Genomic DNA, 56,812 nt, shown 5'->3' with positions numbered 1-56,812 from the left:
TGGCGGGAGAGCTGCAGGGCGGCGGCGAGACCGGCGGCCGAGCCTCCGATCACTGCGACGTCGCAGTGACGCTCCAGGGTGGGGTGCCGGGCGTGGCTGACGGGCTCGTTGGGCTCGGACGGGGCTGGCTGTCGGCTGTGTGCGGGGTGCTCGCTCATGACTGCGACGCTACAGCGCCCAACGGTTTCCGCAACGGGCCTTGCACAATCAGCAAGAAGCGCCAGGATGGACACATGAACGGAGTCGCCGACGTCGAAGCCCTGGCACGGTCGCGCCTGCGCGGCATGCGCACCACCCTGGGGTACTCCCTCGACGAGCTGGCCGAGCGCACCAACCTCAGCCCGTCGACCATCAGCCGCGTCGAGACGGGCAAGCGCACACTCAGCCTCGACGTGCTCGTGCCGCTGGCCAACGCCCTCCAGACGAGTCTCGACGCGCTCTTCGAGGTGCCCACCGACGACGACGTCGTCATCCGTCCGGTCGCCCACAGCAGCGGCACGCGGACGACGTGGCCGCTGAGCCGTCCGGACGGGCGCACGGTCGCGATGAAGATGCGCCTCGAGCCGTCCGACACACCGCCCGGCCAACGGGTGCACCCGGGCCACGACTGGTTCCTCGTGCTGGAGGGGCGCGTGCGGCTGTGGCTGGGAGAGCGGCAGATCGACGTCGACACGGGGGAGGCGGCGGAGTTCGCGACGATGGTCCCGCACGCGATCACGGCCCTGGACGGCCCAGCCGAGTTGATCATGGTCTTCGACCGCGACGGACAGCGCGCGCACGTGCACCAGTGAGCTCGGCGGCCCGCGAGGAGGCCACGGCAAGCCACTCGGGGTGCGGTTCGGGTTGCCGTTCAGGGTCCAGGACCGACCTGCTCGGTTTGCCGAGCAGCCGAGCGACGAGCCGGTTGACTCCGCTGAGAATTCCGTCGGAGAAGGGCGAGCTGCTCGCCGTCAAGGTCGCCGATGTCGGGGCCGAGTGTCGCCGGGTGCGACTGTCGGGCGCTGACTCACCGGGTGGCCGGGGAGATCGCCTCCGCTGACGGCGAGGGTCACAGGTGCAGTTGAGCCAGGGCTCCTTCGGTCACGGGGTAGGGACTTTCACGGGGCAGGAGTTGCCGTGCGGCGTCCAGGTCTCCGTCCCGTACCAGGGCGTGGACGGTGTGGGCGAGCGGTGTGACATCGGTGACGGCGACGGTCCACTCATCGGCGTAGAGGCGCGCCGCTTCGCCGACGAGGCCGAGCTGGAGCGATCGGTGCGCAAGCGGCCGGAGGCGCAGATCGCGTTCGGGGTCCCACTGCACCCGGGACGGTGCTCGCTTCAACTGACGCTTCCAGGCGGCACGGTCGGCGTGCAGACCCCGCTCGTAGGCGGTCAGGCAGGCGCGTTGCAGCGCCCACTCGAAGCCCTCACGGGTGATCTCGACGGCAAGGACCACCTCCTGCCCCTCCTTGGCGCCCCACCCGCAGCGATACATCATCCAGAGGAACGACGGCTTGATCCACGTCATCCGGTCCCGCTTCCACACCGCCGGGAAGCAGCCGTCCCTCGCCGCAGGCAGACCGATCTCCGGCGGGTAAGCCTGGTAGACGGTGACCGTGGACTCCGTGTGCTGGGCTCGAATCCGGTGTGCGCCTTCTGTCACGGGGACCAGGGTGCGCCCCCTGACTCACGCGCGCCATCGCATTACCTCAACGGGCGAAGGCCCGGGGGACAGCGTGCCCGGGCCCTCCCGAACGGGCTGACCGGTCGGTGGCCCGGCCCCGCAGGAGACCGCCGGTCGTGTCGGCGGGATCCTTGAGCGCCCGGTCCGTGACGTGCCGGGTGTCGCCTGCGCATGCGGGCGGACCGGTCGGGCTCCCATCCCGCGGCCACCTCCGCGGCTGCGTCCGGAGCCCCGAGGCTGAGCAGGGGTATGCCGGAGGTTCCGCGGGTGCCGGCACACCTCGTCGGCCGTGAAGGAGGATGTCCGTCATGACGGACGGGAAGAGTGAACTGGTCGAACTGCTCCGTCGCGCCGGCCTGGAGGTGGTCGGGCACGGCCAGGTCTCCCATGCGCGGCCCACGGCAGCCGCCTGGCGACCTGTGATCGCGGGGAGCACGGAGCCCACGTTCTCGGTGCCGAACGACCATGCCGACCTGGTTGCCGAGTTGAACCGGCAATGGCACCGAATCGCCGTCGGGAAAGACGTGGTCAATACGGACGGAGAGTTCCTGATCAGCGTCGCCGACCTGGGTTGCACCCGCTGCGAAAGCGGCCACTGGACCAGAGTGCGGCTGGCGGAGCACTGGGATCTCGCCGGGGTTCTCGGCACGGGGGCGGGCCAACCGGAATTCGTGGCGATGTCCCTGGACGGAGAGAGTGTCCTGGGCGTCACCACCGAGGAGTACGCGGTCTGGTTCGTCGCCGTCACCCCGCTCACCGACTGGCTGGAATCGTCGGCACAGGCCCTGGCTTCGGAGAGCCCGGAGGAGCGGGAAGCCGACTGGAGCAGCGTCCTGCGGTGGAAGACCGCCTCGGCGGGGCTGCGGGAAGCATGGCGCGACGGGCTGGGCAGGAACCGCCTCGCGCCCTCGTCCGTGCTGCTCCGTCTCCTCGACGTCCCTCCCGGTGAGCCGTTCCCGTCCTGGCTCGCCCATCGGGAACTCCCCGAAGACGTGGTCGGGGCCTGGGTCGCGCACCCCGAGTGGCGGGTACGCAAGAAGTTGGCGCAACGATGGCTGCTCGACGCCGAGCAGCGCGCCGAACTGTTCCACGATCCCGACGCCCATCACCGGTGGGTCCTCCTCACCTGCGCGGTGGACGACCGGGCAGCGCTCACCGCCGCGACCTACACCCGGCTCGCCGCCGATCCCGCCCCGCGCGTGCGCGCCGAACTGGCCCGCCACCGCGACCTGCCGGTACGGCACCTCGCCGCGCTGGCCGCCGACCCGGACCCCCAGGTACGCAGGGTGGCCGCCCCACGCGCCTGGACTCACCTGGCCCCTTCGGCACAGGAGGCCCTCCTCGCGGACCCGGATGCCGATGTGCGGGCCGAAGCCCTCCTGCGGTACCACCGTTCCACCCCGCTCTCGGCGGCCGGCTTCGCCGAACTGCCCGACGACGAAGGGCGGGAACGCGCTGCCCGTACCTGCGTACTCGCACGTGGGCTGGCCGAGGATCTGGTCCACGGCACCGATACCGCTTTGCGCGGCGCCACCGCGCAGAACCCGAGCCTGGACACCGACCTGGTGTCCCTGCTCGGCCGCGACCTCGAACCCGGTGTTCGATGGCTGGTGTCCGTCCGCCCGGACCTCACCGAAGCGGAACGCTCCCTGATCGACATCGAGTTCGACCCCAGCGCCCGCTGCTATCCCCTCCAGTGGGTACGGGACCTGGAGGACGACGAAGAGGCCATGCGGCGCTGCGCCGCCTCCGCGCACGTGATGCTCCGCCGCAGCGCCGCGTGCGCGAAGAACCTGCCGGCCGACGTGGTCGACCTCCTGGCGCACGACGAGGACCGGGTCGTCCGGCTCTTCCTGGCCGAACAATGTGCCCAGGCCCCGGCCGGCGTACTCCTGGAGATGGCGCAGAGCTGGAACGGCTACTCAGCCGCACGGATGGTCGAGCACCCCAACTTCCCCCGGCAGGGGACCCTGCGCTTCGCGGACGATCCCAACCCCCGTACGCGCGGGCTCGCTCTCCTCGATCCGAAGTCGACCGCCGAGCTGGTGGAGCGGTTCAGCAGGGACGCGGACTCAAGCGTCCGCCGGCGCGCCCTGCGCGACCACCGCCTGTCCACCGCGTCCGTGATCCGACTGCTCGACGACCCGCACCGCGGCATACGAGACGAGGCAGCCGCCGACCCGCGCCTGCCCACCCGCGTCCTGGCCGCCCTCCTCAGCGACAGGACGACCGCGGCCCGCGCCGCCGCCAACCCCGCCATCCCCGAAACCGTCATGCACCAACTGCTGGACCGGTGACCGGGACACACTGTCGGTGCCTGCCCACCGCCGTGTCGGTGCCTACCGACAGCCGTGTTCAGGCCGTGGCCGACACCAACGGGGGCACTCGGTGCGGGGCCGCCGTTCCCGTGCCGACTCCGACTCCGGCTCCGGCTCCAGGCGGCACCGACGCGCCCTGACCGCCTCGGCCCGGGCGGTCGGGGCCGCCCGTGAGCCGAGGTGGTCGGGCGTTCTCGTGAACACGCCCGAGCCGCCCCGCGCGACGGCGGCCGGGTCCGTTCAGACGACGTCGACCGTGAACGCGGTCTGCGCCGCCCCGGCGAGGACCCGGATCCGCACGGTTCCGGCCGAGTCCCCGGCTTCCAGCGGTACGTCGGTCGAGCCGACGCCGTTCTCGTTGGTGGTGACCATGACGGGGGAACCGCCGTGGAACGCGGTGCCGGTCCCCTGGGAGTCGTCGACGTAGAAGCTGACGACCGCCCCGCCCGCAGGCTGCCCGTCCTCGCCGGTGGCCCGCACCGACAAGGACGCGAACGTCTCCCCGCGTTCCACCCTCTGTCCGGCTCCGGACACCGGCGTCAGCGCACTGACCATCTGAGCGTCTCCTTCCTGGGCTGCGGCCGCCGCTCGCGTGCGGCCACCTCGATACGGCACCTCAGCCACACATGGAACAGGGCCGCGCCGACGGTGACAACGGTGGAGATCAGGAACGGTGAAGATCAGGTCGGTGCGCGGGCGGGCTCCGGTACCCGCGCAGCGCGGGTGTCAGCGGCCGCATGGCGGTTCGCAGTGCCGGGCGTCGGCTGTACGGCTCGGCCTCCGTCGGGGAGGCGGGCGGCCGCGGCGGACCCGGCGGGCCCCGCCGGGCGCGGAGATCCCGCGCGCGGGATCATCGGGGGATGGACGTGACGCTGCACCTCGCCCAGGATCCGGACGCCGACGAACTGCTCGGCCGCTCCCCGCTCGCCGCTCTGGTAGGCATGCTGCTCGACCAGCAGGTACCGATGGAGTGGGCGTTCAAGGGACCGCGGACGATCGCGGACCGGCTCGGCTCCGACGACCTCGACGCGCACGAGATCGCCGCTCAGGACCCGGAGGCCTTCGCCGCCCTGCTGTCCGAGAAGCCGGCGGTGCACCGCTACCCGGGCTCGATGGCCCGGCGCATCCAGCAGTTGTGCCAGTACCTGGTGGAGCACTACGACGGAAGCGCCGAACTCGTCTGGAAGGGCGTCGACGACGGCCGGGAGCTGCTGCGCCGGCTGCAGGAGCTGCCCGGGTTCGGGAGGCAGAAGGCGCAGATCTTCCTCGCCCTCCTCGGCAAGCAGCTCGGTGTCGCCCCCGAGGGCTGGCAGAGGGCCGCCGGCTCCTACGGCGAACCGGAATCCTTCCGGTCCGTCGCCGACATCACCGGCCCCGAGTCGTTGGCCAAGGTGCGGGCGCACAAGCAGGAGATGAAGGCGGCGGCCAAGGCGGCGAAGGCCGCCGGGAAGCGGTAGCCGTCAGCCGGGCGGGCGTTCCCGAGTGGCGGATCGTCCGCGGCCGGTACCAGCATGGACCATGACCGAGGCACCGACCGGCGCCCCCTGGGGCCAGGACCGCGACGACCGCGCCGTCCACGCGCATCCCCACAACCCACCGGGCAGCCACGAAATCCACGAGGCCGAACCTCCCCTGGAAGGCCCTCTGCACGCCCTGTCTCGCGCCGCCTGGCAGGTGGTCCTGCTCACCGGTGTCGCCTCGCTCGTGCTGGGTGTACTGGTCCTGGCGTGGCCGGGCGCCTCGCTGCTCGTCGCCGGGATCCTTTTCGGCCTGTACCTGGTCATCAGCGGGGTCTTCCAGCTCGTGGCCGCGTTCGGCACGCACCGCTCGACCGGCCTGCGCGTGCTGGCCTTCGTCAGCGGCGCCCTGTCCGTGCTGCTGGGTTTGTTCTGCTTCCGCGGGCCCATGCAGTCGATCCTGCTGCTCGGCCTGTGGATCGGGATCGGCTGGCTGATCCGCGGCATCACCCAGACCCTGGCCGCCGCCTCGGACCCCGGGATGCCTGCGCGGGGCTGGCAGATCTTCCTCGGCGTGCTGACCTTCGTCGCGGGGATCGTCCTCATCGACTCCCCCGTCGAGTCGGTCACCGTGCTCACGCTGTTGGGCGGTATCTGGCTGATCGTGGTCGGCGCGGTCGAGGTCATCACCGCGATCAGTATCCGAGGGCGAGCCCGGCAGGTCCCCCGTTCGCTCTGACCCGCTACGCCGACCGGGTGATTTCCGCCTCCGCGGTGCAGCGGACCGGCGAAGTACGCGGGCGCAGGTGACAGGACCGTCCGGACGGCGGGGACTACGGCACCGCACGCACCGCGGGTGCGGCAGTGGCGGCGGTCCGCGCCCCCAGGCCCGGTGCTCCGCCGGGGCTTGGTGCCCCACCGGGTCCCGGCGCCCCACCGGGTCCCGGCGCCCGCACCAGGTGATGCGGGCCCGACGGACCAGCCGGGTCGAGGCGAGCCCACGGGCCCGGGGATCGGCCCCGCCACCGGGCCCGTGGGCTCGCCAGCCGAACTCCGACAGGGGCTCCGCCGGACCGCACAGGGGCCCGCCGCAGCGCACGCCGACCCTCGCCGACCCGCCAACCCGCCGGCGCGCCGCCTCTGCTGTGGCCCGCCTGCGCTGTGGGCCGCCTGCGCAGCGGCCCGGCGGAGCAGCGGCCCGCGGGCACCCCCACGCCCCCACACGGTTTCGCCGACCCCGGAAGGTTGTCCACAGCCTGTGTACAGCGCTCGCGCGACACCGGGACAGGCAGTATGTCCTGAAGCGCGGCGACTTCTGCCTCCCGGCACTGCGTCTCGATGGCTGCGCCCGGAACGTCTGGCCCGGTAGGCTTTCCGTGTGATCTTCAAGCGCATCGGAAACGGCCGGCCGTACCCCGACCACGGCCGGGAGAGCACCCGGCAGTGGGCGGACGTCGCGCCGCGCCCGGTCCGCCTCGATCAGCTGGTGACCACCAAGCAGCAGCTCGACCTGGAGACCCTGCTCGCCGAGGACTCGACCTTCTACGGCGACCTTTTCGCACACGTCGTGAAGTGGCAGGGCGACCTGTACCTGGAGGACGGGCTGCACCGCGCCGTGCGTGCCGCGCTCCAGCAGCGCCAGGTGCTGCACGCGCGCGTCCTCGAACTCGACTGACGGCGGAAATCCCGCGGAAGGCGGCCTTCCGGTCACCGGACGACCGCGCCCGGGTCACGGTTTGGTCCTTTCGGGTTCTCCTGGGCACCCTCTAATGATCATGTAGTAGGAATCGCCGCCGCAGCGCACTACGCTGCGGCCATGAGCATGCTGACTCCTCCCGGCATGGGCGGCCAGTACCGGATCACGGGGGACAAATACCCGCGGATGAAGCGCCCGCGGCGGCGCGGCAGACTCGCCGTCGCGACCGTCGTCTGTGCCGCTCTGCTCGGCGTGGCCGGCTGGGGCTCACTGCAGCTCATCGATGTCTTCACCGGTGGCGGCAAGAAGGCCTCGGCGGCCGGCCCCGGCGCCGACTGCCCGACCGGGGCCGGTCCCTCCCCCTCCGCCTCGCCCGTGACCCTGCCCAAGCCCGGCCAGATCACGGTCAACGTCCTCAACGCCACCCCCCGCAGCGGGCTCGCCCGGCGCACCGCCGACGAGCTGAAGAAGCGCGGCTTCAAGATCGGCGTGGTGGGCAACGCGACCGCGAAGTACGACAAGAAGGTCGCCGGCACAGGCGTACTGCTGGGCCCCACCGCCTCGCTCAACACCTCGCTGCCCGTCCTCGCCACCCAACTGCGCACCGCCGAGCGCCGCACCGACGCCGCGCGCAAGGACACCGCGGTCGACCTCATTCTCGGCACCGGGTTCAAGGAGCTGGACACCAAGGTGGACGCCGACCGGGCACTGGCCGCACTGACCGCACCCAAGCCGACGCCCACCGCGTCGAGGAAGAGCTGCTGAACGGGAACAGCTGAGCGAGAACTGCTGGACGAGAACCGTCGAGCGAGGAACCGTCGAGCGGCGCAGCCCTACTCGGCCGCTCCGTACAGGCGGTCCCCGGCGTCACCGAGCCCCGGGATGATGTAGCCGTTCTCGTTCAGGTGGTCGTCCACGGCGGCCGTGACCACCGTGACCGGGGCGCCCGCCAGTTCACGTTCCATGACCTCGACGCCCTCGGGCGCGGCCAGCAGCACCACGGCCGTGACGTCGTCGGCGCCCCGCCCGATCAGCTCGCGGATCGCGGCGACCAGGGTGCCGCCGGTCGCCAGCATGGGGTCGAGCACGTACACCTGACGGCCGGATAGGTCCTCCGGCATGCGGGTGGCGTAGGTGGACGCCTCGAGGGTCTCCTCGTTGCGGATCATGCCGAGGAAGCCCACCTCGGCGGTCGGCAGCAGCCGCATCATGCCGTCGAGCATGCCCAGTCCGGCCCGCAGGATCGGCACCACCAGCGGGCGGGGGTGGGACAGCTTCACGCCGGTGGTCTCGGCGACCGGTGTGCGGATGTCCACCTGTTCGGTGCGCACGTCCCGGGTGGCCTCGTAGGCGAGCAGGGTGACCAGCTCGTCCGCGAGACGGCGGAAGGTCGCTGAGTCGGTGCGCTGGTCGCGCAACGTGGTGAGCTTGTGGGCGACCAGGGGATGGTCGACGACGTGGAGACGCATGGCCACCACAGTAGCCGGGGCCGCGCACACCACGGACCCCACTCTCCGTGAGCCACTGCGGAAGGATCGCGCCGTCCCCTGGCTTCAAACCCGCCGTCGGCGGGAAGGTGGTGGGAACGGATTGGGGGTGGTGCACCCATGCCTGACCTGCCCGACCCACCCGAGCACGGAGACTCGGGGCCCGACGGCCGGGACCGGGCGCCGGAGACGGACGTCGAGCGGCGGCGCCGCCGGGCGCAGTTCCTGCGAGAGCTCGCCGAGGCCCGGGAGCTGCGCGCCCGCGTCCAGCCGCGCCGCGTCAAGGCCGCCCGGCTTCGGCACGCGATGCGGATGCGCACCTTCCGCTGGTAGCGGGGGCCCGGCACCTCGCCCACCCGCCCGCCCGCCACGCGCCTCGCGCAGTGGGACGGCCCGGGGCTGGTTCCTCAAGCGGCGGTCCGGGATCCGGGAGTCCGAGGGTCCGGGAGTCCGGGGATCCGGAAGTCCCGGGATCCGGGAGTCGGGGAGTCCGGGGCGGAGGTCGGGCGTCCGGTGGTCCGGGGCGGGGCCGGAAAGGTCCGGAGCCGAGGTCCAGGACGGGGTCCGCATCGGGCCCCGAGCCGGGTCTCGGAACGCGCCCGGCGCGCATTCGGCCCACCGCCGCCGGAGGATCACCCGGGAAGAGCACCCGGGAAGATCCACGGGACGGCGGGCGTCGAGCGGGGGGGGCAGGGGGAAGAAGTGCAGGCCCGCGTACGATCCGCAGGTGTGGCGAGGGGCCGGCCGATGGGCCCGGCCTCGAGGCGCACGGCGTGTCCGATCCCCTCCGGTCAAAACTGCCGGACACAGGGAGTCGAAGACATCCCCAGAACGCCTTGTTTCTGCCACGATTCCGAGTGGGCGGGACTCGGGACACCGCTTGACCGCCCTCAACCTCCGCCGGGGGGATCCCCAACCGGCACGCCTATGACCAGTGGGAGAGTCACGGTGTACTTCGCCGCACTGCTCGCGCGCACCGAAGACGGGTGGGAAGCGAGCGACACAGAGCTCGACGATGTGGAGACCCTGTCGGATCTGGCCGACCTGGCCCGGGAAGCCTCTCCCGAAGAGGACACCGTGCTCGTGCTGATCGAGCAGGAGAACGGGTGGTTCGGGGTCGTCCGCGTGGACGGCGAGGAGGACCCCCGGGTCTTCGTCTCGGACGCCGCGATCGCCGCCCGCAGTTCCTACGGCGAACTGCTGCTCACCGACGAACTGCTCGGCCGGGAACCCGGCGACGACGGCACCGACCTGGATGCCCTGGACCTCGACGGCACGGAGGACGGAGAGCCCGAGGGCGCCGGCGACGACGCCGACGACGGCACCGGCGCCGGGGCCGTGCCGCAGGGCCCGGTGGGTGACGCCGCGCTCCTCGACGACTTCGGCGTCAGCGAGAAGCAACTGCTGGCCTTCGAGAGCGACGCGCTCTCGGAGATCGCCGAGGCCCTGGAGGCCGCCGACATCCTGGAGGCCGTCCGCTGACTCTCCCCGAAGCCGTCCCCGACCCACCCGACCCGGTCCGCGCCCCCTGGCGGCCGGCGATGCTCCTCGCCCTGGCACAGGCCGAACAGGCCGCCCGGGGCGGGGACGTGCCGGTCGGCGCAGTCGTCCTCGCCCCGGACGGGACCACCGTGCTCGCCGTCGGCCACAACGAGCGGGAGGCGACCGGCGACCCCACCGCGCACGCCGAGGTGCTCGCCGTACGGCGTGCGGCACGGCAACTCGGCACCTGGCGGCTGACCGACTGCACGCTCGTGGTCACCCTGGAGCCGTGCACCATGTGCGCGGGCGCGCTGGTGCAGTCCCGGGTCGACCGGATCGTCTACGGTGCCCGCGACGAGAAGGCGGGGGCCGTCGGCTCGCTCTGGGACGTCGTACGCGACCGGCGACTCAACCACCGGCCCGAGGTGATCGAGGGCGTACTGGCTGACCGGTGCGCGGGCCTGCTGACGGAGTTCTTCCGCGACCGCTGATCCGGTGCCGCGCCGGCCTCGGCACATACCGATTTCTGAGCCTGGCCCCGGTGCTGTAAGGTCTCCCTCGGTAGCGTGTCCGAGCGGCCGAAGGAGCTCGCCTCGAAAGCGAGTGTGGCGCAAGTCACCGAGGGTTCAAATCCCTCCGCTACCGCTGGTGGACGAAGGGTCCGGCTCATCGAGCCGGACCCTTCGCGCGTCCCCGTCTCGATTTCCGTCCCGGCTTCGGTCTCAGCTTCCGTCCCGGCTTCCGTTCCGGCTTCGGTCTCAGCTTCCGTCCCGGCTTCCGTTCCGGCTTCGGTCTCAGCTTCGGTCCCGGCTTCCGTCCCGGTTCGCTGAACGAGCCCAAGTGCCCGACGCCGGTGCTGGACAGGCCAAGCTTCGGCGGCCCGGTAGCGGAGGTGGCGGACCTTCCGGGGGATGGCGGGCGGCAGCGGGCCCACGCGCCCGCGGCTCGGCGGCGGCACCGGTGCCCAACGGCCTGCCGTGGAGGTCTGCCCAGGGGGCCCGCCCAGGGCGCTGAGCCGGTCCGGGACCGCGACGGCGGGAAGGCGCTCGATGCCGACCATGACGTGGTCACGCAGGGTCGGTCGGCAGCCGAACCCCGAGACTGCCCTTGACTGCGCCGCGAAGTTACACTCACCGCCGGTGACACGGGTCCCGCAGGGGGACGACGGGGCAGGAAAGTGACAGGGGAGGCCGCGATGGCGGTGAACGCGAAGAAGATCGCCGTCCTTGTGCTCGTGGTCTTCGCGCTGTACGTGATCATCACGGACCCCGCCAAGGCCGCGGACTACGTCCAGATAGGGTTCGAGGGCATCTCGGACGCCGCCAAAGCCATCGGCGACTTCATGACCTGGGTCGCCAACGGAGGAAACTCATGATCCGCCACCTGGTCCTGTTCAAGCTCGACGAGGGCGTCGAGCGGGACGACCCGCGCGTCGTGAGGGGCGTCGAGGCCTTCCGCTCGCTCGACGGCGAGATCGGCGAGATCCGCCACTGGGAGCTCGGCTGGAACTTCAGCGACCGGCCCATCGCCTACGACTTCGCCATCAACTCGGCGTTCGACGACACGGCCGCTCTGCGCCGGTACGTGGAGCACCCCGAGCACCAGGCGGGCGTGGCGCTGTGGAAGGAATTCGCTACCTGGGTGATTGCGGACTACGAGTTCTGAGCCCGGCGACCGCACGCCCGGGCGCGACGTTCGAGGGGCTCCCCGCCGCAACGGCGGGGAGCCCCTCTGTGGATTACGTCCGGTTTTGATCCATCTTGTTATCAACACGGTGTTATGCGGTGCTTGCACACAGTGCACATGTCTTGTGATGCTATGACCGCTTTTGACCGATGAGTTGATGGATGACGAGGTGGAGTTGACCGTGCCGGCCAGTACTGCGCCTCAAGCACCGCCCCAGAACACCACCGGGACCGCCGCCCCGCAGCGCAGTCGCGGCGCCGACACCCGGGCGCTCACCCAGGTGCTCTTCGCCGAGCTCAAGGAGCTGACGCCGGGCAGCCCGGAGCACGACCGGGTGCGGGCGGCGCTGATCGAGGCAAACCTTCCCCTGGTACGCTACGCGGCCGCGCGCTTCCGCTCCCGCAACGAGCCGATGGAGGACGTCGTTCAGGTCGGCACCATCGGGCTGATCAACGCCATCGACCGCTTCGACCCGGACCGGGGGGTCCAGTTTCCGACCTTCGCGATGCCGACCGTGGTCGGCGAGATCAAACGGTACTTCCGCGACAACGTCCGCACGGTCCACGTGCCGCGCCGGCTGCACGAGCTGTGGGTCCAGGTCAACAGCGCGACCGAGGACCTGACCACCGCCTTCGGCCGCTCCCCGACCACCGCCGAGATCGCCGAACGGCTGCGCATCAGCGAGGAGGAGGTGCTGTCCTGCATCGAGGCCGGACGGTCGTACCACGCCACCTCGCTGGAGGCGGCCCAGGAGGGTGACGGCATGCCGGGTCTGCTGGACCGCCTCGGCTACGAGGACCCCGCCCTGGACGGGGTCGAGCACCGCGACCTGGTGAGGCACCTGCTCGTCCAGCTCCCCGAGCGGGAACAGCGCATCCTGCTGCTGCGCTACTACAACAACCTGACCCAGTCGCAGATCAGCGCCGAACTCGGCGTCTCCCAGATGCACGTCTCAAGACTGCTCGCGCGCAGCTTCCAGCGACTGAGGTCGGCGAACCGGATCGACGCGTGACCCGCCCCTCACGCGCGTCCGCGGCCCGCCTCCCCGCATGAGGCGAGCCCTCCCGCCCCCCACGTGAGGCGAGCCCTCCGGCTCCCGCGTGAGGCGCGCCCTCCCGGCGCACCGGGCGAACCGCTGCCGGCGTACTGCGCCTCCGCGCCCCGGCCGGTCACGCACGCGACCGGCGCACAACCGAAAGCCGGAGCGAGGCATCACCCCCAAGAGCGAATCGCCCACCTGGGCCGATCCCGGCGTTCCGGCGCCGAAAGCCTGTCAGACCCCTCGTTTCCAGGGGGTTTTGGCCGCTGACTTGTCGACAAGTCACTACGGCGCGTTGCCGACATGTGACATTCTGCGGGAAGAGCGTTTGCCGTGGCTCCGGCTCCGGTATTCAGGTGAAGGCTGCGGTTCTCCAGAGGACCGACGCCGCGACCGTCCCGCGACCCAGAGGGGGTGGCATGTCCGCAGACCAGGGCAGCTCGAAGGTGGTGCTCACGCTCACGAAGGGCGAGGCAGCGCCGGAGGCTCTCGACGCGCTCGGCCCCATCGACGACGTTGCGGCCCTCCCGGCCGCGCCGGCACCGGCACCTCCGGCGTCGGAGTCCCTCGACACCCGCACCCTGTCCCGCTCCCTGTTCCTGCGGCTCGCCGTGCTCGGCGAGGACAGCCCCGAACGCGCCTACGTCCGGGACACGCTGATCGAGCTCAACCTCCCCCTGGTCCGGTACGCGGCAGCCCGCTTCCGCTCCCGCAACGAGCCGATGGAGGACATCGTCCAGGTCGGCACCATCGGCCTGATCAAGGCGATCGACCGCTTCGACTGCGAACGCGGCGTGGAGTTCCCGACGTTCGCGATGCCCACCGTGGTCGGCGAGATCAAGCGGTTCTTCCGCGACACCTCGTGGTCGGTGCGCGTCCCGCGCCGGCTCCAGGAACTGCGGCTGGCCCTGACGAAGGCCAGCGACGAGCTCTCCCAGAAGCTGGACCGCTCGCCCACAGTCAGCGAACTCGCGACCGTGCTCGGCGTGTCCGAGGAGGACGTCGTCGACGGCCTCGCGGTGGGCAACGCCTACACCGCCTCCTCACTGGACTCCCCCGCTCCCGAGGACGACGGCGGGGAGGGCTCCCTGGCCGACCGCCTCGGCTACGAGGACACGGCGCTGGAGGGCGTCGAGTACCGCGAGTCCCTGAAGCCGCTGCTGGCCAAGCTGCCGCCCCGGGAACGGCGGATCATCATGCTCCGCTTCTTCGCCAACATGACCCAGTCGCAGATCGGCGAGGAGGTCGGCATCTCCCAGATGCACGTCTCCCGACTGCTGACCCGGACGCTGGCGCAGCTCCGGGAGGGCCTCATCTCAGACTGACCGCCGGCACCTGGTGCCCGGGCCTCCTGACGGACCCGGGCACCAGGTGCGTCCAGGCCTCGGAGGCCCGGCGGCCTGCGGCACCGGACCTTCGGGTACGACGAGGACGCGCCCGGCGGCCGAGGGCCACGCGGGCGCGTCCCGCGGTCGACGTGACGGCCGCCGGGGCGGCCGCTGTCACATGAGGGCGAGCCAGGCGACCACCGCCACGACCACCACCACGGCGGCCACGCCCACGACGAGGCCGATGCGGGGACCGGAGGAGGCACGCTGCTGCTCGCCCTGAGGGTCCTCGTCCACGAACGCGCGGAACATCTGAGTGCTGCCGGCGGGGTCGTAGTTGCCCTGGGGGCCCTGGGTGTTAGCCATGGCCCGAGACCCTAGCGAATCCGCCGGTGAGGCCCAAGTGGGGGTCCGGGACTGGCGTTCTCATCAGCAGGCGGTGGAAACGTTCGACCACCGGGTGGCCAGGCGGACGGAAGGGCCCCGCGGACGGAGGGCCGGGCGAACGGAGAGCCCGGGGACGGAGAGCCCGGGGACGGAGAGCCCGGCGAGCGAAAGGGTCACGCGGACGGAAGGCCGGGCGGACCGCCCTCCGGCTGCGCACCGGCACCCCGTGCGCGTACCGCATGCCCACCCGCGCTCCCGGCAGGTCCCGTATGCGCCCGGCACCCCACGCCGAGCGCCGGGAGCCGGGCGCGGCCGCATGCGCCGCCGGAGCCCGACCCTCCGCGACCCGCCACCGCCCTGACCGCCTCCCCCTCTCCCTCCCCCTCTCCCTCCCCCTCCCCCTCTCCCTCACTCCTCCCCTACCGGTCCGGGGCCGGGGCGACGCTCCCCGGTCGGACGCGCCCACTGCGCAGGCGGTGTGCACCACCGCAGCGGCCTCCTTTGCCGATTCTTTAATCGACCCCTCGCCGAATTATTTGCCTGCGGCAACCAAATAGCTTTATGGTTGCCCTAAGCAACGAACTTGGGAGGTGTGATGGCGGGAAGGGCGCAGTACGAGGAGCTGATCCGCCAGTTCAGCGCCTTCGGCGCGGTGAAGCGCGAACTGGGTCGCATCCTGCCGGCCGACTGCCCCAGCGGCTCGGCGGCCGTCCTGACCCTGCTCGGCCGCTACGGCGACATGCACATGAGCAGGCTCACCGACCTGCTGGCCGTGGACGTGTCGGTCACCAGCCGCCACGTCGCGCACGTCGCGGAGCGGGGCTGGATCGCACGCTCCCCCGACCCCGCGGACAGGCGGTCCCGCATCGTGCGGCTGACAGCCGAGGGCCGGCAGCAGTTGGAAGCCCTGTCGGCACGGACCACGCAACTGCTCGCGGAACGGCTCGACGACTGGAGTGACGAGGAGGTCGCCCAGCTCATCCGGCTCATGACCCGGCTGCGGGCGAGCTTCGACGACTGCCGCCCGATACCGCACCGCCCGCCACCCGCCCCCGGGCCCGTCCACGAGCCCGAGCCCGACCCGACCACCCGTACACCCGCGCACACACGCACGTAAGAGAAGGAAGCCCATGGCAACGACCACACCAGCCGGTGTGCGGGCTCATGCCAAGCACGGGGGAGGCTCCCACGGCACCGCCGGCGGCCACGCTCCGATGACGCACCGGCAGATCATGGAGGCGCTCTCCGGGCTGCTGCTCGGCATGTTCGCCGCCATCCTGTCCTCCACCATCGTCTCCAACGCGCTGCCGGAGATCATCAAGGACCTCGGCGGCGGGCAGAGCGCCTACACCTGGGTGGTGACCGCCGCCCTGCTGGCGATGACGGCCACGACCCCGCTCTGGGGCAAGCTCGCCGACCTGGTCAGCAAGAAGGCGCTCGTCCAGATAGCGCTCGTCGTCTACATCGCCGGATCCGTCGCCGCGGGTCTGGCGCAGAACCCGGGAATGCTGATCACCGCCCGCGCGGTGCAGGGCATCGGCGCCGGCGGCCTGTCCGCCCTGGCCCAGATCATCATGGCGGCGATGATCTCCCCGCGTGAGCGCGGCCGCTACTCCGGCTACCTCGGCGCCACCTTCGCCGTCGCCACCGTCGGCGGCCCGCTGGTCGGCGGCGTCATCACCGACACCAGCTGGCTCGGCTGGCGCTGGTGCCTGTACGTGGGTGTGCCGTTCGCGCTGATCGCCCTGGTGGTGCTGCAGAAGACGCTGCACCTTCCGCAGTCCAAGCGCCGGGTGAAGGTCGACTGGGCCGGCGCGTTCTTCATCTCCGCGGCGGTGTCGCTCCTGCTCATCTGGGTCACCTTCGCCGACGACAAGTACGACTGGCTGTCCTGGCAGACCTCCGCCATGGTCGGCGGGTCGGTCCTGCTGGCCCTGGTCTTCCTCTTCGTCGAGACCCGGGCCGCCGAGCCGATCATCCCGCTGCGCCTGTTCCGGAACCGGACCATCTCGCTGGCCTCCGTGGCGTCGATGTTCGTCGGTGTCGCGATGTTCACCGGCACCGTCTTCTTCAGCCAGTACTTCCAGCTGGCCCGCGACAAGTCGCCGACCATGTCGGGCGTCATGACCATCCCGATGATCGGCGGCCTGTTCGTGGCGTCCACGGTCTCCGGCCAGGTCATCACCCGCACCGGCCGCTGGAAGGGCTGGCTGCTGGCCGGCGGGCTGCTGCTGTCGTCCGGACTGGGCCTGCTCGGCACGATGCGCTACGACACCCCCTACTGGCGGCTGTCGATCTTCATGGCGCTGATGGGCCTCGGCGTCGGCATGATGATGCAGAACCTGGTGCTCTGCACGCAGAACCAGGTCGCCCCGAGCGATCTCGGCTCCGCGTCCTCCGTGGTCACGTTCTTCCGCTCGCTCGGCGGCGCGGTCGGCGTGTCGGTGCTCGGCTCCGTGATGTCCACCCGGATCGGCCACCACGCCAGGGAGACCATCGGCCAGCTCGGTCCGCAGGAGCAGATGGCCGCCGCCAAGGCCTCCGGCACCGGCCGGCTGCCCGAGATGGACCTGCTGCCGGCCCCGATCCGGAACTGGCTGGAGGGCGCCTACGGGCACGGCATCGCCGACATCTTCCTCTACGTCGCCCCGGTCGCCTTCCTCGCCTTCCTCGTGACGCTGTTCATCAAGGAAGTACCGCTGCGCACCACCGGCGCCCTGGCGCAGGCCGCCGAGTCGGCCGCGGAGACCGCGGCGAAGGCCGAGGCCGGCGTCCCGGACCCCGCCGAGGCCGCCACCCCCGCGGCCGGGGGGACCGTCCCGGGCTCGGACACCGCCGCGGCGGAACCGGCCCCTGCGCGGGTGGCCACCGCCCCGACCCTGGCCGGCGGCTCCACCACGGGCCGCGGCATCGATCCCGTCCACCCCGGCGAGTAGCCCGCCCACCCCGGCCCGCGGCCGGCGAACGCGCTCGTCACCACAGCGCGCCGCCCCGCGGGCCGACCCAGTGAACCGGCCCCGCGGGCCGACCCCGCGGGCCGACCCTGCGGGGCCGGTTGCGGCGGCCCCGCACACGGCCGTCGCAGGGAGTCGCAGGGAAAGGAGAAGAGCCGGACCGCACTCACGCGGACTCCCCTGCACGGGACGGTCCGCGCAGGGCGCGACGCGCTGCCCCGGGCGTAGGCCCAGCAGGATCAGCCACGGCGGGCCGCGGCGGCCCTAGGCTGCGGCCATGGCACCGAACATCGCGACCAACACCCGCGTCTCCCTCGAAGAACTGCTGGACTTCGTCCGGCCCCGCCACCGCGCCCTGCTGATCACCCGCCGCGCCGACGGCGGCCCGCAGGCCTCTCCGCTGACGTGCGGTGTCGACGACTCGGGCCGCATCGTGGTCTCCACCTACCCGGAACGCGCCAAGACCCGCAACGCCAAGCGCGACCCGCGGGTGGGCCTGGTGGTCCTCAGCGAGGAGTGGAACGGGCCCTGGGTGCAGGTCGACGGCACCGCGGAGGTCATCGACTCACCCGACTCCGTCGAGCCGCTGGTGGAGTACTACCGCAACATCGCCGGGGAGCACCCGGACTGGGACGAGTACCGGCAGGCCATGCTCACGCAGGGGAAGTCGATCATCCGGATCACCCCGGAGCGATGGGGGCCGGTGGCGACGGGCGGCTTCCCGGCGCGGCTGGTCCAGGACGGGGAGTAGACGCTTCCCGGCACGCGGACGGTCCAGGACGGGGAGCAGACGGAGCAGACGCACCCTGGCCCGCGGAGGCCCAGGAGAGGGAGCGGTCGGCGTCGCGGGGCGCCTTCCGGAGCGGACCGGGCGGGCCGGCAGGGCCGGGAACGCGGAAGGGCGGTGACCGCGTCACCGCCCTTCCTCAGCGAACCGTTCCCGGCGAACCGGCCTTCCCGGCGGAGCTCAGCCGCTCGTCTTCTGCGTGAGGTCGTAGAAGGTGGCCGAACCGGCCGTGACCTCGGTGAAGTTGGCTTCGACCCAGGAAGTGATCTGCGAAGAGGTGCCGTTGGAACCGCCCCTGCCGCCGCCCATGCCGCCGGCGATGAAGTAGTGGATGCGGCCCTGCTCGACGTACTCCTTGAACTCGGCAAGCGTCGGGGACGGGTCGGTGCCGTTGAACCCGCCGATCGCCATCACCGGCTCGCCGGTGGCCAGCTGGTAGCTGGCTGCGTTCTGGGAGCCGATCGACGCGGCGACCCAGGTGTACCGGTCCGCGCCGGTCTCCAGCAGCTTCTTCGCCTCGGCGCTGACGTCCGCGCCGTTGAGCAGGCCGCCCATACCGCCGCCCGCGCCACCGCGGCCGCCACCGGCCCGGCCCCCTCCGGGGAATCCGTTGCCGTTCTGCTGGTTCCGACCCTGCTGGTTACCGCCCTGCTGGTTGCCGCCCTGCCCGGGGGTGCCGCCGCCCGGGAAGCCGTTGCCGTTGCCGCCCTGTCCGTTGCCGTTGCCGCCCTGTCCGTTGCCGTTGCCGCCCTGTCCGCCCGGGAAGCCGTTGCCGTTGCCGTTCTGCCCGCCCGGGGCGTTGCCGTTGCCGCCCTGCTGGTTGGGGCCCTGTCCCGGCGTACCGCCACCGGGGAAGCCGCCACGCGTCCGGCCGCCGGGGCCGCCGCGGCCGCCCATCACGCTCGCACCGGCCGGGCCGGCCGTCGGGATGGAACCGGTGTGCGCGGAGTTCACGGTGCTCAGCGTGTACGCCGTCGGTCCGGCCAGTGCCGCCACGACGCTCACCGCGGCCGCCGCGAGCGCCAGCTGCCTGGTCACCCGGCCCGCGAACACCAGGCCGAGCGCGCCGGCCAGGCCGCCGATCAGGACCAGCCACCTCAGCCAGGGCAGGTAGTCCGGGGTGCGGTGCAGCAGGACGTATCCCCAGGCCGCGGCGGCGACGGCGGAGGCGGCCAGGACGAGCGAGGCCCAGGTCTCCTTCCGCTTCTCCCACAGCAGTCCGGCACCCATACCGGTGACGGCCGCCAGGTACGGGGCGAGGGCGACGGTGTAGTACTGGTGGAAGATGCCCGCCATGTAGCTGAAGACCGCCAGGGTCATCAGCAGGGAACCGCCCCAGACCAGGAACGAGCCGCGGGTGACCGACGTGCGCTTGAGCTTCCGGGTCGCCACCAGGCCCCCGACCAGGAGGATCAGCGCGGCCGGCAGCAGCCAGGAGATCTGGCTGCCGATCTCGGAGTTGAACATCCGGTCCCAGCCGGTCTCGCCCCACCGGCCGCCGCCGTTGCCGCCGCCTCCGCCGCCGACGCTTCCGGTCTCGTCGCCGTTCAGCCGGCCGAAGCCGTTGTAGCCGAAGGTCAGTTCCAGGAAGGAGTTGTTCTGCGAACCTCCGATGTACGGGCGGGACGACGCCGGCCACAGCTCGACGATCGCCACCCACCAGCCGCCGGAGACCACCAGGGCGAGAGTGGCCGCGGCCAGTTGCCCGAACCGCCTGCGCAGCGGCACCGGCGCGCAGGCCGCGTAGACGAACGCCAGCGCCGGCAGGATCAGGAACGCCTGGAGGGTCTTGGTCAGGAAGGCGAAACCGATCGCGACCCCGGCCCACACCAGCCACCTGGTCCGGCCGTCCTCCAGTGCCCGGACCACGAGGTAGCAGGCCGCGGCCATGAGCAGGGCCAGCAGCGCGTCCGGGTTGTTGAAGCGGAACATCAGCGCCGCGACCGGGGTGAGCGCCAGTACCGCGCCCGCGATCAGTCCCGCGGCCGGACTGAACCGGCGCCGCACCGAGGCGTACACGACGGCGACCGTACCGACGCCCATCAGCACCTCGGGGACGAGGATGGCCCACGAGTTCAGCCCGAAGATCCTCACCGACAGGGCCATCGGCCACAGCGAGGCCGGTGGCTTGTCGACGGTGATGGAGTTGGCCGCGTCCAGCGAACCGAAGAAGAGGGCCTTCCAGCTGCTGCTGCCCGCCTGGACGGCCGCTGAGTAGAAGGAGTTGGCCCAACCGGAGGCGCTCAGGCCGTACAGGTACAGCGCCGCGGTGGCCAGCAGCAGGCCGATGAAGGCCGGGCGGACCCAACGGGGATCCTCGGGCCGGCCCCGCCACAACCGCCGCGGCAGGGACTGCTCGGGCCGACCGGAACGGTCGGGGTGGCCTGACGGCTCGGAACTGCCGAGGGACCCGGAATGACCGACCTGCGCGGACTGGCCGGGCTGCTCGGACCGCCCGGTCTGCCCGGTCTGCCCGGAACGCTCACCGTCGGGGGACGCCGGCGGGGGAGCCTCCGGGGGCGGGCCCCAGTTCGACGACGTCTGGTCGTAGTGGGTGGTCATCGCGATTCCCTCGGGTCGATGTCGTACGGGCGCGCGGGCTGCGCATGCATGTCTGCGTCCTGCCGGGTGCCGTCCGCGGCGTCACCGGCGCGGAACCGGGTGGTCGGGTCGTGGAGGGGGTTCGGGGAGCTCGGGGAGCTCGGGGAGCGCAGGCCGTGCGGGCTCCGCTCGATCGGCGGAGCCTGCGGCACGCGCGGGGCGAATGCGGCGAACTGCGGGGACAGCGGCTGCTGCCGGGGCTCCTGCCAGTCCTCCTCGCGGCGGTCCGGGAAGACCCAGGCCCGGAAGAGGAGGAAGCGCAGCACGGTTGCCGCGAGGTTGGCGGCGACGAGCACCGCCAGTTCCGTGGAGTGTGCGGGGTCGGTCGTCGCGGCGTTGAGAGCGGCCAGCGAGCCGCTGGTCAGCGCCAGCCCGATACCGAAGACCACCAGGCCCTGCGCCTGGTGCCGCACCGCGCCGCCGCGCCCCCGCACGCCGAAGGTGAGCCGACGGTTGGCCGCCGTGTTGGCGACGGCCGAAACCAGCAGGGCGAGCGCGTTGGCGAACTGCGCGCCGGTGAAGACGCGGAAGGCGCTGTAGAGCAGCAGGTAGAACAGGGTGGAGAGGCCGCCGACCACGCAGAAGCCGAGGAGCTGGCGAGCCAGCCCCCGGGGTACGTCCTTGATCTCGCGGTCGCGCGGATCGTCGCCGAAGGGCCGCGCCAGCCGGTCCAGCGGCAGCGAGCCGGTGGTCAGGGCGCGGCCCACCCGCCACACGCCCTTGAGGTCGTCGGTCGCCGTGCTGACGATGTGCACGGTGGAGTCGGGGTCGTCGACCCAGTCGACCGGCACCTCGTGGATGCGCAGCCCCGCCCGCTCGGCGAGCACCAGCATCTCGGTGTCGAAGAACCAGCCGGTGTCCTCCACCAGCGGCAGCAGCACCTGCGCCACATCGCGGCGGATCGCCTTGAACCCGCACTGGGCGTCGGAGAAGCGTGCCTGGAGCGAACCGCGCAGGATGAGGTTGTAGGCGCGGCTGATGAACTCGCGCTTGGGACCGCGGACGACCCGGGAGGCGCGGGCGAGCCGGGAGCCGATCGCCAGGTCGGAATGGCCGGAGATGAGCGGAGCGACCAGCGGGAGCAGGGCGTTCAGGTCGGTGGAGAGGTCCACGTCCATGTAGGCGAGGACCGGCGACTCGGAGGCGGACCACACGGCCCGCAGGGCGCGCCCGCGGCCCTTCAGCTCCAGCCGGAAGACGACCACCTCCGGGATCTCCGCGGCCAGCCGCTCGGCGACCTGCGGGGTGGTGTCCGTCGACGCGTTGTCCGCGATCGTGATGCGGAACGGGTACGGGAACGTACGCCGGAGGTGGTCGTGGAGCCGGCGCACGCAGGGCGTGAGGTCCTTCTCCTCGTTGTAGACCGGGATCACGACGTCCAGGACAGGCGCTCCGGCTCCTGCGGCCGGGAGGTGCTCCCGCGCCGGCAGGGTGCCGGGAGAAGAGTCGGTTCGCATGTCGGTTCGCATGTCGACGACTCTCCTCACGTGCGCTGTCGCACCCATGTGGTGGTGCTGTGCTGTGCCTGTGAGTCCGACGGACCGCGGGTTCCGGTGACCGGGCGCGCCCGGTCGGGGTGCGGACCACCGTGGAGCGGGGAGGAGGTCTCGGCTCCGGGCGGGGAGGGCTCCTCCGCTCCGGGCGGGACGGGGGTCCGAGCGGCGGCCGGGATAGGGGCCGGGGTCGCAGGCTCGGACGCAGAGGCAGACGCAGACGCGACTGTGCCCACGGCCGCAGTCGCAGTCGGCGTCGGCGTCGGCGTCGGCGTCGGCGTCGGCAGGTACAGGGTGAACATGGTCCGTCCCGGCACGCTGTCGACGGTCACGGCACCGCCGTGGGCGGCCGCGACGGCCTGCACGATGGCCAGCCCGAGCCCCGTCGATCCGGTGGCGCGCGTCCGTGCGGAGTCGCCCCGCGCGAACCGTTCGAAGACCCGCGGCAGCAACGCCTGCGGGATCCCGGGCCCGTTGTCCTCGACGTCCACGCACAACCAGGCTCCGTACCGCCGCACGCGCGCGGTGACGGTCGTACCGGGCGGCGTGTGGTTGCGGGCGTTGGCGAGCAGGTTGACCAGCACCTGCTGGAGGCGTGCCGCGTCCGCGGCGACGAGCGCCGGCTCCTCGGGCAGTTCCAGCCGCCAGCCGTGGTCGCGACCGGCCGCACGGGCGTCGCTGACGGTGTCGACGACCAGCGGCACGAGGTCGGTCTGCTCGAACTGCAGCGGGCGGCCCGCGTCCAGCCGGGCGAGCAGCAGCAGGTCCTCCACGAGCAGTGTCATCCGCCCGGCCTCGGACTCGATCCGTCCGAGGGCGTGCCGGGTGTCGGGCCCGACCTCCTCCCGGCCGCGCCGGGTGAGTTCGGCGTACCCGCGGATGGAGGCGAGCGGGGTGCGCAGCTCGTGGCTGGCGTCGGCGACGAACTGCCGTACCCGCGTCTCGCTCTGCTGCCGTGCGTGCAGCGCGCCGTGCACGTGGTCGAGCATGCGGTTGAGGGCGGCGCCCACCTGACCGACCTCGGTGTGCGGGTCGCACTCGGACTCCGGGACGCGTTCGCTGAGGTTCACCTCGCCCGAGTGCAAGGGCAGTTCGGAGACGCGGGTGGCGGTGGCGGCGACCCGGCGCAGGGGGCGGGTGGCGACGCCGACCAGCACGAACCCGGCGATGCCCGCGGCGAGCAGGCCGGCGGTGGTCACACTGACCTCGACGAGGATCAGCGTGTTGACGGTGCTGTCGACGTCCTGCGTCGGCAGGGCCACGTAGTACCCGTCGGTGGCGCCCAGGACGGGGACGTACTCGACGCGGTACTCACCCAGTCCCGGGATGTCGACCGAGCGCGCCCTGCCGTCCCTGGGCACGTCGTTCAGCACGGAACGCTGTTGCGCGCCGAGCCGGGTGGCGTTCATGTCCTTGAAGGCGCCGTTGCTGTCGTTCTTGCGCTCGGCGACGGCGGCGCTGGTGACGGTGGAGTGGTCCACCGAGGCGGCGATGGTCTCGGGCTGCGTCGGCACGTGGGTGACGAACGCGTCGATCCGCTGGTTCGCGGGCAGGTCCGCGGCGGGGCCGCCGGGCGCGCTGCCCGGTTTGTCCATGGCCCGCCCGCCGGCCGCGCGCATCGCCGTGTCGTGCACCTTCTCGTCGAGCTGCTCGATCAGGTGCTGGCGCAGCGCGATGGTCGTCACCGTGCCGATGACCGCGCACACCACCGCGATGAGCGCCACGGCCGCGACGACGAGCCGCGTGCGCAGGGTGCGCGGCTGCCGGCCCCGGCGCTGCGTACGCGGCCGCCGCCGCCCGCTCACGACACCGCGGGCTTGATCAGGTACCCGGCACCGCGCCGGGTGTGGATCATCGGCTCACGACCGGCGTCGATCTTCCGCCGCAGGTAGGAGATGTACAGCTCGACGACGTTGGCCTGGCCCCCGAAGTCGTACGACCACACCCGGTCCAGGATCTGCGCCTTGCTGAGCACGCGCCTCGGATTGCGCATCAGGAAGCGGAGCAGCTCGAACTCGGTGGCCGTCAGGTGGATGTTGTCCCCGCCCCGCGACACCTCGTGACTGTCCTCGTCCAGCATGAGGTCCCCCACGACCAGCACGGACTCCGACCGGCGGTCGGCCGCGCCGGAACGCCGGATCAGCCCGCGCAGCCGGGCCACGACCTCCTCCAGGCTGAACGGCTTGGTGACGTAGTCGTCGCCACCGGCGGTCAGCCCGGCGATACGGTCCTCGACGGCGTCCTTGGCGGTCAGGAACAGCACCGGCACGTCGGGCAGCTCGCGCCGCAGCCGCCCGAGGACGGCCAGCCCGTCCATGTCGGGCAGCATCATGTCCAGTACGACGGCGTCCGGCCGGAACTCGCGCGCGGCCTGCACGGCGCCTTGTCCGTTCCCCGCCGTGCGGATCTGCCAGCCCTCGTAGCGGAGGGCCATGGACAGCAGCTCGGTGATCGACAGCTCGTCGTCCACCACGAGCACCCGGACGGGGCTCCCGTCCGGCCTCAGCAGTTCGGTGCGCCCCTGGGGCGAAGTCGTGGTCATGCTGGACACCATGTCGGGGAGCCCTGAGAGCACCCTTTCGCACATCTGTGAATTCCCTGAGAAACCCACAGCCGGCGCTCAGACCGGGCCCGGGATCCACCGGAGTCCGCCGAGCGCCGCCCGGCCCTCGGAACGGGCCCTCCTGCGCCCGACCCTCAGAACAGGCCCTCCTGCGCGGGTACGTCCCTCCGGAACGCCCTTGTCGGCAAGGGCGTTTCCGGCGACCGCCGGCTCCGGCCGCCCGGTCCGCCCGGCGGCGCCGGGACGAGGCCCCAACCCGCCATGAGCCGGGTGTCCAGCACCACCACCTGTCCGTCCCCGCCCGCCAGGTGCAGATCGGGACCGGCGGCAGCGACGAGCTCGCCGCGCACCCCGCCTCCGGCGACCAACTCGCTCACCTGCCCGACGGCCGGCCTCAGCCCCTCGAAGCCGAACACCGCCGTGTGATCCACCGGCCGGAACGGTTCCCGCGCCAGCGACTCCGGCCAGCCGGGGAGGCCCACGGCACGTGCGTGCAGCTCGGCGATCTCCCTCGCCCGCTCGGCGCCGGACCCGGGCAGCGCGGCCCGCACCGCCCGCTTGTCGGCGTACGGAATACGGTCGGGCACCCCCAGTGCGGCCCGCAGCACCTCCTCCGTGCGCCGCGCGGCCATCAGGGGACCGGCTCCGAGCCAGCTGAAGCAGACGGCCCCCTGCTCCAGCAGCCGTGCAGAGCCCCGCTGCACAGCGGTGATGCCGACCTTGACCAGACCGGGGCCGAACCAGGCCAGATACACGTGGTACGGCCGGGGATCGTCGGCCGCCGTGTCGGCGGCCACCGAGTGGGCCCGATCCATGCGGGCGCACTGCTCGCACCGGGCGCCCGTACTGCGCGCCGGCACCTCGGCCCGTACGGGACAGGCATGCCCGCGGGCCCCCACACAGGTCCGTACGCCCCCCTCGACGACCCGGAAGGCCACCTCCCGGCCCCGGGGGAGGGCGGAGCGACGGCCTCCGTCCCAGACCAGCACCGGCCCCTGCGGCCACCACCGCAGCCCCGAACATCTCCACACCTGTGCCATCACGGTGAGCGTAGGGCCCGGCACTGACACGCGGCACTGGAGACAGTGTCCCGGGGGACGTGGGCCCCGGAGAAACGGGCCCTGGGGACGGTCACCGGAGACGGTCCCTGGAGACCGGCCCTTCGGGCTCTCAGCGGTGGCCCGTGGGGTTGCGTCGTCGGGCCCGGTGCCCGTGTGCCGGCCACCGCGCGGCAGGCACGGGGCAGCAGACGGCAGACGGCGACCGGCGGCCCGCGGCCGGAGCGGCAGGCGACGGTGGCGAGCCCTACGCCCCGCCGTGGGCTCGGTCGCGGGCTCCGTCGCGGGCTCGGTCGTGGATCCCGTCGTGGGCCCCGCCGTCGCGGAGTTGCGCCAGGACCACCGGGTCGATCTTCCCCGGCACCAGGCGGTTCTCCAGGTTCTCCACCCCGGCCCAGAGGTCCAGCGAGGCGTACCCGCGCGCGGCGACCAGTCCGCGGACCTCGTCCTCCAGCTCACCCGACAGCTCCAGCAGGGCTTCCGGGTCGGGCGTACCGAACAGCAGCTCGTGCACGTCGAGCAGGCGCCCCAACTCCCCGACGGGGTCGGGGTGATCGTCCACCCGCAGGTCGCAGGCGACATCGCTGCCGCCGCCGTACCCGGCGCCCGGGGACGCCACGTACAGTGCCGCGCTCTGCCGACCGCGGCGGTCACCGCCCGCGCCGTCGCCCGCCGCGAGCGCCGCGAGCAGCCGGCGTTCGAACGGCGCCTCCGGCGAGGACAGCCAGGCGGCCTCCATGGCGTCGATCACCTCGGGACCGGTGAGGATGTTGCCCTGGACCGCGTAGCCGTCGCCCGCCGTCCCGCCGGCCCAGTCCATGCACTCCTCGCCGGTGTACGTCGCCCCCGGGCCCTCACGGCCCACGATCCCCAACTGCCGGTGCCCGCGGTCCGGGTCCGCGGCCACCAGGCCCGCGACGGCGTCGGCGGGCTGCACACCGGTCCGGAGCAGCGCCAGTCCCTGGGGGCGGTAGCGGAGGTTGGCCGCTGCCTGGGTGGCCACCGCACCGGCCCCCGCGGCCACGGCCGGCACCACCGCGCCGACCGCCAGGAACTTGCTCGCCACGGCCACGCCGAAGGCCGAACCGGATCGCGCAACGATCGAGAACGTCATGGCAGACGACAGTAGAGCGCCCCGAGCGGCAGGACCAGGATCCGAGTGGGAGGGACGCACGAGGGGGAGGGACGCGCGAGGGGGTTGAGGGGGTTGGAGAGCGGGGCCGGGGAGCGTGAGGGGGCGTACATGGGGCGCACCGGGGCGCCCAGTGGTGGTGTGGGGAGCGGGAAAGTCGCGCATAAATTCGAGCTCGCGCTCCCGTGTGACAACGGCTTTCCATGATCGTTCGGCTGCTACCTTCGCGCTCTGTGATCCATTCAGACAGCACTGCCGACGACCGCAGTTGTTCCTCCGGGGAGTCGTCGCGCACGCGGGAGGACGCCTACCGTCCCGTCCTCCTGAACCTCACGGAGCCGGAGGGCGAAGCGGCCCTGACGGAGCTTCTGGACTCCGGTGCCGTAAGGGAGATCCATGACCGCATCGACGACCAGTTGGAGGAACTGGCGCGCTGTCTGCGGCCGGGGGAGTCGGCGGACCCGCGCAGCCCGGCGTCCGCAGCCGCAGCCGCAGCCGCAGCCGCAGAAGTGCACGCGGGAACACCCCGCCGGTGTTACGGCACCTGGGTCTGGTACCCGTGGTCCGGACGCCTGGTGCACGTCCTGCCGGCCGAGGAGTTCCGCCTGGTGCGCACCGACCGCAACCGGGACAAGATCACATCGGCCGAGCAGCAGGCGCTGCTCGGCCGCCGTATCGGCGTGCTCGGCCTGTCCGTGGGCAACAGCGCGGCGCTCACCTGCGCCATGGAGGGCGTAGGAGGATCGTTCCGCTTGGCGGACTTCGACCGACTCGGGCTGTCCAACCTGAACCGGTTGCGGGCCGGCGTCCACGACCTGGGCGTGGAGAAAACGGTTCTGTGCGCGCGCCAGATGTACGAGATCGACCCCTATCTCGACATCGAGATCCACCGTGAGGGCGTGACGGAGGAAACCATCGGGGACTTCTTCGGAAACACCCCCGGCTCCGGCTCCGACACCGGCACCGGCACCGGATCCGGCTCCGGCACCGGCACCGGCACCGGCACGGGGCTCGACCTGCTGATCGAGGAGTGCGACACCCCGTGGGCGAAGGTCGCCGCCCGCGAACACGCCCGCGCCCGGCGCGTCCCGGTCCTGATGGACACCAACGACCGCGGGCTGCTGGACGTGGAGCGCTTCGACCTGGAGCCCGAACGCCCCCTCTTCCACGGCCGGATCGGCGGGACCACCGCACGGACCGTCCGCGCCCTCGACACCGCCGGACAGCTCGACCTGCTGCTGCGGATCGTGGACGCGGGCCGTCTCAGCCCGGCCATGACCGACGCCCTCGGCCGGATCGGGCGCACCCTGTCGAGCTGGCCGCAGCTGGCCAGCGGCATCGCGCTCGGCGCGGCCCTGGTCACCGACACGGCCCGGCGCGTCCTGCTGGGCGCACCGGTGCCCTCCGGCCGCTACTACGTCGACCTCGAAGACCTCATCGCCGCCGAGCAGGCCGTCGCCGCCGGAGCCCCGTCATGACCCACGTGCCCGAACTGCACGGCGTGCATTTGTGGCTGCGTGAACTGCGCGCCACCGACCTCGCGCCGTTCGAACGCATCCACACCCATCCCGTCCTGACCCGTTACCTCGGCATCGACCGCATGGAGGCCCGCCAGGCCCAGGACGCCTTCGCGCAGTGCCTCGCCCAGCCCTACAGCCACCCCCGCCGCCGGCACACCCTGGCCATCTGCGCGCCGGGGGACGACACCATGGTCGGCACCATGGGACTCCTCGTCGAGGAGTACGGCAGCAACGCCATGCTCACCGGACTCGTCCTGCTGCCCGACGCACCCGTGCGCGGCCACAGCCACGAGGCCGGACGCCTGCTCATGGCCTACGGCTTCGGCCCGCTCGGCCTGCACCGCATCTGGGCCGGCCACCGCGCCGACCACACCCGCATGGGCGCCATCATGCTCGCCGCAGGCCTGCACCCGGAGGCCACCCTGCGCGAGTTGTTCCGGACCCAGGGCCGCTGGCACGACGTCACCACGTACGCCGCGCTGGGCCGGCAGTGGCGGCACACCGCCACGCCCGCCGAGCAAGCCGTCCTCACCGGCAGCCGCAGCCTCCAGCCTGCGTAGGGCGTGACTCGGCGCCGGTCCGGCGGTCGTCGGGACGAAGGTCCGCCGCCGACTCCGGCCGTTGCCGTGCTCCGCTGTCGTCCGCCCGGCACGCACCGAGGCCCCGGATCTCTCCGGGGCCTCACCCCCCAGGGTCTCCGGAACTCCCCGGGGCCTACAGCATGCTGCGGACTCGGCGCGATGCGAACCTGCGGCCCGCTGATCCGTAGCTCCGGCCGGATCGGACGGCGGTGCTACCGGCTCCCGCGAGGCCCCGAGGGATGGCGGCGCTACCGGGCGGATTCGGGATTCGGTGCGGGGGTTGCGGTACGGGGCTGCTCTACGGCGACCGGGCAGGAAGCGCGTCCCGCCGGTTCCGTCACTGACCGGGAGCAGCCTCGCCTGCGGGCTCGTCCGTGGCGCGCCTGGCCGTCACCAGGTAGCCCACGAAGCGGGCGTCCGGCCTGACCTTAGCCCACCCGTCCGCCCGATTGACCGGAACCAGCACGGTCGTGCCCGGAACGGGGTGGTCCACGTTGTCCGCAGCGCCCGGGGGAACCCCGAAACGGCAGTGCACCTCGGCGATCGACACCACCTCCACCGAGGTGGGTGCGCGCCCCTCGCCCTGTCCGTGATGCTCCTCGCGAAAGTCGATCTCGTCCGCGCGTTCGCTGCCGACGACGTCGGCGTGATCCTCCGGGTCGGTCTCCAGCAGCGTCCAGGAGACGACATCCCCCGGCGCGAAGCTCTGTCCGCAGCACTGCATCTGCCAGTCATCGACCCAAATCGTCAACGTCATGCCGCCATTGTCCGCCGAGCGACCCGTACTCCTCCGGCGGCTGACATCAACCGTTGCCGTACTTCGCTGCTGTACAAACCGGAAACGCCAGAGGCCCCGGATCTCTCCGGGGCCTCTGGCCTGTGCGCACTCGGCAGGATTCGAACCTGCAACCTTCTGATCCGTAGTCAGATGCTCTATCCGTTAAGCTACGAGTGCTTGTCTTCTGTTTTCCTGTCCCCGCCTGCTTCCCTTGCGGCTCGCTCGCGGCGACAGGAAGAACATTACATGACTGCCGCCGACATGTGAAATCCGATTCCCATATGCAGCCTGAGCTGGGAAAACGGTGAGTAGTGGGGGTCTCCCGGAGGCCGGCGGGGCACGGTCGGGTGCGGCATGTCCGAGGGCGTACCCGGGCGCGTCAAGAGGGAGGTCAAGAGGGAGACCGAGAGCGGCCGCGGCAAAGGCGGGGGCGGGAGCGGGGCGGGGGTCCGGACAGAGGGCCGGGGGCTCGGACGAGGGGCCGGAGCTCGGGTGAGGCACCGGGGGCTCTGCCGGTGGCGGGAACGACGAAACCCCGGCCTGATGGGACCGGGGTCTCGCTGATCGAGCGCGGAGGCGGAGGGATTTGAACCCTCGATGGGGGGTAAACCCCAAACCGCATTAGCAGTGCGGCGCCATAGACCGGACTAGGCGACGCCTCCAGCACAACCGCCCGCGCGAGCGCGATCGGTGCGTGCAGATGATGACACAGTCGAGCGTCGTGTCACCAATCGGCTCCCACGGTACTAGGCGGGCGGGCCGGAGAGCAAAGACTTTGCCGCTGGTCGGGCGGGGGTGTGCAACGGGCGCCGAGGCGTCGCGTTAGGCAGGTCATGCCACAGGTCACCTCCGGCGTACTGCGCCGACTCGTCATTCTCACGTTCGCCGCTCTCGCCGTGTGCGCCGGCCCGCCCTCCGCCGCCGCCCGCGCCCACGTCTCCGCCGTCCCACCGGTCCCCGGCTCCGACCCCGCGTCCCCGTCGGGCCGGGACGGGGACGGCGTTCCGGGCGATCACCTCACCGTCACCGTGCGGAACGCGGGACGCGGCCTCGACGGCACCTACGAGCTGCGCTGCCACCCGGCGGGCGGCACGCACCCGGAAGCCGCCGAGGCGTGCCGGACGGTGGACCGGAACACGCGTTGGGGCCGGGAGACCTTCGCGCCGGTGCCCGAGGGCGCCGTGTGCACCATGCAGTACGGCGGACCGGCCACCGCCCGGGTCACCGGGACCTGGGCCGGGCGGCCCGTCGAGGCGGAGTTCGGGCGCGCCGACGGATGCGAGATCGCCCGCTGGGACCGGTTCGTGCCGCTGCTGCCCGCCCCGGACCTGCGGCGCCCCCCGCTCCGGCCGCTGGCCCCGGCCCGCCCGGAGGCTTCCTGAACCGGGGAGTCGCCCGGTGAGCGGGGGCGGATTCCCGGTGGCTCCCGGGGGTGCTGCGCAGGCAGGTCCTCCGCTTCCGGGGCGCGCCGGAGCCGACCCATTTCGGTCACTCGTTCTACGTCACTTCGTCGTGCGACCTCCGTCCCATCCGCCGTCGCGACCGCAACCCGTGCCCGTAGACTCACTCCCGTGACACACCGCGGGCCGATTGGCAAGATGGCCCGAGCGGTAGGCCAGGTGCAGTAACAGGGAGGAAGCGTCTCGTGAGCAGCAGGCCATCCCGAGGCGCTGCTCGCCTCGCTGCGATACTCGACGCTCTGCCGGACGCGTTGGTGCTGGTCAACGCCAACGGGACGGTCGTCAACGCCAACACCATCGCGCTGGAGGCCTTCGAGGCGCCGGGCACGGCGCTCGTCGGTCGGGGGCTGCTCGACCTGCTGCCCCAGTTCGACTCCAAACTGATTCCCGGGTCGATGCGGCGGCCGGATCACATCGACCCGCGCGCCCGCACGAAGCCGACCCGGATGATCGCCCGGCGCACCGACGGCAACGAGTTCCCCGTCGAGGTCACGAGCGCGAATCTGGAGAACGGGCAGCAGGCCTACGACAGCCACCCCTACAGCGGCGACGAGCTGCTCATGCTGGTCGTCCGCGACCTGTCGGGGACCATCGACACCGAGGCGGAACTGGCGCGCTCGCAGCGGCAGACCGAGATGATCCTGCGGGCCGCGTCCGAGGGCGTCGTCGGCACCGACACCGACGGGCGCATCGTCCTCGTCAACCCGGCCGCCGCGCAGATACTCGGCTTCCGTGCCAGCGAACTCGGCGGCCGGGAGCTGCACCCCCTCGTCCTGCACTCGCGGCCCGACGGCTCGTCCTTCCCGTATGCGGAGTCGCCGCTCGCGGACACCCTGCGCTCCGGGCGCAAGCACCGGGTGCGCGGGCAGGTGCTGTGGTCCAAGGGCGGGGACAAGGTGCCGGTAGATCTGACCACCGCGCCCGTGCGGGACGGGGACCAGTTGGTCGGCGCCGTGATGACCTTCACCGACCGGCGGCCCTACGACGCCCTCTCCGAGGAGAAGGCCGCGGTGGAGCAGCGGCACGCCGAGGAGCTGGAGCGGATCAGCGAGGAGCACGCCTCCGACCTCACCGCCCTGCGGCAGAAGCACGTCACCGAGCTGGAGGAGCTGCAGGAGCGGCACGCGGAGGAACTCGCGGCGGGTGAGGAGCGGTATGCCGCGCTCGGCGAGCGGGAGAAGGACCGCCACGAGGCGCTCGCCGCCCGGCACGAGCAGCTGCTGACCCTGCTGGGCGGTTCGCTGCGGGGACCGCTGGACGAGCTGCGCCGCGAGCTGGCCGCGCTCGCCGCGGACGACGCGGGGCAGTTGTGGCCGGAGGCCAACCAGGTCCTGCACCACCTGTCGGCCGGCTACTCGCGGATCACCACCCTCATCGACAACGTCCTCGGCTACCAGCGGCTCGACATCGGCGAGCAGCAGGTGGCCCGCACGAAGGTGATGCTGGACGCGGTCGTCGCCGCCGGTGTCGACGGGGCCGTCGAGCTCATCGGGCCCGGGCGGGTGCAGTTCGCGGTGCACGCGCCGCCCATCGAGGCCGAGGTCGACCCCGGACTGTTCGCCACCGCTCTCGCCCACCTGGTCGCGGACGTGGCGGGAGTCGACGCCACCGGCAACACGCCGGTCGCCGCGGGCGGGTACCTGGACAGCACGGTGGTGGTCGCGGCGGCGCAGCGCGGCGAAGTGGTGCGCATCGAGGTCCGCGGGCCATACGCGGGCGGCGACCCCGTGCACGAACCGATCGTGCGGGGCATCGTGCGCGCCCACGGCGGTGTGCTCCAGACGCACGAGGTGCCGGGTATGAGCGGCAGCGCGTACGTCCTGGAGGTGCCGATCGGCGGCGGGGCGGGGGCCGTTCCGGTCGACGCCGGGATCTCCGCCGGCGCCGGCGGCGTTCCCGTGCCGGCCGCCGCCCCGGTGCCCGCCGGCGACGGGGAGGCGGCCGTCGAGCACGTATCCGGCGGCGGACGGCGGAGGGCCCGGCGCTCCTCGGTCGACGCCTTCCTGGAGAGCGGCGTCCCCCAGGGCGAGTCCGGGCCGGTCGAGCCCGCCGACCCTGCCGACCCCGAGGCCGGCGAGGCCGGCGAGGCCGCCGTGCCGACCGGGCGGCGGCGCCGGCGGGCGGCCCCGCCGGTGGAGGAGCCGCCCGCGGAGACCGGGCAGGGCTCCGGCGGCACCGGGCGTCGCAGGCGCCGCGCGGCGGCCGAGGTACCCGCTGCGGCACCGGGAGCGGAGAACGACGCCGCCCCGGACCCGGCTACTGCGGGACACGGTTCCGGCCGGTCAGCGGCGCAGGATCCCGGGGTCGCCGCAGGTGCCGTGGTCACGGCCGCCGAGTACGCCGCGGGAACCGCGGCTTCGGGCACCGGCCTGGGCGCAGCGGTCCCGCCGCAGGGGGTTCCGGCACCCTCCGGTCGCCGCGCCCGGAGGGACATTTCCGGCGGGGACCGGCACGCCCTACCCCCGGCTCTGCCGGCCGCGACCGAGGCGGCCCCCGCTCCGGCGGAGTCCCCGCAGCCCGGCGGACGCCGCCGGCGTGCTCTGGCCGCCGCCTCCGAGCGCGCCGCCGCGCAGGAGGCGGAGCCGCGTACCGTCTTCGCGCTTCCGCCCGCCGAGGCGGACCGCGCGGCGCGCGGCGGTACGGGTCCCGCCGCCCCGGCCGGGGTGCCCGGACCCGGTGTTCCCGGCGGTGCCCGCACGGACCACGGCCGGCTCGACGCCGTACCGCAGGGCCACACCGACGACCACACTCCGCCGCAGCCGCACCCCACGGAAGCACCCACCGGGCGCCGTCGCCGCGCCGTCGCCCCACTGCCGCCCGCGCAGGCGGGCGAGGCGGCCGGAGCAGCCGCGGGTGCCGGGGCGGCTCACCCGCAGGGCGCCGCGGTACCGGGCATGCCCGGCACGGTCGGCCCAGGGCAGCGGGACGCCGCGGCGGCTCAGGCGGGGGATTCTCCCGCGCCGGTGTCGGCGGCCCCGGTGGTTCCCGCACAGGGCACCGGCGGGACGCAGGGCACAGGCGGGACGCAGGGCAACGGCGGGCGGGACCTGCCCGCGGAGTCCGGTACGGCTCCGGCCCAGGGCCACCCCGGTCACGGCAGGCACGTCGCAGCCGGGCAGCCGATTCCGGCCCGGGGCTCCACGGAACAGCCGGGCGCTGCGGCAGCCGGTCCCGGCGACCACGGCCGGACGGGGCCGTCCGGCGAACCGGGGCGGTCCGGGCAGGCCTTGCCCGCGCAGGCCCACGCCGGGCAGCCCGTCCCTCCGGTGCACGCCGCACCCGCACCTCTCCCTCTCCCCGAGCCCGCGGCCGAACCCGCAGCCACAGCCGCAGCCGCAGCCGCAGCCGGGGAACAGCCGGTCCCGGCCCAGGGTGTTCCCGGCCGGCACGCCCAGCAGGCCCGCCACGCACCGCCGCATCAGGCTGCACCTCCGGCCCAGGTCCCCCCGGCCCAGGTCCCCCCGGCCCAGGTCCCCCCGGCCCAGCTGGCCCCGGCTCAAGTGACCCGGGCCCAGGCTTCCTCGCCGGGCGTGGACGCGTACGGAGCCGCCGTGCAGAACGGGGCTGCGGCGGGATCGCCGGACCGGGTTCCCGGTCGGTCGGCGCCGAGCACGCAGAGTGCGACGCCGGCGCCCGGCACGCCCGTACCGGCGCAGGCACCCACCGCGCCGGCACCCGCGGCTCAGCCGCTGCCCGCTCAACCGCAACCCGCTCAACCGCTGCCCGCGGAGGCTCCCTCCGCACAGGGCACCCCACCGCAGGGCACCCCGGGAGCGCAGTCGTGGCCCGGCGTTGCCGCCGGCGCCGGTACGGGAACGCCTCTCCCGGGGCAGGCACCGGTGACGCCCGGCACCGACGGAGCGGCCCTGCCACCCGGCTCGGCCGCCCCGCAGACTCCCGGCGCCCAGCAGACTGCCGGCGCCGCCGACGCCCCGGGCAAACCGAACGAACCGGGCGCGCGCGGCGCCGAGGACGGACCGGACGCCACTCCGGCACCGGGCACCCCGCTCCCACCGGAGGCAGGGGCCCCGGCCGCCCAGCCGCTGCCCGCCGAGGCGGCCGTTCCGGTCGACCCGGACTCCACCCAGGGGCGCGCGATCAGCGTGCGGACCCTGGGGCAGGGAGTGCCGTTCACCCGCCAGGCGGCACAGGTGCAGCAGCCCGGGGCGACTCCGCCGCCGCACGGGCCGGGCGGTAGCGGCCGGCGCCGCAAACTGGGCACGCCGCCGGACCCGGCCGCGCGCTCGGAGAAGTCCGCCCGGCCTCAGCCGGCGGCCGAGCAGGGAGCCGCGACCCAGTCGGCCCGACCGCAGCCGGCGGCTCCGGGACCGGCGCGCCCCGCGCCGGGCACCGAGGGCGGGGGCCGGTCGTACGCCATAGGCGCACCGGACAGGAACGCCGCCGAGGGGCCCGAACCGCTGGACGGTCCGGGCGGCGCCGTGGAGGTGGCGGACCCGCCGCGGCCGCAGCCCCTGGACGACGAGCTGCCCCCGGAGCCGCTCGACAACCCGCGTCGGCTGCTGGTGTGGCCCGCACCGGACGTGTCGACCCAGCAGGCGCTCAGCAACCGCGGGTACCGGCCCGTCATCGTGCACTCCCGCGACGAGGTCGACGCGCAGATCGCGGCGTTCCCGGCCGCGCTGTTCGTCGATCCGCTGACCGGGCCGATCACCCGGACCGCGCTCCAGTCGCTGCGTCAGGCGGCGGTGGCCGCGGAGGTGCCGGTGATGGTCACGGCCGGTCTGGGGCAGGCCACCCGCGACGCGGCCTACGGCGCCGATCCGGCCGTGCTGCTGAAGGCGCTCGCGCCGCGGGACAGCGAGCAGCACCCGCCGCGGGTGCTGCTCATCGAGGAGCACGCGGAGATCGCGCTGGCCCTGACCGCGACGCTGGAGCGGCGCGGGATGCAGGTGGCACGGGCGGCGAGCGACGCCGACGCGGTGACGCTGGCCGGGCAGTTCCGTCCGAACCTCGTCGTCATGGACCTGATGCAGGTGCACCGGCGCCGGGCCGGGATCGTGGACTGGCTGCGGGCGAACGGGCAGCTCAACCGGACCCCGCTGGTCATCTACACGGCCGCCGTCGACCAGGCGGACCTGCCCCGGCTGGCCTCGGGCGAGACGGTGCTGTTCCTGGCCGAGCGGTCCACGAGCGACGAGGTCCAGGACCGGATCGTGGACCTGCTGGCGCGCATCGGCACCAACTGAACCGGCTGCCCGCTCGCCGCAGCCACCGGGCCGCCTCCGGTGCACCGGAGGTCCGCCACGCGGCAGCCGAGCGGAACAGCGGCAGCCGGGCGGAACAGCGGCGGACGAGCGGCAACCGGGCGGAGCGGCGGCCGGGTGAACGGTGGGCTGCGGTCAGGGTGCGACGACCTTGCGTGCCGCCTCCTTCACCGAGGCGCGCAAGCGGTTGTGGTCGGTGGCGTCGGCACCCACCAGGATGCGGCTCATCTGCGGGACGACGGTGGCCCAGTTGGCCATCGCGATCAGGAGGAACAGCAGGTCGCCGGGCGGGATGGTGTCGGTGACCGCACCGCGTTCCTGGGCGTCCCGGAAGGCGGCGACCTTGCGGGCGTAGTGCTCCTGGCGGGCGGTCTCGTCGGGGAGTTCGGCGCTGCCGTACTCGATGCCCTCCCAGTACAGCAGTCGCAGCAGCTCGGGATGGTCGGCGTGGTAGTCCATGAGCCGGTCCATCCAGCCGTCGACGTCGTCCGGGTCGACCGGGACCGCGGCGGCGAGATCGACCATGCACCGGCCGAGGACCTGGGAGAAGAGTTCGGCCTTGTTGCCGAAGTAGGCGTAGATCAGCTGCTTGTTGGCCCTGGCCTCGGCCGCGATGCGGTCGATGCGGGCGCCCGCGATGCCGTGGCGGGCGAACTCGGCGACCGCCGCCTCGAAGATCCGCGCCCTGGTGGCCTCGGGGTCTCTCACTGCCATGGGCGAAGCGTACCCCCAGTCAACCAACTATTTGGTTGACAGCCGTCGCGCGGGAGGAACAGACTGACTCCATCTTCCAACCAACCAGTTAGTTGTTGAAGTCGGCTCTAAGGAGTCCCAGCGCCCATGCCGTCGACATCCACCACCCCCGAAACCAGCACCACCCCCAACCTCAGCCCCAACCTCAGCCCCAGCCCGAGCCCCAGCCCCAGCCCCAGCCCGACGGCAGCAGCAGCGACGACAGCGCCCTTCACCCCGTCCGGCCACCCGGGAGAACCGGGGCCGCGATCGGGACCGGGGCCGCGATCGGGACCGGGGCCGCGATCAGGACCGGGGCCGGAGCCGGGGCCGGATCCAGAGCCGGGCGGGCGCCGATCCGCCTTCTTCCTGCCCCTGATCGCCGTCTGCACCGCCGTCACCGCGTCCAACATCTACCTCGCGGCCCCGCTGCTCCCGTTGATCGCGCGTGAGCAGCACACCACCGCCTCGGCAGTCGCCTGGATCGCCTCCATCGCCCAGCTGGGCTACGCCGTCGGTCTGCTCCTCTTCGCCCCGCTCGGCGACGGCGTCAACCGGCGCCGGCTGGTCGGCGCGCTGACCGCGGTCACCGCGACCGGGCTCGCCGCCGCGGCCGCCGCACCGGGCACCACCGGACTGGCCGTCGCCGTGTTCGTCGCCGCCGCCGCGACCGTCATCCCGCAGCTCCTGGTGCCGCTGGTCGCCGAACGGGCCCCCGCCGACCGGCGCGCCCGGCACGTCGCCGCCGTCATAGCCGGCCTGTTCACCGGCATCGTCGCCGCCCGGGTGCTGGGCGGGCTGGCCGGTCAGGCCTTCGGCTGGCGGTGGGTGTTCGCGGGCTCGTCCGTACTGACCCTGGCCCTCGGACTGGCCACGACCCTGGTCCTTCCGTCGGCGAGGCGCCCCCGCACCGGCTCGTTCCCGGCCGGTATCGCGGCGCTGCCGGCACTGATGCGCCGTTCGCCGGAACTGTGGCGGGCCTGCCTGCGCCAGGCCGGGATGTTCGGCGCGTGGAGCGCCCTGTGGACCTCGCTCGCGCTGCTGCTGACCGGCCCGCCCTACGGCCTGTCCACCGCGACCGCCGGCCTCTTCGGCCTGTTCGGGCTCAGCGCCAGCGCGGTGGCGCCGCTGGCCGGGGGACTGGTCGACCGCTTCGGAGCCGAACGGGTCGTGCGGTCCGCGTATCTGCTGGCCGCCGGGTCGGTGCCGCTGTTCTGGCTCGGCGGGCAGGTGATCGCGGCCCTGTTCGTCGCCGCGGTCGCGGTGCACGCCGCCCTGGTCGCCTCGCACGTCGCCAACCAGACCCTGGCCCTGACCACCACCACGACCCCGGCCGCCGCCAACACCGCCTACGTGGTCAGCGGCTTCGCGGGCGGCGCCCTCGCCTCCGCCCTGGCCGGCCCGGCCTTCGGCCACCTCGGCTGGGGCGGGGTGTGCGCGGTGGCCGGGCTGTGGCTGCTGATCGGCTGGTGCGTCACCGCCGTACAACGGTGACGCACCCGGCGGCGATCACAACGTGGTGATGTCCAGGCCGCCGTCGGCGTACTTCCTGCGCAGCACCTTCTTGTCGAACTTGCCGACGGAGGTCTTCGGCACCGCCTCGACGACCGTCCAGCGCTCCGGCAGCTGCCACCTGGCGATGTGCCCCTCCTCGGCGAGGAAGGTGCGCAGCGAGGTGAAGTCGGCGGTGGCGCCCTCCTTCAGCACGACGGTCGCCAGCGGGCGCTCGCCCCACTTGTCGTCGGGCACCGCGACCACGGCGGCCTCGGCGACGTCCGGATGCGACATCAGGGCGTTCTCCAGGTCGACCGAGGAGATCCACTCGCCGCCGGACTTGATGACGTCCTTGGCGCGGTCGGTGAGGGTGAGGAAGCCGTCGGACGAGATAGTGCCGACGTCGCCGGTCTTCAGCCAGCCGTCCTCGCTGAACTTGTCGGCGGGGCGCAGCGGATCGGCGTCGGGGCCGTTGTAGTAGGCACCGGCGATCCACGGGCCGCGGACCTCGAGCTCACCGGCCGACTCGCCGTCCCAGGGGAGCCGTTCACCGCCGGGTCCGGTCAGCCGGGCCTCGACCGAGGCGGGGAAGCGGCCCTGCGTGAGGCGGTAGCCGAACTCCTCGTCGGTACCGATCGCGTGGGCCGGCGGGCGGGCCACCGTGCCGAGCGGGGACGTCTCCGTCATGCCCCAGGCGTGGCAGACCCGCATGCCGAGCCGGTCGAAGGCCTCCATCAGGGAGGGCGGGCAGGCCGAACCGCCGATGGTGACCTGGCCGAGGGAGGAGACGTCACGGGGCCGGGCGGTCAGCTCGGCGAGCAGGCCCTGCCAGATGGTCGGTACGGCCGCCGCGTGCGTGGGCTTCACCCGCTCGATCATCTCGGCGAGCGGCACGGGCTGAAGGAAACGATCCGGCATGAGCAGGTTCACCCCGGTCATGAAGGTCGCGTGCGGCAGCCCCCAGGCGTTCACGTGGAACTGCGGAACCACGACCAGGGAGGTGTCCTGGTCGGTCAGGCCCATCGACTGGGCCATGTTGACCTGCATGGAGTGCAGGTAGACGGAGCGGTGGCTGTACACCACGCCCTTCGGGTCGCCGGTGGTTCCGGAGGTGTAGCACATGGCCGCGGCCTGGCGTTCGTCCAGCTCGGGCCAGTCGTAGGCGACGGGCTTCCCGGCGAGCAGGTCCTCGTACTCGTGCACCCGTACCGGCGCCTCGGCCAGCGGCGCGCGATCACCGGGACCCGCCACCACGACGTGCTCGACCGTCTTCAGGTGCGGCAGCAGCGGCGCGAGCAGCGGTACCAGCGAGCCGTTGACGATGATCACCCGGTCGGCGGCGTGGTTGACGATCCAGGCCAGCTGCTCCGGGGGCAGGCGCAGGTTGAGGGTGTGCAGCACGGCGCCCATGGAGGGGATCGCGAAGTAGGCCTCGACGTGCTCGGCGTTGTTCCACATCAGGGTGGCGACCCGGTCGTCGTCGGCGACCCCGAGGTCCTCGCGCAGGGCGTGAGCGAGCTGCGCCGCACGGGTTCCGATCTCCGCGTAGGAGCGGCGCTGCGGCTCGCCCTCGCCGGTCCAGGTGATCACCTGTGATGTGCCGTGGACCTGCGATCCGTGAGTCAGGATCCTGGAGATCAGCAGCGGTACGTCCTGCATGGTGCTCTGCACGGCGTCCTCCCGGGCGACGTTGCCTACGCGGTGGTAACACTTGCGGTTCCGCTGATTCTGCGCACATACCACGCGGTATGTCACTAGGGGAGGACGATCGATCACCGCACGCCGCAGCACCGCTGCGGCCCGTTACCGGACAAGTCCCAGCTCAGGGTCGTCGCGCAGCTTTCCCAGAGCCCGCGACACGGCCGACTTCACCGTACCTACCGACACGCCGAGCACCTCGGCCGTCTGCGTCTCACTGAGGTCCTCGTAGTAGCGCAGGACGACCATCGCCCGCTGCCGGGTCGGCAGTTTCATGATCGCCCGCCACATGGCGTCGCGCAGCGCCTGCCGCTCGGCCGGGTCACCCGCGGCGGCCGCCGGCTCCGGCTCGGGCAGCTCGTCGGTCGCGAACTCGTCCACCTTGCGCTTGCGCCACTGCGAGGTGCGCGTGTTCAGCAGCGCCCTGCGCACGTATCCGTCCAGCGCCCGGTGGTCCTCGATCCGGTCCCAGGCGACGTACGTCCTGGCGAGCGCGGTCTGCAGCAGGTCCTCCGCGTCGCTCGGGTTGGCCGTCAGCGACCGGGCGGTACGCAGCAGGACCGGCCGGCGGGCCATGACGTAGGAGGTGAACGACGGGTGGGAGGGAGTCCGCGGCGCCGGTGCAGCGGCCGTGGCAGCGCTGGTGCAGACGGGTGTGGTCATGGCTCCACGCTAGGAGCCGGGAACCCCGCGCGGATCGGCCGCAGGTCCTGAAGCGGACTCCGCCTCAGGGTGTAGAAGCGGAGCCTGCCGCACCTCCTGTGGGTGGACGAACGGCCGACGGGTACTGCGGGTTCCCCCCTGGGGGACGGCACGCGGCAGGGGAACCCGGCGGTACGGGGGTACCGGAGTGGCGGTACGGGCGTGGCGGTACGGGAGTGGCAGTACGGGCGTGGCGGTACAGGAGTGGCGGTACTGGAGTGGCGGTACTGGAGTGGCGGTACGGCGGGGCCGACGGTACAGGGGCGGGCGCGAGAAACCCGGCGGTGCCACCCGGGCCCTCCAGGGCCGGGAGGGGCGGCCCCGCGCGCGGAAGCGTCCAAGTCCGTCGCCGGATGGAGCATCACCTTCTCCAGGGGCGGCCCGTGTACGCGGAAGCGTCCGCGCGACGGCACCGAAGTACCGCCGTGCGGACGCTGCGCACCCCGGGAGCACACCCGGATCGGGGGTGGTCGCGTCGGCGCCGGCGCGACCACCCCCTCAGCTCACCACCACAGCGGGGAGAAGCTGACCGCGACGTTGTCGTTCCCCTGGTTGACGGCCGTGAACGCGGAGCCGTCGACCTGCGCGGTGTTGCTCTGGTTCGAGGCACCGGAGCCGATCGCCTGCTGCTGCGTGGTGGACGAGTTGCCGCTGTTGGCGCCTCCGACGCCACTGCCGATGATGCCCTGGGACGCATTGGTGACGGCCGCGCTCGATCCGCCGTCCGCGAAGGCGCCGTTGTCCGCCGTCGCGACGCCGGCGAAGAGGGCCGCGGCGAGCGGGACGGCGGAGACGGCGGCGAGAACGCGGGCGGTACGGATGCTTGCCATGTGTGTTCCTCCTGAACCGGGTACGCGCCGGCCCGGCGGGCCGGCGCGTACATCAACTACAGCTATTACCAAGGCGGTTGGCCGACCGCCTTACTGCTGTGCACGACGTCGCGAGACCAGGGTTGCCCAGCGGACAACCGTCTTACCACCCGGTAAGCCGTTATTCGCCCTCAAGCGTGATGACAAGTCGATAAACCCCTTTGCACCCCCCGTGCGCCTATTTCGTGACAGTCCGGACAATCAGCCCCAAGCACCGCAAGAGGTGGAACGTTTCGCCGGAGTTCCGGCAAACCTCCCCCACCGACACCTCACCCGACCCCGCACTTCCCTATTTCGAACCCTTGTACGAAAATGGAGTCATGGCCACCCTCCCCCGGCAGGCCAGTACGCTGGCCCTCGCCCACGCGCTGTCGGCCGCCGAACGCGGTCTGGCCGTCCTCCCCCTCTCCCGCACCAAACTCCCGGCCCTGCGCTCCCCCCATCGCACGACCCCGGACCGGGCCGGCCCGCCCTGCCACGGCGAGTGCGGCCGTTTCGGCCACGGCGTGTACGACGCCTCCACCGACCCGGCACGGATCCGCGCCCTCTTCGCCGCCGCCCCCCGGGCGACCGGCTACGGCATCGCCTGCGGTCTGCCGCCCCACCATCTGATCGGCGTCGACCTCGACACCAAGTCCGGCACGGACTCCTCGGCAGCACTGCGTGAACTGGCCCTGCGCCACCTGTTCACCCTCCCGCCCACGGTCGTCGTGCTGACCCCGTCCGGCGGCCGCCACCTCTGGCTGACCGGACCCCCGGACCTCGTCGTGCCCAACTCCGCCGGCCGGCTGGCCCCCGGCATCGACATCCGCGGCGCCGGCGGCTACCTCGTAGGCCCCGGCTCCCGGACCGACCACGGCGTCTACACCGTCGCTCCCGGCACCGCACACCTCGCACCCGCCGCGTGCCCGACCGCCCTGCTACGCCTGCTGCTCCCCCCGCCCCGCCCGCACCACCCGGCACCGGCCGACGGGTCGCACGGCCGGGGGCTGGTCCAGTTCGTAGTCGGCGCACACGAGGGCCAGCGCAACACCCGCCTGTTCTGGGCGGCCTGCCGCGCCTACGAGAACGGCCTCGGCCCCGTACTGCTCGCCCCGCTCGTCGACGCGGCGCTCGCCACGGGACTCACCGAACGCGAGGCGCGGGCGACGATCGCATCGGCGGCACGACTCACCCGACACAGGCCGTGAGAGCCCACCGCCCGGCGACGAGGAGAACGGACAGGGGGAGGCCGGCAGCCGGCCTCCCCCTGTCCTGAGGACCGCGCCCCCGGCCGGCGCAGGCCTCTTGCCGGTGGACGCGGTCAGCGCGGACTCCTGCCGCCGCGCGGTCAGCGCAGGCGCATGGCCTCTCGCATCGTGGTGAACAGGTCGGTCTGGTTGGTCACACCGAGGACGCGGTAGGCGAGCGGCCCCTGCGCGGCGATGCGCACCTGGGTGCCGGTGTGCTCCTGGGACCGACCCGGGGTGTTGGTCGAGTAGTTGACCTTCATCTGCTGGCCCTCATCGGTGACGAGGGTGGAGGACATGCCGGGCGGGTTCGCGTACAGCGGGACGATCTGGCTCGTGTGGCCGTGGTCGGCGCTGGTCACGACGAGGGTGTCCGGGTGCTTGGCTGCGTAGGCGCGGGCCACCTTGACCGCCGCGTCGAAGGCGACGGTCTCACCGATCTGGGCACAGGGGTTGGCGGCGTGGTCCTGCTTGTCGATGGAGGCACCCTCGACCTGCAGGAAGAAGCCCTTCCGGGAGTGCTTCCGGTGCTGCTTGGCCTCCAGCAACTGGATCGCCTTGGCCGTGGAGTCGGCCAGGCTCGGCATGTCGGCGGGGCGCTCCGGGTTCGAGGTCACGCAGCGCTGCGGGTCGGTGCCGCCGACCGCGGCCGTCTCGCCCGTCCACTCGGTCGGCATGTTGCCGGAGGAGAACAGGCCGAGGACCGGCTTGCCCGGCTTGGCCGCGTTCATCGAGGCGGAGTCGGTGACGACCTGGTATCCGAGGCGCTGCGCCTGCTCGGTGACGGTCAGTCCCTTGTACCTGCCGTCGGTGACCGTCTGGTCGAACCGCCGCCGGCCGCCGCCGAAGAGGACGTCGACCTTGTGGTTGACGGACTGCTCGGCGATCGAGCCGGGGCCGCCGGCCGCGAGGGTGTCCCCGGGGCACGCGGCCATGTCCGCCGGCCCCTGGCAGGAGCGGGCGGTGACATGCGCGGCCAGCACCGCGGGGGTGGCGTCGGTCAGCTCGGCGGTCGTCACGCTGCCGGTGGCGAACCCGTTGTGCTGCGCGAGCTCCAGGATGGTGGGAACGGCCCTGTCGGTGCCCGGCGTCTTGGAGATACGGCCGTTGACCGTCTTCACACCGGTCGCCCAACCGGTGCCGCTGGCGGCGGAGTCGGTGACGTAGTCCGGAGTACCGTCCTCGTGCACCGCGTACGTGGTGTAGGCGCCGGTGAGCGGGAAACGGTCCATGTTCAGGCGGCCGGCGGCACCAACCGTGTAGTTGCGGGCGAGAGTGATCTCCGAGTCGCCCATTCCGTCACCGATCAGCAGGATGACGTTCTTCGCCCTGCCGCCCTGGATGGCGTGCTGGGCGTGGTGCCGGGTGTCGGAGGCACCGGCGGTGGTCGTGACGGCCGCGGCGACCACGGTCGCGGCGACCACTGCGGTGGCGAGGGTGAGATGACGGCGGGTCGGGCTGGGCATGGATACGACTCCTCGAAGCGTCCGGCGTCCGGCATCCGGCATCCCACGTGCACCTGCGGGAGCCGACGCGGGCCAGACCACCAGCCGAGAGCGGCGCGGCGGTGAACGACCGGCCGAGTCGGCGCATCGAGGACATGACACGCTCGGCTTCCGGCAGTGCACCCGCGCCCCGACCCGGCACAGCGCCGGCGTACAGCCGCGAGAGCAGCGGTTCGACCGGCCGTCCCACGCGTTCGGCGGCCCGCGACGTCGGTCACGGCACCGCACGGAGAGGCCACTCGCGCGACGACGCAACCCGCGGGGAGAGTCGACTCGCGTCCTGAGGCGGCTCGCACGGAAAGCCGCGAGCACGGAAAGCCGCTCGCCCGGAGAAGCGGGACCCGCTCACACCACGGCGGGCCACTCACACCACGGCGGGCCGCTCACACCACGGCGGGCCGCTCACACCACGGCGGACCACGCACACCACGGCGGACCACGCACACCGCGGCGGACCGCTCACACCGCAGCGGGCAGGTTGCGCAGGAGTTCCTCCTCCGACCGATCCTCCAGGTGCGTGAGGAAGACCCACATGTGACCGGACGGGTCTCTGAGGATGACGGTACGGTCACCGTGGAACATGTCCTTCGGGGGCTGGATGATCTCGGCGCCCTCGGCCTCGGCCCGCACCGCCAACGCGTCGACGTCGGGCACGAAGACATGCAGGGTGACGGTCGTGCCGCCCAGAGAAGCCGGGGCTGTGAAAGCGGCGGCCTCCGCCTCCTCCACACTCACGTCGCCGAGCATCAGGGCCGACCGGCCGATGCTGATCTCCGCGTGCAGGATCCCCCCACCCGGGGCGTCGATCCGGAACTCCTCCCGGGCGCCGAACGCCCTCCGGTAGAAATCGATCGCCTCGGAGGCGTCGCCGACCATGATGTGCGGGATCACGGCGTAGCGGTAGCGGTCGGGGATCACGTTGCCGACGTCGCGCTCGGGCATGGTGGGACCTCCTCTAAGGATGCTGCCGCTCGGTCTCGGCAGCGATGGAAGGACCGTAAGAGCTCAAGTTTGGTTGAGGTCAAGAGCCGACCATGCAGCCGCCGGCGCGCAGGCCGTCCAGCGCCTCGAGAGGCAGCGGTGACCGCAGCCGTACAGCCGTACGGGCCGGCCCTCAGGCGGGGAGCGCGAACGCGTGCTCGTCCGGACCTCTCCGCCATGACGCCCGCGGCACCGCACGCGACACGGCCGACCGCCACCAGTCCGCACCGGACGCCCCGAGACCGGACGCCCGGAAGAAGACGGCCCCGGCAGATCCGTGCGGCGCGCAGGACATCTCACTCGCCAGGAAACGCGCCCGGAAACGCGCCCGGCGGAACGGAGCCGGGGCTTGAACGACGGCGTCCTCGATCAGAACGGGGGCGAGGATTCCGACATCAGAGTGGCAAGCCATCTCGTGTACTCGACCCTGCGGGGGCAGTCCCCGGTGGAACGGGGCTCGGCTCGGCAGCCGTCCGGTCGCCCGCCGGTGTCGCACACGCCGGGAGTGCCGGCGCGGACCGGGTCCAGTGCGGTCGACAACTGGGCCAGTCGGCAATCGGGCATCGCGTCACGGTTCTCCGGATTACGGAAGGAATACCGCCCGTCGTTGACCCGGACCCCGGGCGCCCCGGCGCTCCACCGGGCCGGGCCCGCCATGCCCTGACGGCGAAGCATGAAGTCGGCGAGCCGACCGGGTTGCGCGGCGCCCAGGCGGTCGCGCAGGCACGCGGCGAGCCGCTTCCCGGCCCCCGGTGGCAGGTCGGCATCACCGAGTGCGGGCAGCAGCAGGAGCAGTCGGGTGTCGGGGTCGGTGGTCGTTCCGCCGGGCAGCGCGTTGTCGGCCGCATCGGTCAGCTCGGGCCAGGACAGCCCCGGTCCTCGCCAGTGCCCGGCGTCGCGGGCCAGGAACTCGGCCTCCTCCCATGCGGGGTGGTGGGCCACGTACTCCACGCTCGCGTCCTCGCCGGCGTTCTCGTACACGACGTGCAGACGCAGGCCGCCGGACAGTGGCACCGTGAACACGGGCCGGTCGCCCGCATCCCACAGGCGTCGGACGAAGTCCCGGTAGGCGGCGTGATCGTACTGCCCGAGCCAGGATCGGGGCGCGCCGCGCCGGCAGGCACTCAGATGGTCCCACCAGAACGGGTCCTCCTCGAGCAGCTGCGGGCGGTGAGCGTAAGGCCCGGTCTCACGGACGAGGAGTCGGACCGGATGCAGAACAGGAGTCAGTGGCAACCCGCCCTGATCGTCGACGGCACGGACAGCCCGACAGGGTCCGGAAGCCGGAATCAGCTGCTCCAATCGCTCACCTTTCATTGATCCCGCGGGACTGCGGCGGAGTTGGGGGACACCAGATCCGGCTTGCCGGGAATCGCGATCACGACCTGGGCCGAGCGCACCTACCACCGCCGCCGACGCCGCCGGAGACGCCCGGCCCGTTGGACCCCTGCCGAGCACCAGACCGCCCTGACCCCACCAGCAACTCCGGCTGCATGAGCCGTTTGTCACCCGATCGCACAGCAGTCCCGGGTCATGCAGCGTCGTCCCAAGGCTTGTTCTCCGCCCAGTGCCGAACCCAGCCGGCAAAGCCGCACCCTCCGGTGGTGAAACCGAACTGAGCGCCGAAGGGGACGGCTCCGACGTCGGTGATCAGCCAGACGTGCCCTCTGTGCGGACCGGCGACGACGAGATGCCAGTTCATCGCACACCCGTCGGTCCCGAGCACGACCGAGCCATGGTTGTAGACCTGCCCGAGGAGCTCGTCTGCGTCATCAGCCGGATCCTCGTCCTCCTCCCACAGCCATGACTTCGTCAGCGGGAACGGCGCACTCAGATCACGTTGCTGCTCGTGATCACCCCAGTCGCTCGGCAGCTCGGCCACGGGCAGCAGCCCGTAGTCCGGCGGTCCGGACGACGAACCGTCCGTTACCTCAGCGACGAAGGTCCGATACGGCTCGGGTAGCACGATCCCGTGCGCCGCCTCGAAGGACCGGACTGCCTGCCAGCCAAGAGCCGACTCACCGTCGTCATCGACCCCGAACGCCGCACGCAGCGCGACCAGCTCATCAGGATCCGCCTGATCAACATTCATGCGGCATGCATAACACCCCGCTCCGACAGGGATCGACACCCCGACACAGCGCCCCCGCACCTGCCGACACCGGCAGTGGCTCCGGCCGGTGCACGGCCTGACGACGCCCGGGGCGGGCACCCACTCGCCAAAGAGTCGCGCCCGGCTCTGTTCACGAGAACCCGGCGCGCTCCACCTGGACGCCATGGACCACACCCGCTCCACATGCGTGTGGGCCGACGGCAGACGGGATGGGAGCTGGGGAAGGTGGTACGTGAGGGAAGGGGGTTGGTGCGGCTTGACGCAGGTCATGGAACAGCGCGCACGAGGCTCCCGAGAGCACTGAGGGAGCCGACCCACCCCTGGCACAAGGCGCGTTCACCTGTCACGATCAAGCCATGGTCAACCCTTCGAAAACGACGAAGCGGACAGAGATCTTCGGCTCCCTGATCGGCCTGGCCTTCGGCACAATGCTGCTGGTGGCAGTAAACGGGACCAGTAGTTCTGTGGTCCGGACCACGGTAGGAATATTCTGGCTCTTGAGCTTCCCCTGGCGTGTTTTGCGTTACTTCGCCCGCCGGAGAAAGTCCGCTCCACCGTGACCGCGCATCGGCGCCCCGTGCCCCCAACGTGCCCGATGGGGCGGCAACTGACGGGGAACAGCAGGAAACACGGGGAATCGCCACAGGAACACGCAGGTCACCGTCTCGCCAGGTCACCGTCTCGCCAGGTCAGCGCCCCTCCGCATACGTGATCCTCCAAACTGGCGCTCCAGGTCCGAGAAAGTGGCCGCGCTTGTCAAGGCTGCGTGCGGCGGCTGACACCAGCGGTTGCCACCAACAAGCACGAACAGCAGCGGTCTGCGCCGGACATCAGCGGACGATCGGCCGAGGCGCAAGCCGGGTTGGACGATGTCGACGATCCCCGGTGACCGACCTGATAAGGATCAGGCCAGACCGCAAAGCGTCAGGGTAAGACCTGTCGCACCCGAGTCGCGCTGGCCGTAGCGTCCGACCGCCCCGACAACAGGTGCCCGGGGGCGCCCGAGGCGAAAGCCGAACCGGTGGGAGTGAGAGGCGGCTCGCGGGGTGGCCGTACGCGTGGCGCGCGACCGGCGCCCTGGGTAGCCCCATCGGACCCCGGCTGTACAGCAGTGAAGTTCCCCGTGCCCCAGTCGCGCCCGATCGAGCGGGAAACCACGGGGAACACCAGGCAGCCACGGTAGCCGGGCACAAGAACGGCCCCTGACCAAACATCCAGGTCAGGGGCCGTTCTCACTGCTCAGCGAGCGGAGGCGGTGGGATTTGAACCCACGGTGACATCGCTGCCACGACGGTTTTCAAGACCGTTCCCTTCGGCCGCTCGGGCACACCTCCCCGCGCCGCCGATCACGGCGGCGCGGGGACCAGGGTAACGGGTCTGAGCGGGGCGTACGGGAGTCCGGCGGCTGCCGGTGCGGTACGCCCGCCCCGGTGGGCGGGCGTGGCGACGCCGGAGCGGCCGGTCAGCTGTCCCCGGTGCGCGATCCGAGGGTGACGTCCACGGTGTGGGTCTGGCCGTCGCGCTTGTAGGTCAGGGTGACCTTGTCGCCGGGCTTGTGGGTCCAGATCTCGCCGATCAGGGTGGGGCCGGAGTCGATCACCCGGTCGTCGAGCTTGGTGATCACGTCGCCGGGCTTGAGGCCGGCCTTGTCCGCGGGCCCGCCGGGTTCCACGGGGGCCGCGCCGCCCGCGCCCTGTTCGGTGATCTTCGCGCCCGCCGTGGTGTTCTGCAGGGAGACGGAGGCACCGATCCTGGCGTACACCGGCTTGCCGGTCTTGATCAGTTGCTGGGCGACGTACTTGGCCTGGTTGATCGGGATGGCGAAGCCCAGGCCGATCGAGCCGGCCTGGCCGGTGCCGAAGCCGCCGCTGCCGGTGGACTGGATGGCGGAGTTGATGCCGATCACGTTGCCCTGGGCGTCGAGGAGCGGGCCACCGGAGTTGCCCGGGTTGATCGACGCGTCGGTCTGCAGGGCGCTCATGTACGAGGCCTGGCTGCCGCGGCCGTCGCTGGAGGCGACCGGCCGGTTCTTGGCGCTGATGATGCCCGTGGTCACCGTGTTGGAAAGGCCGAAGGGCGCGCCGATCGCGATGGTCGAGTCGCCCACGGCCACGTTGTCGGAGTCGCCGAGGGGCAGCGGCTTGAGGTCCGAGGGGGCGTTCTTGAGCTTGATGACCGCGACGTCGTAGCCCTGGGCGTGCCCCACGACCTCCGCGTCGTACTTCTTGCCGTCGGGGAACGTGGCCGTCAGGGTGCCGCCGTCGACCGCGTCGGCGACGACGTGGTTGTTGGTGACGATGTGGCCCTGGGTGTCGAAGACGAAGCCGGTGCCGGTGCCGCCCTCGCCGCTCGTGGACTCGGCCTCGATGGTGACGGTGCTCGGCAGGGCCTTGGCCGCGACCGCCGCGACCGTGCCGGGGTCCCGCTTGACGTTGCCGCCGCTGGTGGCGGCGGAGACGGTGGTGGAGCCGGTGCCGTCGTTGTTCTTGGCGAGGGTGTAGCCGATGCCGCCGCCCAGGCCGCCGGCGACGAGTGCCGCCACCAGGACCGCAGCGACCAGCCCACCGCGCCGGGACTTCTTCGGCGCCGGCTGCGGCTGGTACCCGCTGCCCCAGCCGCCGCCGGAAGCGGCGCCGCCGTCGCCGTACCCGGGATGGGCGGGCGGGGGCGGGGGCGGCCAGCCGCCCTGGGCGGGGGAGGCGGTGGTGGGGGCTTCCGCGGGGTACGCACCCTCGGACGGTGTGGAGGCCTGCGGCGGGTACTGCGGATGCTGCGGTTGTTCGGGCTGCGCGCCGTACGGCTGCTGCGGGGCCTGCTCGGCCTGCGGCTGCCGGGGGGTCGCCGGGCCGGGCTGCGGGTGCTGCTGCTCGTGCGCGGTCCCGCCCTCCGGTCCGGGCGCGGGGTGGCCCGCCTGGGCGGCGGGCCTGTCCTGCGGCGCCTCGGGGGCGGTGCCGGCGCCGCCCTCGGACGTGGTGGGCTGCGGGGGAGACGCGGGTGATTCCACCGGCACGGGGGGTGCAGACGGGGCCGGGGGTACCTCGGTGCCCTCGTTCTCGGTGCTCACAGCTCTTCTCCTCGATCCACTGCTGTTGTCATCGGTCGCACTCGATCAAGCTCGTCGCGCTTGTGGTCGGCCCGCGCGCCGTCGCTGAGCATGTGCTTTTGTATGCCCTCAGCTTTTCCCACGAGCCGTCAGAGCACCATAAGCCGTGGCTGTGGGTCTGTGACTACTCTTTATAGAGGACATCAGGGGCAAAAAGGATGCATCTCTCGGCCGCCGTGGACACATCCTCGATGCCTCCGATCGGACGACTACCCCGTACCGGTGGCACCATGACGCGGTGACCGACGCACGACAGCACCAGATCCAGGTCGTCGCCCATCGCGGGGCCTCCGAGGACGCCCCCGAGCACACCCTGGCCGCCTATCGGAAGGCCATCGAGGACGGCGCCGACGCCCTCGAGTGCGACGTACGGTTGACCGCGGACGGCCACCTCGTCTGCGTGCACGACCGCCGCGTGAACCGTACGTCCAACGGACGGGGTGCGGTGTCCGCCCTGGAACTCGCCGACCTGGCGGCACTGGACTTCGGCTCCTGGAAGACCCGGGACGCCTGGCGCAACCGGGACGAGGAGCCGGACTGGGAGTACCCGCCCGAGGACCTGGAGGCCACCTCCGTCCTCACCCTCGAACGACTGCTCGAACTGGTCTCCGACGCCGGCCGCCGGGTGGAGCTGGCCATCGAGACCAAGCACCCCACGCGCTGGGCGGGTCAGGTGGAGGAGCGGCTGCTGCTCCTGCTGCGCCGCTTCGGGCTGCACGCGCCGACCTCCGCCGCCCTGTCCCCGGTGCGCGTCATGAGCTTCTCGGCGCGCTCGCTGCACCGCGTGCACGCCGCCGCTCCGACCCTGCCCACCGTGTACCTGATGCAGTTCGCCTCTCGGCGACTGCGGGACGGACGCCTGCCCGCGGGCGTCCGGATCGCCGGCCCGTCCCTCAGGATCGTGCGCAACCACCCGGACTACGTCGAGCGCCTGAAGCAGGCCGGCCACCAGGTGCACGTGTGGACCGTGGACGAGCCGGAGGACGTGGCACTCTGCGCCGGTCTGGGCGTCGACGCCATCATCACCAACCGCCCCGCCGCGGTACTGAACCGGCTCGGACGCTGAGCCGAATCAGGCATTGGGACCGGAGCGGACACTGGAGCTGGTCGGACACTGGGCCGGATCGGACACTGGGCCGGATCGGACACTGGGCCGGATCGGACTGCCGCACCGGCCGGTCCGCCGAGCCGTCGGGCCGATGCGGCGGCCGGGCCGGCGAGCCACCGAGCGAGCCGCCGCCGGAGCGGCGCCGCCGGGGCGCCGCTCAGCGACGGGATGAACCTCGGCCACACCGCCACCCCGACCACCGCGGACACCGTCCGACCCGGTCATACACCTTGACCTCGCAGCATGACTGCAGCATCCTCACTTCTCGGCCACACCGAAAAAATCCAGCCATACAGTGATCGAATTTCGACCTCAGAGTGACCGTGTGATCACAGGGAGTGCTCCGGCGCGTTCGGTCCGTCTGTGATCGCGGTGAATGCGTCATCGGAGACGTGCTGGCCGGTTTCCGGTTCAGGCCGGTGGGGCATCCACACCGTGGCGTGGGGCGAAGGAGGTCTCGGGGGTGGCGTTGGTGGTGGCACGGGAGGTGCCCACGTCGTCGAGCATGGCCGTACCCCATGGCCCTGCGGGCGTGGGTGAGGCGAGGCGCCGCATGCGCGATCAGTTGCGCATGAACGGTGTGGCGGAAACGGTCGTCGACGATGCCGTACTGGTCCTTTCCGAACTGTTGAGCAATGCGTGCAAGCACGGCCGGCCGCTGGGTGACGCCCTGGCGGGGGACGGCGACGTGCTGGCCGCCTGGCGGGTGGACACGGGCGGCAGCCTGGTCGTCGAGGTGACCGACGGCGGCGGGCCGACCCGCCCGGCACCGTCCACCCCCTCGGTCACCGCGCACGGCGGCCGCGGGCTCAACATCATCACGGCACTGGCCGAGGACTGGGGCGTACGGGACGACTCCCGCGGCGAGGTCACGGTCTGGGTCCTGGTCCGCAAGGACGTGCACGCTCTGGACGTCGGCAGCCGGCGGGACGACTTCGCCACGCGGGTCGCGGCTCCACCGGTTGCGGCGATGGCCGATCTCGACTTCGCGGTCGCATTCGACGACCTGGACTGAGCAACCCCCGGAACGGCACCAGCAGAGCACCGGCCAACACCGAGCACGCCGGCGCGCCGAACACGCCGGGCGCGCCGAACACGCCGGGCGCGCCGGGCGCAGCAAGCACGCCGCCTGTCTGCGCGCCCCCGGGCACCGGACCACGGCAGAGGCGTCCGGGGTCGCGCGGTCGCGCGGTGGCACCGGTCGCGTGCCGAACGGGCCGTCGAAGGAACGCCGGAAGCCACAGGGTCCTCGCAGGAGGCGGTGGAGCGGTTGGAGGCGCTCGGGGTGCCAGGGGCCACCGGCGGTAGTGGCGGCGGTTCGCCGCAGCGGCAGTGGCAGTGGCGACGCAGCGCGGAAGGCGGCGTACCGACTGTTGCCGGGACCGGTCGCCGGTACCCGTGGGCGCGGTTCCGCGCCGGTTGTCGCCGGTCCGCCGTGGGCGGTGGCCCGGCTTTCGGCGGCTCGGACCAGGCACGGGGCGCTGACCCGCTCGGACACCCCCGCACCCCCTGTCGGGACGGGGCGCCCTCCCCCCTGTGGGGACGGAACGGCCTCCACACCCCCGCCGAGACGGGACGCACTCCACGCCCCTGCCGAGACGGGTCGGCTCCGTCTCGGCAGGGGCGGGAGCGGCTAGGCTCCGCCCGTACCAGACGAGCCGTAACCGGGAGACACCCACGATGGCCAAGAAGCGACCCCAGACGAAGGCCAAGCGGCCGCAGCTCACGGACGGAGAGGTCCCGGTGGTCGGTGCGCGCGAGCCGTGCCCCTGCGGCAGCGGCCGGCGCTACAAGGCCTGCCACGGCCGGGCCGCCGCCCACGCCGTGACCGAGCTGGTGCAGCGGCCCTTCGAGGGCCTTCCGGGCGAGTGCGACTGGGTGGCGCTGCGCGAGCTGGTGCCGGCCGCGACGGTGGAGCTGCCGCTCAAGGACGCGCTGCCTGAGGGCGTCCCGTCGGTCACGCTGGCGACGGTGCTGCCGATGGCGTGGCCCGCGCTGCGACGCGAGGACGGTTCGGTGCTGCTGGGCCTGCAGAACGACACGGCGTCGGGCGACATCAGCCGCGACCTCGCCGACACCCTCCAGCGTGCGCTGACCGCCACCCCCGGTACTCCGGTGCAGGCGCGCCGGGCTCCCGCCGAGTCTCCGCGACTGCAGGACCTGCTCGACCCCGAAGGGGAGTTCGCGCCGGTGGTGCACAGCGGCTTCGAGTTCTGGGTGCCGGACGCGGAGAACGCCTCCCCGGAGGTGGCGGCCTCCCTGGAGCGGGCGAACGAGGCGGCCATCCCGACCGAGCGGTTGACCGGCGTCGACGCGGCCTACTGGTGCCGGACCCCGGAGAAGAACCACCTGCGCTGGGTCATGCCGTACCCGGAGGAGCAGCTGCTGGACGCCCTCGCGCGCCTGCACGCGGCGGGCCGCTCCGGCCTGGGCGAGGGCACCCGCCTGGTGGGGTCCTTCCGTGCGCACGGGCTGACCGTGCCGGTCTGGGACCTGCCGGGTTCGGTCACGGCCGACGACGTCGAGAAGCCGGCCGCCGAGTTCGGCGAGCGGCTGGCCGTTGCGCTGGCTACGGAGGCGCCACTGACCGTCGAGGAGCGCCGGGCGCGCGGCGGACTGACCAACCGGCAGGTGACGCTGAGCTGAAGCGGGCCGCACTCTCGGGTGGCGGCTGACCGGTCGGTCAGCCGCCCGGGCCGCGCGGAAGCTGGGACTCCAGTCTCAACTCCCGCCCTGTGCAGCGGAGTCGGTGTCCGAATCCGCCGCTCGGAAGGTCCCGTTCGGTGTCCGAATAGCCGAGGGAAACATGAGATCGAATTTGCCTGGAGCCGATCTCTTGTTACCGTTCGAGTAGCCCGGTTGCTGGTGCATCCCCCGTCGCCAGCAACCGGGTCTTCTCATTCGCGACGCGTTCGACGCAGCGCCGCCGCCTGTCAACCACCGCCGGGCGCACTCGGATTGCTGCCGGAGCGGAGCAGCAGCGGCCCCCGTCCGCCGGCGTCGGCGAACTCGACGACCGCCGTGTAGGCGTCCATCTCCCCCCGTGTCGGCCGCCGGGGTGTCTCGCAGGTGCCCGGATCGTCCTCGGCGGTCAGGGCGCAGTGCATCCGCACCGTGTGCCCGTCGGGCCCCATGAGACTCAGCACGGCGTCCAGAGCGCGCCCGGTCGCGTTGCGGTAGTAGGTGCGTGCCCAGGTGTCGTCGGCACTTGCCAGGACGCAGGTCTGCGCCTCGACGCCCTCGGGGGAGGCGAGTTCGGGACCGCAGCGGGCCGCGGTGGTGAGCCCGAGGCCGAGCAGCAGCGGTGAACCGGCGGAGTGGGCCGGTGCGTCGCCGTCCGGGCCGGTGGACGGCGGGGTCCCGGTGGACGGTGGGGCCCCGGCGGGGGACGGGGGTCCGTCGGGGGCCGGTGTTCCGGCGGGGGACGGGTCGGTGCGTCGGACACCGGAGTCCGCCTCGGCTGCCCCACCCCGGTAGGCCGCGTCCCGCACCGGGTGCGCGGAGGGCGACGCCGGGGCGAGTCCCGTCGGCGGCACCTGCCGGCGGCCGGCGTCCGGGGGCCCCGCGGACGCCACCGCGAGCGGCAGCGCCACCGCGCAGGCCACCGTGCCGGCGAGGGCGAGGAGACGGACGCTCCGGTTGCCGGTCCCGCCGGGTCGGGGCCGTCGGCGGGCGTGTCCCCCAGGATGACGCAGCATGGAGCGGACGATAACGAGCGCGCGGAGCGGATCGCCCCCCGCGCGCCGCGCAGCCCTACAACTCGGGCGCGCTCACACCCGTACGAGTGAGGACCTCGACCAGCGTGTCGACCACGGCCTCGACGTCGGGCACCCAGGGTGCGGCCGAACCCGGCAGCGGGGCGCGCTCCCACCGGATCGCGCCCTGGCCGGTCTCGGAGGGGGGCACCGGGAGGTAGCCGCCGTCGCCGTGGAAGCGGAGGGAGCCGGGGACGAAGTCCTTGGCGTACAGCAGTTCGCCCAGTTGCTCCATGGAGTAGGGGCGCACCAGGATCGCCCAGCGGCCGGCCGAGGCGACCACCGGACCGAGGCGCGTGCCCCTGCGGTCGAGGGCGGCCAGGGCGTGGGCGGCCGGCAGGGCGGGGAGGCTGACCGCGCAGGGGGCGGCGCCCCCGGTGGCCAGGATGATCGGCGCGGTCGGACGGTTGGTCCACCACCAGCGCACCATGCGCGCGTCGGTGGTGGCGGCGAGGAGACCGGGGTCGAAAGGGTGGGCGCCGGGTGTCCGGCACTCCGGGTCGGGGCAGCCGCACCGTGAGCGGCCCTGCGGGTCGGCCACCGCTCCGGGGAGCACGGGCCACCGCCATTCCGTCGCGTAGGTCAGGGCCGCGTTGATCAGCTCAGGCCGCCCGCCCTTCCGCCGGGACAGACGCCTGCGTCGCCTTCCGAGGATCTCGCGCATGAGCGCTCGTTCCTTTCCGTTGCACCCCTGGCAACACCGTGGGCCACATCACACCATGAGTCGATCACTTCACTGTGCGTACCTGTTGGCGCAGCACACCTCTGCGCGAGGCAGGCGGAGCCCCTCGTGGGTCGATCCCGGGCAGCTCCCGCAGCCACCCCGTC

The 56,812-nt window shown here is 72.6% G+C and carries 47 protein-coding genes, 4 tRNA genes and 1 pseudogene (1 of these 52 only partly in view); 26 read left to right on the top strand and 26 right to left on the bottom strand.

From position 1 onward, the window contains the following. A protein-coding gene (locus tag ACL02U_RS01540) for an FAD-dependent oxidoreductase (protein WP_412788727.1) crosses the window boundary here: on the bottom strand, positions 1–158 show its 5' end (the start). It extends 1,492 nt beyond the left edge of the window; 158 of the gene's 1,650 nt are visible here — the first part of the coding sequence; its start codon is at positions 156–158; its stop codon lies off the left edge, out of view. A gap of 75 nt (positions 159–233) precedes the next feature. On the opposite strand from ACL02U_RS01540, the gene ACL02U_RS01535 reads away from it, so the two are divergent. Next, a complete protein-coding gene (locus tag ACL02U_RS01535; RefSeq protein WP_412788726.1) occupies positions 234–791 on the top strand; it encodes a helix-turn-helix domain-containing protein in 558 nt (185 codons plus the stop codon). Positions 792–1,048: 257 nt separating this feature from the next. Here the strand turns inward: ACL02U_RS01535 and ACL02U_RS01530 are convergent, their stop codons facing one another. Then, positions 1,049–1,642 carry a DUF4291 domain-containing protein gene (locus ACL02U_RS01530; RefSeq protein WP_412788725.1) on the bottom strand — a complete coding sequence of 198 codons (594 nt, stop codon included), beginning with the start codon at positions 1,640–1,642 and terminating at the stop codon, positions 1,049–1,051. A 329-nt stretch (positions 1,643–1,971) separates the two neighbouring features. Between ACL02U_RS01530 and ACL02U_RS01525 the strand changes: the two genes are divergently transcribed. Next, entirely contained in the window at positions 1,972–3,960 is a 1,989-nt protein-coding gene (locus tag ACL02U_RS01525) for a PE-PGRS family protein (RefSeq protein ID WP_412788724.1), read from the top strand. A 261-nt stretch (positions 3,961–4,221) separates the two neighbouring features. Here the strand turns inward: ACL02U_RS01525 and ACL02U_RS01520 are convergent, their stop codons facing one another. Then, positions 4,222–4,536 (bottom strand): hypothetical protein, encoded by a 315-nt coding sequence (locus tag ACL02U_RS01520; RefSeq protein WP_412788723.1) that lies wholly within the window; start codon positions 4,534–4,536, stop codon positions 4,222–4,224. 305 nt (positions 4,537–4,841) lie between these two features. Here ACL02U_RS01520 and ACL02U_RS01515 point away from each other — a divergent pair, with 305 nt between their 5' ends. The 4 genes from ACL02U_RS01515 (at position 4,842) to ACL02U_RS01500 (ending at position 7,899) form a co-directional block, all read left to right on the top strand. After that, entirely contained in the window at positions 4,842–5,438 is a 597-nt protein-coding gene (locus ACL02U_RS01515) for an HhH-GPD-type base excision DNA repair protein (protein ID WP_412788722.1), read from the top strand. Between the two features lie 61 nt (positions 5,439–5,499). After that, positions 5,500–6,177, top strand: a complete 678-nt coding sequence (locus ACL02U_RS01510; RefSeq protein ID WP_412788721.1) for an HdeD family acid-resistance protein — start codon at positions 5,500–5,502, stop codon at positions 6,175–6,177. Between the two features lie 639 nt (positions 6,178–6,816). After that, positions 6,817–7,113 (top strand): type II toxin-antitoxin system VapB family antitoxin, encoded by a 297-nt coding sequence (locus ACL02U_RS01505; RefSeq protein ID WP_004943146.1) that lies wholly within the window; start codon positions 6,817–6,819, stop codon positions 7,111–7,113. Between the two features lie 141 nt (positions 7,114–7,254). Beyond that, positions 7,255–7,899 (top strand): LytR C-terminal domain-containing protein, encoded by a 645-nt coding sequence (locus tag ACL02U_RS01500; protein WP_412788720.1) that lies wholly within the window; start codon positions 7,255–7,257, stop codon positions 7,897–7,899. Between the two features lie 68 nt (positions 7,900–7,967). Here the strand turns inward: ACL02U_RS01500 and upp are convergent, their stop codons facing one another. Then, the gene (upp, locus tag ACL02U_RS01495; protein ID WP_412788719.1) at positions 7,968–8,603 is read right to left on the bottom strand and encodes a uracil phosphoribosyltransferase; all 636 of its coding nucleotides are present in this window, start codon (positions 8,601–8,603) and stop codon (positions 7,968–7,970) included. A 138-nt stretch (positions 8,604–8,741) separates the two neighbouring features. On the opposite strand from upp, the gene ACL02U_RS01490 reads away from it, so the two are divergent. The 8 genes from ACL02U_RS01490 to ACL02U_RS01455 all read left to right on the top strand — a co-directional run bounded on the left by ACL02U_RS01490 (position 8,742) and on the right by ACL02U_RS01455 (position 14,153). Continuing rightward, positions 8,742–8,954, top strand: coding sequence for a hypothetical protein (locus tag ACL02U_RS01490; protein WP_412788718.1), 213 nt, complete (start codon positions 8,742–8,744; stop codon positions 8,952–8,954). A gap of 615 nt (positions 8,955–9,569) precedes the next feature. Further along, positions 9,570–10,103, top strand: a complete 534-nt coding sequence (locus ACL02U_RS01485; RefSeq protein ID WP_412788820.1) for a hypothetical protein — start codon at positions 9,570–9,572, stop codon at positions 10,101–10,103. Between the two features lie 59 nt (positions 10,104–10,162). Next, complete coding sequence (gene tadA / locus ACL02U_RS01480) at positions 10,163–10,594, top strand: tRNA adenosine(34) deaminase TadA (protein WP_412788717.1); 432 nt, start codon at positions 10,163–10,165, stop codon at positions 10,592–10,594. 69 nt (positions 10,595–10,663) lie between these two features. Then, positions 10,664–10,748 (top strand) — tRNA-Ser (locus ACL02U_RS01475). A 550-nt stretch (positions 10,749–11,298) separates the two neighbouring features. Further along, a complete protein-coding gene (locus tag ACL02U_RS01470) occupies positions 11,299–11,478 on the top strand; it encodes a hypothetical protein (RefSeq protein ID WP_412788716.1) in 180 nt (59 codons plus the stop codon). Then, positions 11,475–11,768, top strand: coding sequence for a Dabb family protein (locus ACL02U_RS01465; protein WP_412788715.1), 294 nt, complete (start codon positions 11,475–11,477; stop codon positions 11,766–11,768). The genes ACL02U_RS01470 and ACL02U_RS01465 overlap by 4 nt, the downstream gene beginning before the upstream one ends. Before the next feature lie 178 nt (positions 11,769–11,946). Further along, positions 11,947–12,801: an RNA polymerase sigma factor SigF gene (locus tag ACL02U_RS01460; RefSeq protein ID WP_412788714.1), complete on the top strand. Its 855-nt coding sequence runs from the start codon at positions 11,947–11,949 to the stop codon at positions 12,799–12,801. 446 nt (positions 12,802–13,247) lie between these two features. After that, a complete protein-coding gene (locus ACL02U_RS01455) occupies positions 13,248–14,153 on the top strand; it encodes an RNA polymerase sigma factor SigF (RefSeq protein ID WP_412788713.1) in 906 nt (301 codons plus the stop codon). 177 nt (positions 14,154–14,330) lie between these two features. On the opposite strand, the gene ACL02U_RS01450 is transcribed toward ACL02U_RS01455, so the two are convergent. Continuing rightward, entirely contained in the window at positions 14,331–14,522 is a 192-nt protein-coding gene (locus tag ACL02U_RS01450) for a hypothetical protein (RefSeq protein ID WP_412788712.1), read from the bottom strand. A 616-nt stretch (positions 14,523–15,138) separates the two neighbouring features. On the opposite strand from ACL02U_RS01450, the gene ACL02U_RS01445 reads away from it, so the two are divergent. The 3 genes and pseudogenes from ACL02U_RS01445 to ACL02U_RS01435 all read left to right on the top strand — a co-directional run bounded on the left by ACL02U_RS01445 (position 15,139) and on the right by ACL02U_RS01435 (position 18,248). Beyond that, positions 15,139–15,660: a MarR family winged helix-turn-helix transcriptional regulator gene (locus tag ACL02U_RS01445; protein ID WP_412788711.1), complete on the top strand. Its 522-nt coding sequence runs from the start codon at positions 15,139–15,141 to the stop codon at positions 15,658–15,660. 13 nt (positions 15,661–15,673) lie between these two features. Then, positions 15,674–17,324, top strand: a pseudogene (locus ACL02U_RS01440) (MDR family MFS transporter); the annotation flags it as partial. Between the two features lie 450 nt (positions 17,325–17,774). Beyond that, positions 17,775–18,248, top strand: a complete 474-nt coding sequence (locus ACL02U_RS01435; RefSeq protein ID WP_412788710.1) for a PPOX class F420-dependent oxidoreductase — start codon at positions 17,775–17,777, stop codon at positions 18,246–18,248. 216 nt (positions 18,249–18,464) lie between these two features. Here ACL02U_RS01435 and ACL02U_RS01430 read toward each other — a convergent pair whose 3' ends face one another. The 6 genes from ACL02U_RS01430 to ACL02U_RS01405 all read right to left on the bottom strand — a co-directional run bounded on the left by ACL02U_RS01430 (position 18,465) and on the right by ACL02U_RS01405 (position 27,113). Further along, positions 18,465–20,846 carry an ArnT family glycosyltransferase gene (locus ACL02U_RS01430; RefSeq protein WP_412788709.1) on the bottom strand — a complete coding sequence of 794 codons (2,382 nt, stop codon included), beginning with the start codon at positions 20,844–20,846 and terminating at the stop codon, positions 18,465–18,467. After that, positions 20,843–22,342, bottom strand: a complete 1,500-nt coding sequence (locus tag ACL02U_RS01425; RefSeq protein ID WP_412788819.1) for a glycosyltransferase — start codon at positions 22,340–22,342, stop codon at positions 20,843–20,845. The genes ACL02U_RS01430 and ACL02U_RS01425 overlap by 4 nt, the downstream gene beginning before the upstream one ends. Positions 22,343–22,368: 26 nt before the next feature. After that, entirely contained in the window at positions 22,369–24,183 is a 1,815-nt protein-coding gene (locus ACL02U_RS01420) for an ATP-binding protein (RefSeq protein WP_412788708.1), read from the bottom strand. Beyond that, on the bottom strand, positions 24,180–24,920 hold the full coding sequence (locus ACL02U_RS01415; protein WP_412788707.1) for a response regulator transcription factor: 741 nt from the start codon (positions 24,918–24,920) through the stop codon (positions 24,180–24,182). The genes ACL02U_RS01420 and ACL02U_RS01415 overlap by 4 nt, the downstream gene beginning before the upstream one ends. Before the next feature lie 155 nt (positions 24,921–25,075). Further along, positions 25,076–25,981, bottom strand: coding sequence for a DUF2797 domain-containing protein (locus tag ACL02U_RS01410; protein WP_412788706.1), 906 nt, complete (start codon positions 25,979–25,981; stop codon positions 25,076–25,078). Positions 25,982–26,246: 265 nt separating this feature from the next. Continuing rightward, the gene (locus ACL02U_RS01405) at positions 26,247–27,113 is read right to left on the bottom strand and encodes a DUF1028 domain-containing protein (RefSeq protein WP_412788705.1); all 867 of its coding nucleotides are present in this window, start codon (positions 27,111–27,113) and stop codon (positions 26,247–26,249) included. 251 nt (positions 27,114–27,364) lie between these two features. Here ACL02U_RS01405 and ACL02U_RS01400 point away from each other — a divergent pair, with 251 nt between their 5' ends. Further along, positions 27,365–28,609, top strand: a complete 1,245-nt coding sequence (locus tag ACL02U_RS01400; protein WP_412788704.1) for a ThiF family adenylyltransferase — start codon at positions 27,365–27,367, stop codon at positions 28,607–28,609. After that, entirely contained in the window at positions 28,606–29,211 is a 606-nt protein-coding gene (locus tag ACL02U_RS01395) for a GNAT family N-acetyltransferase (RefSeq protein ID WP_412788703.1), read from the top strand. The genes ACL02U_RS01400 and ACL02U_RS01395 overlap by 4 nt, the downstream gene beginning before the upstream one ends. A 358-nt stretch (positions 29,212–29,569) precedes the next feature. Here ACL02U_RS01395 and ACL02U_RS01390 read toward each other — a convergent pair whose 3' ends face one another. From ACL02U_RS01390 to ACL02U_RS01380, 3 genes are all read right to left on the bottom strand, one after another. Next, on the bottom strand, positions 29,570–29,989 hold the full coding sequence (locus tag ACL02U_RS01390) for a DUF6578 domain-containing protein (RefSeq protein WP_412788702.1): 420 nt from the start codon (positions 29,987–29,989) through the stop codon (positions 29,570–29,572). A gap of 125 nt (positions 29,990–30,114) precedes the next feature. After that, positions 30,115–30,187 (bottom strand) — tRNA-Arg (locus ACL02U_RS01385). A 394-nt stretch (positions 30,188–30,581) separates the two neighbouring features. After that, a tRNA-Ser gene (locus tag ACL02U_RS01380) sits at positions 30,582–30,672 on the bottom strand. Positions 30,673–30,843: 171 nt separating this feature from the next. Here ACL02U_RS01380 and ACL02U_RS01375 point away from each other — a divergent pair. Continuing rightward, positions 30,844–31,392 carry an SSI family serine proteinase inhibitor gene (locus ACL02U_RS01375; protein ID WP_412788701.1) on the top strand — a complete coding sequence of 183 codons (549 nt, stop codon included), beginning with the start codon at positions 30,844–30,846 and terminating at the stop codon, positions 31,390–31,392. 263 nt (positions 31,393–31,655) lie between these two features. Beyond that, positions 31,656–36,677 (top strand): PAS domain-containing protein, encoded by a 5,022-nt coding sequence (locus ACL02U_RS01370; RefSeq protein ID WP_412788700.1) that lies wholly within the window; start codon positions 31,656–31,658, stop codon positions 36,675–36,677. Positions 36,678–36,830: 153 nt separating this feature from the next. On the opposite strand, the gene ACL02U_RS01365 is transcribed toward ACL02U_RS01370, so the two are convergent. Then, entirely contained in the window at positions 36,831–37,409 is a 579-nt protein-coding gene (locus ACL02U_RS01365; protein WP_412788699.1) for a TetR family transcriptional regulator, read from the bottom strand. 126 nt (positions 37,410–37,535) lie between these two features. Between ACL02U_RS01365 and ACL02U_RS01360 the strand changes: the two genes are divergently transcribed. Next, positions 37,536–38,921, top strand: a complete 1,386-nt coding sequence (locus ACL02U_RS01360; RefSeq protein WP_412788698.1) for an MFS transporter — start codon at positions 37,536–37,538, stop codon at positions 38,919–38,921. A gap of 15 nt (positions 38,922–38,936) precedes the next feature. On the opposite strand, the gene ACL02U_RS01355 is transcribed toward ACL02U_RS01360, so the two are convergent. The 3 genes from ACL02U_RS01355 to ACL02U_RS01345 form a co-directional block, all read right to left on the bottom strand. Then, positions 38,937–40,580 carry a long-chain fatty acid--CoA ligase gene (locus ACL02U_RS01355; protein WP_412788818.1) on the bottom strand — a complete coding sequence of 548 codons (1,644 nt, stop codon included), beginning with the start codon at positions 40,578–40,580 and terminating at the stop codon, positions 38,937–38,939. 144 nt (positions 40,581–40,724) lie between these two features. Then, positions 40,725–41,282, bottom strand: coding sequence for a SigE family RNA polymerase sigma factor (locus ACL02U_RS01350; protein WP_412788697.1), 558 nt, complete (start codon positions 41,280–41,282; stop codon positions 40,725–40,727). 542 nt (positions 41,283–41,824) lie between these two features. Continuing rightward, positions 41,825–42,151, bottom strand: coding sequence for a hypothetical protein (locus tag ACL02U_RS01345; protein WP_412788696.1), 327 nt, complete (start codon positions 42,149–42,151; stop codon positions 41,825–41,827). A gap of 359 nt (positions 42,152–42,510) precedes the next feature. Here ACL02U_RS01345 and ACL02U_RS01340 point away from each other — a divergent pair, with 359 nt between their 5' ends. Further along, positions 42,511–43,380: a bifunctional DNA primase/polymerase gene (locus tag ACL02U_RS01340; RefSeq protein ID WP_412788695.1), complete on the top strand. Its 870-nt coding sequence runs from the start codon at positions 42,511–42,513 to the stop codon at positions 43,378–43,380. A gap of 140 nt (positions 43,381–43,520) precedes the next feature. Here ACL02U_RS01340 and ACL02U_RS01335 read toward each other — a convergent pair whose 3' ends face one another. The 6 genes from ACL02U_RS01335 to ACL02U_RS01310 form a co-directional block, all read right to left on the bottom strand. After that, positions 43,521–44,885: an alkaline phosphatase gene (locus tag ACL02U_RS01335; RefSeq protein ID WP_412788694.1), complete on the bottom strand. Its 1,365-nt coding sequence runs from the start codon at positions 44,883–44,885 to the stop codon at positions 43,521–43,523. Between the two features lie 498 nt (positions 44,886–45,383). Next, positions 45,384–45,866 carry a VOC family protein gene (locus ACL02U_RS01330; RefSeq protein ID WP_412788693.1) on the bottom strand — a complete coding sequence of 161 codons (483 nt, stop codon included), beginning with the start codon at positions 45,864–45,866 and terminating at the stop codon, positions 45,384–45,386. 408 nt (positions 45,867–46,274) lie between these two features. Further along, positions 46,275–47,141 carry a hypothetical protein gene (locus ACL02U_RS01325; RefSeq protein WP_412788692.1) on the bottom strand — a complete coding sequence of 289 codons (867 nt, stop codon included), beginning with the start codon at positions 47,139–47,141 and terminating at the stop codon, positions 46,275–46,277. Positions 47,142–47,436: 295 nt separating this feature from the next. Then, the gene (locus ACL02U_RS01320) at positions 47,437–47,997 is read right to left on the bottom strand and encodes an SMI1/KNR4 family protein (protein WP_412788691.1); all 561 of its coding nucleotides are present in this window, start codon (positions 47,995–47,997) and stop codon (positions 47,437–47,439) included. A gap of 1,268 nt (positions 47,998–49,265) precedes the next feature. Further along, a tRNA-Ser gene (locus ACL02U_RS01315) sits at positions 49,266–49,352 on the bottom strand. 128 nt (positions 49,353–49,480) lie between these two features. Continuing rightward, complete coding sequence (locus ACL02U_RS01310) at positions 49,481–51,082, bottom strand: trypsin-like peptidase domain-containing protein (protein ID WP_412788690.1); 1,602 nt, start codon at positions 51,080–51,082, stop codon at positions 49,481–49,483. Between the two features lie 277 nt (positions 51,083–51,359). Between ACL02U_RS01310 and ACL02U_RS01305 the strand changes: the two genes are divergently transcribed. From ACL02U_RS01305 to ACL02U_RS01295, 3 genes are all read left to right on the top strand, one after another. Then, positions 51,360–52,187, top strand: coding sequence for a glycerophosphodiester phosphodiesterase (locus ACL02U_RS01305; RefSeq protein WP_412788689.1), 828 nt, complete (start codon positions 51,360–51,362; stop codon positions 52,185–52,187). 505 nt (positions 52,188–52,692) lie between these two features. Beyond that, positions 52,693–53,244: an ATP-binding protein gene (locus ACL02U_RS01300; protein WP_412788688.1), complete on the top strand. Its 552-nt coding sequence runs from the start codon at positions 52,693–52,695 to the stop codon at positions 53,242–53,244. 665 nt (positions 53,245–53,909) lie between these two features. Continuing rightward, complete coding sequence (locus ACL02U_RS01295; protein WP_412788687.1) at positions 53,910–54,875, top strand: DUF5926 family protein; 966 nt, start codon at positions 53,910–53,912, stop codon at positions 54,873–54,875. Between the two features lie 287 nt (positions 54,876–55,162). Here the strand turns inward: ACL02U_RS01295 and ACL02U_RS01290 are convergent, their stop codons facing one another. Further along, positions 55,163–55,927, bottom strand: a complete 765-nt coding sequence (locus tag ACL02U_RS01290; protein ID WP_412788686.1) for a hypothetical protein — start codon at positions 55,925–55,927, stop codon at positions 55,163–55,165. Positions 55,928–55,982: 55 nt separating this feature from the next. Next, on the bottom strand, positions 55,983–56,648 hold the full coding sequence (locus tag ACL02U_RS01285) for a bifunctional DNA primase/polymerase (protein WP_412788685.1): 666 nt from the start codon (positions 56,646–56,648) through the stop codon (positions 55,983–55,985). Positions 56,649–56,812 lie beyond the last annotated feature (164 nt).

Origin of the sequence: Streptomyces sp. MS06 (genome assembly GCF_047200655.1) — a bacterium.
Lineage (GTDB): Bacteria > Actinomycetota > Actinomycetes > Streptomycetales > Streptomycetaceae > Streptomyces.
Note: the sequence above shows the minus strand (reverse complement) of the source record. Positions and strands in the feature narration are given on the sequence as shown.

Coding starts and splice junctions, on each gene's coding strand:
- ACL02U_RS01455 (WP_412788713.1), top strand. CDS start 13,248: ATGTCCGCAGACCAGGGCAGCTCGAAGGTGGTGCTCACGCTCACGAAG.
- ACL02U_RS01435 (WP_412788710.1), top strand. CDS start 17,775: ATGGCACCGAACATCGCGACCAACACCCGCGTCTCCCTCGAAGAACTG.
- ACL02U_RS01425 (WP_412788819.1), bottom strand. CDS start 22,342: ATGCGAACCGACTCTTCTCCCGGCACCCTGCCGGCGCGGGAGCACCTC.
- tadA (WP_412788717.1), top strand. CDS start 10,163: ATGCTCCTCGCCCTGGCACAGGCCGAACAGGCCGCCCGGGGCGGGGAC.
- ACL02U_RS01340 (WP_412788695.1), top strand. CDS start 42,511: ATGGCCACCCTCCCCCGGCAGGCCAGTACGCTGGCCCTCGCCCACGCG.
- ACL02U_RS01450 (WP_412788712.1), bottom strand. CDS start 14,522: ATGGCTAACACCCAGGGCCCCCAGGGCAACTACGACCCCGCCGGCAGC.
- ACL02U_RS01375 (WP_412788701.1), top strand. CDS start 30,844: ATGCCACAGGTCACCTCCGGCGTACTGCGCCGACTCGTCATTCTCACG.
- ACL02U_RS01415 (WP_412788707.1), bottom strand. CDS start 24,920: ATGACCACGACTTCGCCCCAGGGGCGCACCGAACTGCTGAGGCCGGAC.
- ACL02U_RS01335 (WP_412788694.1), bottom strand. CDS start 44,885: ATGCCCAGCCCGACCCGCCGTCATCTCACCCTCGCCACCGCAGTGGTC.
- ACL02U_RS01490 (WP_412788718.1), top strand. CDS start 8,742: ATGCCTGACCTGCCCGACCCACCCGAGCACGGAGACTCGGGGCCCGAC.
- ACL02U_RS01535 (WP_412788726.1), top strand. CDS start 234: ATGAACGGAGTCGCCGACGTCGAAGCCCTGGCACGGTCGCGCCTGCGC.
- ACL02U_RS01360 (WP_412788698.1), top strand. CDS start 37,536: ATGCCGTCGACATCCACCACCCCCGAAACCAGCACCACCCCCAACCTC.
- ACL02U_RS01525 (WP_412788724.1), top strand. CDS start 1,972: ATGACGGACGGGAAGAGTGAACTGGTCGAACTGCTCCGTCGCGCCGGC.
- ACL02U_RS01430 (WP_412788709.1), bottom strand. CDS start 20,846: ATGACCACCCACTACGACCAGACGTCGTCGAACTGGGGCCCGCCCCCG.
- ACL02U_RS01520 (WP_412788723.1), bottom strand. CDS start 4,536: ATGGTCAGTGCGCTGACGCCGGTGTCCGGAGCCGGACAGAGGGTGGAA.
- ACL02U_RS01355 (WP_412788818.1), bottom strand. CDS start 40,580: ATGCAGGACGTACCGCTGCTGATCTCCAGGATCCTGACTCACGGATCG.
- ACL02U_RS01445 (WP_412788711.1), top strand. CDS start 15,139: ATGGCGGGAAGGGCGCAGTACGAGGAGCTGATCCGCCAGTTCAGCGCC.
- ACL02U_RS01330 (WP_412788693.1), bottom strand. CDS start 45,866: ATGCCCGAGCGCGACGTCGGCAACGTGATCCCCGACCGCTACCGCTAC.
- ACL02U_RS01345 (WP_412788696.1), bottom strand. CDS start 42,151: ATGGCAAGCATCCGTACCGCCCGCGTTCTCGCCGCCGTCTCCGCCGTC.
- ACL02U_RS01465 (WP_412788715.1), top strand. CDS start 11,475: ATGATCCGCCACCTGGTCCTGTTCAAGCTCGACGAGGGCGTCGAGCGG.
- ACL02U_RS01320 (WP_412788691.1), bottom strand. CDS start 47,997: ATGAATGTTGATCAGGCGGATCCTGATGAGCTGGTCGCGCTGCGTGCG.
- ACL02U_RS01295 (WP_412788687.1), top strand. CDS start 53,910: ATGGCCAAGAAGCGACCCCAGACGAAGGCCAAGCGGCCGCAGCTCACG.
- upp (WP_412788719.1), bottom strand. CDS start 8,603: ATGCGTCTCCACGTCGTCGACCATCCCCTGGTCGCCCACAAGCTCACC.
- ACL02U_RS01470 (WP_412788716.1), top strand. CDS start 11,299: ATGGCGGTGAACGCGAAGAAGATCGCCGTCCTTGTGCTCGTGGTCTTC.
- ACL02U_RS01410 (WP_412788706.1), bottom strand. CDS start 25,981: ATGGCACAGGTGTGGAGATGTTCGGGGCTGCGGTGGTGGCCGCAGGGG.
- ACL02U_RS01365 (WP_412788699.1), bottom strand. CDS start 37,409: ATGGCAGTGAGAGACCCCGAGGCCACCAGGGCGCGGATCTTCGAGGCG.
- ACL02U_RS01405 (WP_412788705.1), bottom strand. CDS start 27,113: ATGACGTTCTCGATCGTTGCGCGATCCGGTTCGGCCTTCGGCGTGGCC.
- ACL02U_RS01390 (WP_412788702.1), bottom strand. CDS start 29,989: ATGACGTTGACGATTTGGGTCGATGACTGGCAGATGCAGTGCTGCGGA.
- ACL02U_RS01515 (WP_412788722.1), top strand. CDS start 4,842: ATGGACGTGACGCTGCACCTCGCCCAGGATCCGGACGCCGACGAACTG.
- ACL02U_RS01500 (WP_412788720.1), top strand. CDS start 7,255: ATGAGCATGCTGACTCCTCCCGGCATGGGCGGCCAGTACCGGATCACG.
- ACL02U_RS01350 (WP_412788697.1), bottom strand. CDS start 41,282: ATGACCACACCCGTCTGCACCAGCGCTGCCACGGCCGCTGCACCGGCG.
- ACL02U_RS01395 (WP_412788703.1), top strand. CDS start 28,606: ATGACCCACGTGCCCGAACTGCACGGCGTGCATTTGTGGCTGCGTGAA.
- ACL02U_RS01290 (WP_412788686.1), bottom strand. CDS start 55,927: ATGCTGCGTCATCCTGGGGGACACGCCCGCCGACGGCCCCGACCCGGC.
- ACL02U_RS01460 (WP_412788714.1), top strand. CDS start 11,947: ATGGATGACGAGGTGGAGTTGACCGTGCCGGCCAGTACTGCGCCTCAA.
- ACL02U_RS01510 (WP_412788721.1), top strand. CDS start 5,500: ATGACCGAGGCACCGACCGGCGCCCCCTGGGGCCAGGACCGCGACGAC.
- ACL02U_RS01285 (WP_412788685.1), bottom strand. CDS start 56,648: ATGCGCGAGATCCTCGGAAGGCGACGCAGGCGTCTGTCCCGGCGGAAG.